Source organism: Saccharothrix australiensis, from assembly GCF_003634935.1.
Classification (GTDB): Bacteria; Actinomycetota; Actinomycetes; order Mycobacteriales; family Pseudonocardiaceae; genus Actinosynnema; species Actinosynnema australiense.
Genome location: NZ_RBXO01000001.1, coordinates 1,188,471 through 1,243,690 on the forward strand (window position 1 = coordinate 1,188,471; position 55,220 = coordinate 1,243,690).

Sequence of the window (55,220 nt, forward strand, 5' to 3'; positions counted from 1 at the left end):
TTCCTCGGCCTTCGGGGTGGCGAAGGCATCCGGCCGCCGGTCTCGGAGCGTCATCCCACGTCCACCTGCGCGGTAGGCTCGATGGGGTGCCGGGCCGCGAGGTCCTCACCGCGCGCAGTGCCTCGGGTCGGGGTCGTCCGTGGTCAGGGCGCTGTTCGGGCGCCCGGTGCCGTCGCGGGCGCCACTCGCCGAGCGGCTCGCCCACGAGCGCCGGCCAGGCGTCCGCGCGGCGTTGCTCCGATTCGGTGACCCGATCCGCACCCGCATGGTCGCCCGCGCCGCCGAGGGTGTCCTGTGAGGTGAACCACGGTGCTGATAAGGCAAGCCTGAGCGTTGGACAATCGACTTCGCCGCGTACTCTCCGGCTTGCGCGGTGTGGACCAGAACAGAAGCAGGAGAGCGCAGTGACCTATGTGATCGCCCAGCCGTGCGTGGACGTGCTCGACAAGGCGTGCATCGAAGAGTGCCCCGTCGACTGCATCTACGAAGGCGACCGGATGCTCTACATCCACCCGGATGAGTGCGTCGACTGTGGTGCTTGCGAGCCGGTGTGCCCCGTCGAGGCCATCTACTACGAGGACGACGTCCCGGACGAGTGGAAGGAGTACACGAAGGCGAACGTGGACTTCTTCGACGAGCTGGGCTCCCCCGGCGGGGCCTCGAAGGTGGGCAAGGTCAGCGCGGACCCGGCGTTCGTGAAGGCTCTCCCGCCGCAGGCGTCGCACGAGTGACCAAGCGGCTCCCGGACTTCCCCTGGGACTCACTGGCCGACCACGCCGCCAAGGCGCGCACGCACCCCGGCGGCGTGGTCGACCTGTCCGTCGGCACGCCGGTGGACGCCGTCCCGGAGGTCATCCGGCGCGCCCTGTCCTCCGTCGCGGACGTGCCCGGCTACCCGACCACCCACGGCACGCGGGAGCTGCGGGCGGCGGTGGTCGGTGCGCTGGCGCGCCGGCACGGCGTGACCGGTGTCGAGCCGGCCGCGGTGCTGCCGACGATCGGCTCCAAGGAGCTGGTCGCCTGGTTGCCCACGCTGCTGGGCCTCGGTCCGGGCGACGTGGTGGCGATCCCCGCGCTGGCCTACCCGACCTACGAGGTGGGTGCGAAGCTCGCGGGCGCGTCGGTGGTGCGGCTGGCCGACGGCGAGCCGCCGCCCGAGGGCACCCGGCTGGTGTGGCTGAACTCGCCGTCCAACCCGACCGGGCGGGTGCAGGGCGCGGCGGCGTTGGCGCGGGCCGTGGCGGATGCCCGCGCGGTGGGCGCGACGGTCGCCTCCGACGAGTGCTACCTGGCGCTGCCGTGGGACGCGCAGCCGGTGTCCGTGCTGCGGGAGGACGTCAGCGGTGGTGTGCGGGACGGGCTGCTCGCGGTGCACTCGCTGTCCAAGTCGTCCAGCCTCGCCGGCTACCGGGCCGGGTTCGTCACGGGCGACCCGCGCCTGGTCGCGGCGCTGCTGGAGGTGCGCAAGCACGCCGGGATGATCGTGCCCCGGCCGGTGCAGGCGGCCATGACGGCGGCGCTGGACGACGACGCGCACGTGGCCGAGCAGCGCGAGCGGTACCGGCGTCGGCGCGCGGTGCTGCTGCCCGCGCTGCGGGCGGCGGGGTTCGCGGTCGACCACTCGGAGGCCGGGCTGTACCTCTGGTCCACGCGGGACGAGCCGGCCTGGGACACGGTGGCGTGGCTGGCGGAACGCGGCATCCTGGCCGCGCCCGGCACGTTCTACGGGCCCACCGGCGACCGCCACGTCCGCATCGCCCTGACCGCGACCGACGAGCGGGTCGCCGCCGCGGCGGAACGCCTGGCCTGAGGCGGGCGCTCCGCTCCTCACGGCGTGGCAGCCGCGTTGGCCTGTGGGAACGTCACCGCTGCGGGGGCGCTCGGGTGAGCGCCCCCGGCGGTGTCAGTCGTTCGAGTGCAGAGCCGCGTTCAGCTCGACGCCCGTGCCCTTGCGCGCCTTGACCTTGATCACACCGGTGGTCGAGTCGCGGAGGAACAGCAGGTTCGGCACGCCCGACAGGGTGGCGGCCTTCACCACGGTCCCGTCCTCGGCGGTGATCTTGGTGCCGGCCGTGATGTAGAGGCCCGCCTCCACCACCGTGTCGTCGCCGAGGGAGATGCCCACGCCGCCGTTCGCGCCGATCAGGCAGCGCTCGCCGATGGAGATGACCTGCTTGCCGCCACCGGACAGGGTGCCCATCACCGACGCGCCCCCGCCGATGTCCGAGCCGTCGCCGACCACGACGCCCGCGGAGATGCGGCCCTCGACCATCGACGCGCCCAGCGTGCCCGCGTTGAAGTTGACGAAGCCCTCGTGCATGACGGTCGTGCCGGGCGCCAGGTGCGCGCCCAGCCGGACGCGGTCGGCGTCGGCGATGCGCACGCCGGTCGGGACCACGTAGTCGACCATGCGCGGGAACTTGTCGACGCCGTACACGGCCACCGGGCCGCGGGCGCGCAGCTTGACGCGGGTGGTCTCGAAGTCCTCCACCGCGCACGGGCCGTGGTTGGTCCACACGACGTTCGCCAGCAGGCCGAAGATCCCGTCGAGGCTCTGGCCGTGTGGGCGCACCAGGCGCGCCGACAGCAGGTGCAGGCGCAGGTACACGTCGTAGGTGTCGGCGGGCGCGTCGGCCAGGTCGGCGATGCCCACGCGCACGCCCACGACCTCCACGTCGCGGTCCTCGTCGACGCCGAGCTGCTTGGCGGCGGCCTCGCCCAGCTCGGCGGCCACCTCGGTGGCGGACAGCCGGGCGGTGCCGGGCTCGGCGGCACCCAGCTTCGGCGCCGGGAACCACGTGTCCAGCACGGTGCCGGTGGAGGTGACGGTGGCGAGTCCGACGCCGTGCGCGCCGGTGGCGTGCGACCCGGTGGTGCCCGCGCCTGTCGTGTCTGCGCTCGTCCTGTCTGGGGTGCTCACGGGTGTCAACGGTAACGTGCCGGGCGTGGCCGACATCTTGCACCTCGCCGCTGATCCCGTCGAGCTGACCGCCGCGCTGGTGGACGTGCCCAGCGTGTCCGGTGAGGAGGGTGAACTCGCCGACCTGGTCGAACGCTCGCTGCGCACCCAGACGTCGCTGGAGGTGGTGCGCTCCGGGAACGCCGTGCTCGCCCGCACCAACCTCGGACTGCCGAAGCGGGTGGTGCTCGCCGGCCACCTGGACACCGTGCCGGTGAACGACAACCTGCCGTCCCGGTTGGAGGACGGCGTCCTGCACGGCCTCGGCACGTGCGACATGAAGGGCGGCGACGCGGTGATGCTCAACCTCGCCGCCACCACCGAGCGCCCGCGCCACGACCTCACCTTCGTGTTCTACGACTGCGAGGAGGTCGAGGCGGCGCGCAACGGGCTGGGGCGCGTCGAGCGGGAGCTGCGGGACTGGCTGGACGGGGACCTGGCGATCGTCTGCGAGCCGTCGAACGCCGCGATCGAGGCGGGCTGCCAGGGCACGATGCGGATCGAGGTCCGCACCGAGGGCGTCCGCGCGCACACCGCCCGCGGCTGGATGGGCGTGAACGCGATCCACGCCGTCGGCGAGGCGCTGCGCCGGCTGGAGTCCTACCAGCCGCGCCACGTCGACATCGACGGCTGCGTCTACCGGGAGGGCCTCCAGGCGGTGAAGGTCGAGGGCGGCGTGGCGGGCAACGTCGTACCCGACGAGTGCGTCCTGACGGTCAACCACCGGTTCGCGCCGGACCGCTCGCCCGAGCAGGCCGAGCAGCACCTGCGCGAGGTGTTCGAGGGCTACCGGGTCACCGTCACCGACCGCGCGGCGGGCGCGCTGCCCGGCCTGGGCTCCGAGGCCGCGCGGGAGCTGGTCGCGGCGGCCGGCGGCACACCGGTGGCCAAGCTCGGGTGGACCGACGTGGCGCGGTTCGCGGCGCTCGGGATGCCGGCCGTGAACTTCGGCCCCGGCGACCCGACGCTCGCCCACACCCGCCAGGAGAACGTGCCGGTGAACCAGATCCGACGATGCCGGGAAGTGTTGCGCCGCTTCCTCAACCGCGACTGATCGCGGGGATAGACTCGCGCCAATGAGCGACCAGAACGGCGTGGACGAGCACCCGAGGGAGAAGCAGCGCGGCCCGGTCGTCCTGCGCCGCGGTCGGCGGGACGAGCTGACCACCACGGACCAGCGGCTGCTGGACTCGCGCGGCCCGAGCGACTGGGTGCACACCGACCCCTGGCGGGTGCTGCGCATCCAGGCCGAGTTCGTGGAGGGCTTCGGCGCGCTGGCCGAGGTGCCGAGCGCGGTGACGGTGTTCGGCTCCGCGCGCACCGGCCGCGACCACCCCGAGTACGAGGCGGGCCGCAAGCTGGGCGGCGCGCTGGCCGAGGCCGGGTTCGCCGTCATCACCGGCGGCGGTCCGGGCGCGATGGAGGCGGTCAACCGGGGCTGCTCCGAGGCGGGCGGGTTCTCGATCGGGCTGGGTATCGAACTGCCGTTCGAGCAGGGCCTGAACCCGTGGGTCGACCTCGGGGTGAACTTCCGCTACTTCTTCGTGCGCAAGACCATGTTCATCAAGTACTCGCAGGCGTTCATCTGCCTGCCCGGCGGGTTCGGCACCCTGGACGAGCTGTTCGAGGCGCTGACCCTCGTGCAGACCAAGAAGGTCACCAAGTTCCCGGTGGTGCTGTTCGGCCGCGACTACTGGCAGGGCCTGTACGACTGGGTGAAGGGCTCGGTGCTGGGCGGTGGCAAGGTCGGCGACAAGGACCTGGCGCTGCTGCACCTGACCGACGACATCGACGACGCCGTGCGGGTGGTCAACGAGGCGCACCAGGCGTGGGCGGACTCGCATTGACCACCGTCACCGTCTACTGCGGATCGCTGCGGACCGTGCCGGAGTCCTACCTGGAGCTGGCGGCGGAGGTGGGCGCGGAGATCGCGCGCCGCGGCTGGTCGCTGGCGTGGGGTGGTGGCCGGACGTCCATGATGGGCGCGCTGGCGACCGCGGCGCGCGAGGGCGGCGCGCACACGACGGGCGTCATCCCGCGTGCGCTGGTCGACGTGGAGTGGGCCGACCGGAAGGCCGACGACCTGCGGCTGGTGGACACCATGCGGGACCGCAAGGCCGTGATGGAGGCGCAGGCGGACGCGTTCCTGGCGCTGCCGGGCGGCATCGGCACGTGCGAGGAGCTGTTCGAGGTGTGGACGGCGCGCGTGCTGGCGCTGCACGCGAAGCCCGTGGTGCTGCTGGACGTGGACGACCACTACCGGGGGTTGCTGGAGTGGCTGCGGGAGCTGCACGGGCGGGGGTTCGTGTCGCGGTTCGCGTTGGATTCGCTGGTGGTGACGGGTGACGTGCGGACGGCGTTGGACGCTTGTGCCGGGGGGTAGTCGGGTGCGGTGCGTCGGCTGCTCGCGCGTCGGCGCGGAGCGGGATTTGGGTCAAAGCTTGAAAAGCGCCCTCGCCGGACGGGCCGGCCACCGAGGATGACACGCTCGGGTGAGGTGTGTGCACTGGTGGCGCGTGTGGTCAGGTGAGGCGGGCGCGGTCCAGGCCGCGTGCCGTCGCCAGGCGGGTCGCCTCGTCCTCGAAGCGGTCGAGGTCCAGGGGGGCGAAGGGGGACAGGGTGATGTCCAGGCGGTTGCCCGTCGCCCTGGCTCGCCACGTGCCCAGGACCTCGCCGTCCACCATGATCGCGCCGGGGCGGCCCAGCACGCGCCAGACCTCCTTCCGGCGCCCCTCGTCGGGGACCAGCAGGGCGCGGTCGCGGGCGCTCAGGTACGGGTCCAGTGGTGGTAGGAGGCGGGCCACGTCGGGGCGTGGCGGGTTCTCGAACGCCGTCGCGCGGTCGGCGGGCAGCCACGCCCTCGGCGCGACCTCGACCAGGTCGTCCGGCCACGCCGCCTTGACCTCGCGGACCGGCGCGCCGACGAAGTCGGCCACCTCGGACGGTCCGGCCGGGCCGTGCAGGCGGAGGTAGTCGGCGACCAGGCCGGCGAAGCCGGTGGTGCGGTCCGGTGTCCGGCTGCCCGCGACCGGCACGAACGTCACCGTCCGCGCCGTCGGGTCGAACCGCAGCCCGGCGGGCAGCACGGCGAGCCGGAACACCGGGTCGTGCACGTGGGTCGCGGCGCAGCGCCGGCACCAGCCGGTCACCTCGGGCGGCACCAGCGGCGTGATCGCGGCCGACGCCTCGCCCTTGGTCATCGGCCGGTCCACGACCGCGCGCAGTGCCTCGACCACCTGCCGGAGCACCGCCAGCCCGGCGGTGACCGGCGGGCGGTTCATCCGGGTGACGGCGTCGGCGTCGCTCAGCGGCCACAGCGCCGCCGCCAGGCCGGGCAGCGCGCCGGGGCGGTGCCAGTGCGGCGCGCCGCGCACGGACCAGGTGAGCACGGAATCCGCCAGGTCGGGTGTTTCCAGCCGCGCCGCGAGGGCGGGCAGCGCGGACCGCTCCGAGTCCTGCACGCCCAGGTCGAACACGCGCAGCGCGGACGGCCCGGTGGCGGTCCGGTCGAACTGGTGGGCCGCGACCCGGTAGGCGATGACCCGCTCGCGGTCAGTCAACGCGGTAGTCCAGGGTGATCAGCTCGTGCTCCAGCTTGACGGTGCCGGTGATGCCGACCAGCTCACCGGTGCCCGAGCCGGGGACGATCGCGCCGTAGTAGGCCGGACCGGCGGGCGACATGGTGGCGCCGTGCTGGAACACGAACGTGCCCGTCCGGCCGTCCAGCGTGCCCCGGAACTCCTCGACGGCCACGTACCCGGCCGAACCCTCGTCCGGCCGGCAGGTGAGCAACTCGGCCGTGCTGGTGCCGGCGAGCGCCCCGGTGTAGCTCTTGTCGACCCGAACGCGACCGATCCGCGAGACGGCCTCGTCCGCGGGCTGCTCGTCCCAGTCGGTGATGGTGAACGGAGACTGCGATTCCATGCCGCCGATCCTGACAAGGATTCCTGCCACCCGCTGTCAGCTATGCGGGATCTCCCGCTGCAAACCGCGTCCGACCCCGCCGCGACAGGCGATTACTCGTGAGTGACAAGCCGCTGTGACGCGCCTCACCCGGTGGCTCGACGTGGCACGATGACCGCATGAGGTTCGGCGAGCGTGACGTGCCCGGCGATCGCGCTCTGGTGATGGCGATCGTCAACCGGACGCGGGACTCCTTCTACGACCGGGGTGCCACCTTCGACGACGACGCGGCGATGGCCGCCGTCGACCGGGCCGTGGCCGACGGCGCGGACATCGTCGACATCGGCGGCGTGAAGGCCGGGTCGAAGGGCGAGCCGGTGGACGCGGCCGAGGAGGCGCGGCGGGTCGTGCCGTTCGTCGCGGCCGTGCGGGAGCGCCACCCGTCGCTGGTGATCAGCGTCGACACGTGGCGGCACGAGGTCGGGCGCGCCGTGTGCGCGGCGGGCGCGGACCTGATCAACGACACGTGGGCGGGCGCGGACCCGGCGCTCGCCGAGGTCGCCGCCGAGTTCGGGGTCGGCATCGTGTGCTCGCACACCGGCGGCCTGCCGCCGCGCACGGACCCGCACCGGGTGCGGTACGACGACGTCGTGGCCGCCGTGGTGGCGGAGCTGGTGGCGCGCGCGGAGCGGATGGTGGCGCTCGGCGTGCCGCGGGACGGCGTGCTGATCGACCCGACGCACGACTTCGGCAAGAACACCTGGCACGGCCTGGAGCTGTTGCGCCGCTTGGACGAGCTCGTCGCCACCGGCTGGCCGGTGCTCATGGCGCTGTCCAACAAGGACTTCGTCGGCGAGACGCTGGGCGCGGGGGTGGGCGACCGCGTGGACGGCACGCTCGCCGCCACCTCCATCGCCGCCTGGCAGGGCGCGAAGGTGTTCCGCGCGCACGAGGTGCGGCGCACCCGCCACGTGGTGGAGATGGTGGCGGGCATCGCCGGCACCCGACCGCCCGCGCGCGTGCTGCGGGCGCTCGCCTGATCACCGCCGCGGTGTCGCGGCCGCGCCGCCGACGGGGTGCTCGGCGTGCCGGCGGCCCCGGTAGTAGCCGGGCGTCGCGACCAGCACGGCACGACGTGCGCGAACGCCGTGCCGAACAGCGGGTTCGCGGTCAGCGCGGAGAAGTCCACCAGCCGCAGCACGCCGTCGCGCTCCTCGTGGCCGACGGGGTGCTGGAGGAACGCGTTCGCCACCATGATCCAGAACGCGGACGCGTAGGCGGTCAGCGCCCCAGCCGGATCAGGGCCAGGTGCACCCACCTGTTCAACCGGTCCCACCCGAAGATCCACAGGCCAGGAGCCGGACGAGTCCGAGTGCATCCATAAGTAGGCAAGTCATAGGTAGACAGGCAACGTCTGTATCGGGGATCTCCCCGATACCACCCGAACCGCCGAACCGTAGACTCGCTACCCATGAAGTCGGACGCGTTGCGAGGTCACCTCGACGCGCTGCTGCTGGCCACGCTCGACGGCGGACCGCTGCACGGCTACGCCATCATCGAGGCGCTGCAACTGCGCAGCGGCGGCGCGCTGGACCTGCCCACCGGCACCGTCTACCCGGCCCTGCGCAGGCTGGAGACGGCCGGCCTGGTGACCAGCGAGTGGAGCACGGTCGGCGGTCGGCAGCGGCGCACCTACCGGCTCACCAAGGCGGGCCGGCGCGCGCTGGCCGCCGAGCGGACCGCGTGGCGCGAGTTCACCGCCGCGATCGAGGGCGTGCTGGGGGGCGGGCCGTGGCCGACGCGGGCGTGATCGACGAGTACCTGGCCGACCTGGACCGGAGGCTGCGCGGTCCGGAGCACGTGAAGGCGGACCTGCTCGCGGAGGCGCGGGACAGCCTGGACGACGCGGTGACGGCCTACCGGGGCGGCGGCCTGCCCGCCGAGGACGCCCAGCGGCGGGCGGTGGCCGAGTTCGGCCCGGTCAACCGGATCGCCCGCGACTACCAGAGCCTGCTGGCCCTCGCGCAGGGCGTGCGCACCCTCTGGACGCTCATCCTGGTCGTCCCGCTGGCCCGCGTGCTGTGGGAGGTGAACCGCAGCTTCTGGATCGGCTCGTGGCCCGCGCCCTCCGGCGGCGGCGCGCCGCCGGAGTGGTACCTCCTGATCGCCAGGGCCAACGACTCGACCACCTGGGTCGTGGTGGGCGCGGGGCTGTGCGCGCTGCTCACCGGGCGGCTGCTGGCCAGGAAGGGGTGGAGCGCGGTCTCCCTGGCGCGGCTGGCGGGCCAAGTGGCCGTGGGCGCGGTCGGCGTGTGCCTGCTCGGCAACCTGTCGATCATCATCGCCACCGTCCTCGTGGACGCGGCCCTGATGCTGATGTCACCGCCGGTCGGCCTGGCGTCCCTGGTGTCCCTGGTGATCCTGGCCCGGCTGCTGGTCGTCGCGCGGCGCTGCGTCGCGTCCGCCGCCGGCTGATCGGGCCGGACCGCGCGCTTCCGCGACTTCCTTGCGGCCCGCGGGCGCGGTGTGTGCCACGATCGTCCCGTGACCACCGCGCTCATCTACCTCGTCGTCATGGTCCTCGTGGCGGCCGTGGTGTTCCTGCTGGCCTCGCTCGTCTTCGGGCGCGGTGAGGAACTGGCGCCGCTGCCGCCCGGCGCGTCGCCCACCCGGTTGCCCGCCGACGAGCTGACCGCGGCCGACGTGCGCGACCTGAAGTTCCAGCAGGTGTTCCGCGGCTACAAGATGACCGAGGTCGACTGGGCGCTGGACCGGCTCGCGACCGAGGTCGAGCGGCTCCGGGCCAGGGTCGCCGAGCTGGAGTCGGCGCGTGACCCGGCTTGAGCTGCGCGTCGACGTCGCCACGCCGGCCGAGGTGACCTGGGCCGCCGCGACCGACTGGGCCCGCCAGGGCGAGTGGGTGCTCGCCACCAGGGTCCGGGTGACCCGCGGCGACGGGCGCGGCGTCGGCACGGAGCTGGCCGCGTTCACCGGCCTCGGGCCGATCGGGTTCACCGACACGATGCGCGTCACCGCGTGGGAGCCGCCGCTGCGCTGCGCCGTCCGGCACACCGGTCGGCTCGTGCGCGGCACCGCCGAGTTCCGGGTCGTCCCGCGCGGGGCGTGCAGCACGTTCGTCTGGGTCGAGGACGTGCCGCCGGCGTTGGGCGTGGTGCTCGCGCCGGGCGTGCGCTGGTCACTGCACAGGTTCGCCGATTTCGTCCGGGAGTACGACCGATGATCCGCTGCCCTTGGGGCGACAGCACGCCGGACTACGCCGAGTACCACGACACCGAGTGGGGCGTGGAGCTGCACGGCGAGGCCGAGATGTTCGAGCGGATGTGCCTGGAGTCCTTCCAGTCCGGCCTGTCCTGGATCACCATCCTGCGCAAGCGGGAGAACTTCCGGCGCGCCTTCGCGGGCTTCCGGCCGGACGTCGTGGCCGGGTACGGCCAGGAGGACGTCGACCGGCTGATGGCCGACGCGGGCATCGTCCGCAACCGGGCCAAGATCGACGCGGCGATCAACAACGCCCGCCGCGTGGCGGAGCTGGACGTGCCGCTGGACGACCTGCTCTGGTCGTTCGCGCCCGAGCGGCACGAGCGGCCGGCGACCGTCGACGACGTGCCCGCCATCACCCCCGAGTCGCGGGCGATGGCCAAGGAGCTGAAGCGGCGGGGGTTCGCCTTCCTCGGCCCCACCACCTGCTACGCGCTGATGCAGGCCACCGGCATGGTCGACGACCACATCGCGGCCTGCTTCCGCGCGACCGGGCAGCCCGTCAGCGCCCGGTGAACCGGGCGGGCCGCTTCGCCACGAACGCGGCCACCGCCTCCCGGTGGTCCGCGGTGGCGCCCGCCTCGGCCTGGGTGCGCGCCTCGACCTCCAGCGCGGCGGCCAGCCCACCGGAGAACGCGAGCGCCTCCTTGATCTTGGCGTAGGCCGTGGTCGGCCCCGCGGCGAGCCGGCGGGCCAGCGCCTGCGCCTGCGCCAGCGCCTCGCCGTCGGGCACCACCTGGGTGACCATGCCGATGCGCAGCGCCTCCTCCGCGCCCACCGGCTCGGCGAGCAGCATCAACTGCATCGCCCGGCCGTGCCCGATGAGCCGCGGCAGCGTCCACGACGCGCCCGAGTCGGCCGTCAGGCCCACGTTGGCGAAGGCCATCAGGAACTTCGCGGACGCCGCCGCCACCCGCAGGTCGCACGCGTAGGCGAGGGACGCGCCCGCGCCCGCCGCCGTGCCGTTGACCGCCGCCAGGACCGGCTTGGGCATCGCCACGACCGCCTTGATCAGCGGGTTGTAGTGCTCCTCCACGGTGCGCAGCGGCGCCGGGTCGCCCGCTTCCAGCAGCGCGACGTGCTCCTTGAGGTCCTGCCCGGCGGAGAACGCCTTCCCCGCGCCGGTGATCACCACGGCGCGCACGGCGTCGTCCGCCGCGGTCTCCCGCACCGCCTCGATCAGGCGTTCCTTCAACGCGACCGTGAACGCGTTGAACGACTCGGGCCGGTTGAGGGTGAGGGTGCGCACACCGTCGGCGTCGTCGACGAGGAGTTCGGACACGGGATGGACCTCTCTGTCGGTATCCGGTCGGCTAGTCGCCGCCCAGGCTGTCGTCCACGAACCGGCGCGCCGCCGGCGCGAGCCGCGCGGTGTGCCGGTCGAAGAACTCCGCCGCCGCGTGGCCCGGCCAGTCCGCGGGCAGCAGCTCGCGGGGCAGTCCGGGGTCGCGGAACAGGAACTTCCGCCAGGCGTGCAGGAACCGCTGTGACGCGGCGAACGCCTCGGCGGGCGACGATCCGTCCACAGCGGACACCACCGGCTCCCACTCGGCGACGAACCGCGCGTAGTCCGCGCCCAGCGCGTCGAGGTCCCACGCGCGGGCGGCCAGCGCCTCCGCCGAGCCCTCGTGCTCGCCGCGGAACGTGCCGGCCACCACACCCTCGCCGGCGAGCACGTCGGGCAGCTCGGGCGAGGGGCGCGGTGCGATCCACGTCACGGGGCCGAGCTGACCGTAACCGAGCAGTTGCAGCGAGGAGGCGAGCCGGTCGCGGGACTCCCGCGCGGGCAGCTCCTGGAGCACCACGACGTGCCACCGTCCGTCCCAGGTGGACGGGCGGGTCCGGTAGATGCGGGCCGCGGCCTCGTCCAGCCGCCGTTCCGCGCGGGGTGTCATGGCGTAACCGGGGCCCGACGCCAGCCGCACCGGCTCCAACCAGCCCTGACGCACCGTCCGGGACACCGCGGTGCGCACCGCGGGCGGCGCGAAGTCCAGCGGTTCGAGCAGCCGGACCAGGGCGGCGATGGTCGCCGCGCCACCCCGCTCGCGGAGGTGGCCGCCGTAGACGTCGAAGAGCGCCGAACGTGCCCGCACGAGATCCGAGTGTGTCAGGACGACCCCGCGACACGCCACAGCGCAGGAATTGGTAACGACCGGGTGACGGCGAAAGCGGCGGCCGGAAATCGTTGGGGCACGGCGATCCTGGCGCTCCACCGCACGTCGGCGAAGATCGCCCGCCGGGCACAGATCGGTTGGAAAGATCGGTTCGGTTTCGCCGGTGAGTCCGCATAGGGGAGAATGGGTCGGAGTATCCGGCCCTGGTCGGACGGGGAAGATGTTGACGGAGGGAGCACGCGATGGCGGCCATGAAGCCCCGGACCGGCGACGGTCCCCTTGAGGTCACCAAGGAGGGGCGTGGCATCGTGATGCGCGTTCCGCTCGAGGGTGGGGGCCGACTCGTCGTCGAGATGTCGGCGGACGAGGCCAACGCCCTGGGCGACGCCCTCAAGGCAGCCGCTGGCTGACCCAGCCGGAGCGAGAAATCGTCGGGCCCCGGTTTCCACAGTGGAACCGGGGCATCACTTCGTCCTGACCCCCGAGGAGCACCGGTGCCGCTGACCGTCCCCACCCCGCTGGTCGCCGTCGAGGCGGCCGACACCCTCCGACGCGGTGTGGGGCGGGTGGTCCTGGCCAGGCCCGGTGAGCCACCGGTGCTGGGGCCGGGTGGGGCGGACGTCGAGGTGACCCCGCAGGTCACCGGCAAGGCGGGCGAGGCGCGGCAGCAGGGGCGCGACTGGGTGCTCGGCGTCGGCGGCGGCGCGCCGGCCGACTGGCGCACGGCGGGCGCGGGCCTGGCCAGGGCGTTGCACGCGGGCGCGGAGCGCGGCGGCGGCACGACGTTCGACGTCCGGCTGACGGAGGACGCCGACGTCCGGTCGTTCGTGCTGGGCCTCGTCCTGGGCGGCTACCGCTACCGGGTGACGTCCGAACCCGCGCCCGCGCGCCTCAAGTCGCTGCGCCTGGTCGGCGAGGTGGCCCCGGAGGACGTGCGGGAGGCGGTGGACCTGGCCACCGCGACCGCCCTGACGCGGGACCTGGCGAACACGCCGTCCAACGTGAAGGACCCGGCGTGGCTGGCGACCACCGCCACCAGGCTGGCGAAGGGCGCGCCGGGCCTGGCGGTGGCGGTCCGCGACGAGAAGTGGCTGGCCCGCGAGGGCTTCGGCGGCGTGCTGGCGGTGGGCGGCGGCTCGGCCCGGCCGCCCCGCCTGATCCACCTGACGTGGGAGGGCGCGACCGGCGGCCCGCACCTGGTCCTGGTCGGCAAGGGCATCACCTTCGACACCGGCGGCATCTCGGTCAAGCCGGCGGAGGGGATGCACCTCATGCGCACCGACATGGCAGGCGGCGCGGCGGTGATCGCGGCCCTGACCACCATCGCCCGGCGCAACCTGCCGATCCGGGTGACCGGCCTGGTGCCGTGCGCGGAGAACCACGTCTCCGGCAGCGCCTACCGCCCCGGCGACGTGGTGCGGCACTACGGCGGCACGACGACCGAGGTGTCGAACACCGACGCGGAGGGCCGCATGGTCCTGGCCGACGCGATGGCCTACGCCGTCCGGAACCTGGCACCCGACGCCCTGGTCGACGTGGCCACCCTGACCGGCGCGATGAAGGTGAGCCTGGGCCTGCGGACCGGCGGCCTCTTCGCGAGCGACGACACCCTGGCGGCCCGCCTCGCCGAGGCCGGCGAGCGGACGGGCGAGTCCTGGTGGCGGATGCCGCTGCCGGCGGACCTGGCCGACGACGTGAAGAGCGACATCGCGGACGTCCGCCAGTGCCCACCGGGCCCCGGCGGCATCACGGCGGCGCTGTTCCTGCGCGAGTTCACCGGCGGCCTGCCGTGGGCGCACCTGGACATCGCCGGCCCGGCGAGGGCGGACAAGAACTACGCCGAAGTGGTCCCCGGCGCCTCCGGTTTCGCCGCCCGGACCCTGGTCGACTTCGCCGCCAACTACACCACCTGACCACGCGCCCAGCGCACACCACGCCCGCTTTTCGCCGTTCCGCGCCGCGCCGAGGTCACACCCAGAGGTCATCCTCGGTGGCCGGCCCGTCCGGCGAGGACGCTTTTCGAGCTTTGACACCCCTTCCCCCGGCGCTCCTTCGCGCCGCCCCTGGAAAACGCCCCACCCCCTGGAAACCCTCAGAAATCGAGCGGCACGCCAACCGGTTCCCCGCCCGACAGCTCCACCTCGCCCAGCACCGGCAACGTCACCTTCCCCGGCACCACCGAGACGTTCACCGACCGCACGTCACCCGGCACCTCGACCACCACCGCGACCGGGAAGGTGTCACCGCCGTACCGCGCACCCACCAGCGGGGCGCGCGACCCGTCCGGCAGCGTCACCGCCACGAAGTCCTTCATCACCGGCGCACCGGCCACCTGCGGCAGGTCCTTCCCCAGCAGGCGCAGCTCCAGCAGCCCCTTGTCCGGCGCGGACGCCGTCGCCAGCGCGTACTGGCCGTCCGCGCTCACCGGCCGCTGCCTGCCGAGCCGGGCCCGCTGGACCTCCAGCGAGCCGTCGCGGTCGCCGAGCCGCACCCGCTGGGTCACGGACACGGCCGTGTCGCCGTCCCGGCGCAGCACCGCCGGCGCGTCCGCCCGCGCCGTCCCGGACGGCACCGCCACCCGCTGCTCCAGCGACTTCGCCCCCACGGTGGTCAGCACCAGCTGCTCGCCACCGAGGCCACCGTCATCGGCGCGGTCCGCGACGCCGCCGTCCCCGTCGGGCACCGTGTAGACGACGAACACCGACCCGTTCTCGGGCAGCCGGTCGATGGGCAGCTGGTGCCGCCGTCCGGGCACCTGCAACGCCAGTTCCGGGAGCTGGGGCTCCCACCCGGCCCAGGGCGTCTGCCCGAACGCGGAGTCCGTGACGGTCAGCCGCTCCACGGCCAGCCGCAGCACCCGCAGCCGCACGCCGTGCTCGGCCCGCAGGTCGCCCTTGGGCGTGGCCCACGACTCCGGACTCCCGAACCCGGTGATCCGCACCGCGAGCTGGTCGTCCCGGATCACCCCGGACGCCTCGCCCACCGCCCGCCCGTCGTCGGGCAGCACGGCGAGGAAGTCGGGACCCGCCTCGCCGACCCCCTGGTCGGCCTCGGCCTCCCGCCCGTCGGTGCGGACGAGCTTGCCGACCGGCGTGCTGCGGCTGCCCAGCTCGGGCACCTGCGGCGGCTGCACCTCCAGCCGCACGCCGGCGGCCCCGCTCTCGACCTCCTTCAGCGGCACCGGCACCCAGTCGGTGGCCGCGGCCGTGCCCGGCACCTGGACCGGGCCGCACCACAGCCGGGTGTCGACCTCGCTCTTCGCGCCGGTGCGGGCGAACCAGCAGTTGACCGCCTCGCTGCCGGCGCGGGCCACGTACCCGAAGTTGAGCGTGTAGCTCAGTTCGGCCTCGGCGCGCATCTGCAACCCCTGCGCGTCCACCACGGGACGACCGCCGATGGTCAGCTCCGGCGCGCTGGTCCGCACGGGAGCCGTGCCGCACCCGGCCAGCAGCAGCCCGACCACGGCGAACGCAACCCACCGCATGTGACCCCCAGTAGTTGATCCCCTACTGGTTAAAGGCGGTTCACCCCCTTACCGGTTGCCACGAACGGGTGTGACGCACAACACGCTGGACAGGAAGGGTGATCAGGACCCGAGCACCCCCCGGTACACGTCCACGGTCTCGGCGGCCACCGCCGCCCACGAGAACTCCCGCACCGCGCGCTCCCGGCCGGCCGCGCCGAACGCCCGCGCCCGCTCCGGGTCGCCCAGCACCTCGTTCACGGCGTCCGCCAAGCCGGTCCGGAACGCCGCGACGTCCGCCTCGTCGTAGTGCACCAGCAGCCCCGTCCGGCCGTGGTCCACCACCTCCGGGATGCCGCCGACGTCCGACGCCACGACCGCGGTGCCGCACGCCATCGCCTCCAGGTTCACGATGCCCAGCGGCTCGTACACCGACGGGCACACGAACACCGCCGCGTGGCTGAGGACCTGCCGCACCTCCTCCGGGGCCAGCATCCGCTGGAGCCACACCACGCCCGGCCGCGCGGCGGACAGCCGGGCCACCGCGGCCCGCGTCTCGGCGGCGATCTCCGGCGTGTCCGGCGCGCCCGCGCACAGCACGACCTGCGCGTCGTGCGAGATCCGGTGCGCCGCCGCGACGAGGTGCTCCACCCCCTTCTGCCGCGTGACGCGCCCGACGAACGCCACGATCGGCCGCGCCGGGTCGATCCCGTTCCGCTCCAGCGCGTCGGTCCCGGTCACCGGGCGGTACTCCGCGGTGTCGATCCCGTTGCGCACCACGTGCACGCGGGCCGGGTCCAGCGCGGGGTAGCAGTCCAGGACGTCGGCGCGCATGCCTTCGCTCACCGCGATGACGGCGTCCGCCGCCTCGTAGGCGGTGCGCTCCGCCCACGTCGAGATCCGGTAACCGCCGCCGAGCTGCTCGGCCTTCCACGGGCGGCGCGGCTCCAGCGAGTGCGCCGTGACCACGTGCGGCACGCCGTGGAGCAGCTTGGCGAGGTGCCCGGCCAGGTTGGCGTACCAGGTGTGCGAGTGCGCGAGGTCGACCCCGGCCAGCGCCGCCGCGATCTCCAGGTCCGCCGACAGCACGCCCAGCGCCGGGTTCACCGCGTCCAGCGCCGGCGCGGGCCGGTACGCGGCGGCGTCCGGGCGCGGCCCGCCGAAGGCGTGCACGTCCACCTCGACCAGCTCGCGCAGGCGCGGCACCAGCGCGCCGACGTGCACCCCGGCGCCGCCGTAGACCTCCGGCGGGTACTCCCGTGTCAGCAGTCCAATTCGCACAGCGCCCACCGTAACCCCGCCGCCGCCGGCGACCGGGTGAACAATCCCCGCCCGCGTTCCTCCGCCGTTGGTGGGCCGGTGCCCGCCCGGTTAGGGTCGTTGTCGTGAAAGGGCAACCGCATGTACTAGGAATTGTCCTCGCTGGTGGCGAAGGTAAACGGTTGTGGCCGTTGACCGCTGACCGGGCAAAGCCCGCGGTGCCCTTCGGCGGCAACTACCGGCTCGTCGACTTCGTGCTGTCCAACCTCGTCAACGCCGGTTTCGTCCGGCTGTGCGTGCTGACGCAGTACAAATCCCATTCACTCGACCGCCACATCTCGACGACGTGGCGGCTGTCCAATGTCCTCGGCCAGTACGTGACGCCGGTGCCCGCCCAGCAGCGGCTGGGACCGCGCTGGTACACCGGCAGCGCCGACGCGATCTACCAGAGCCTGAACCTCGTCTACGACGAGCAGCCCGACCACATCGCCGTTTTCGGGGCCGACAACGTCTACCGGATGGACCCCGGCCAGATGCTCGACCGGCACGTCCGGTCCGGGGCCGGCGTGACCGTGGCCGGTATGCGCGTGCCGCGCGCCGAGGCGAAGGCGTTCGGGTGCGTCGACTCCGACGAGTCCGGCCGGATCACCCGGTTCCTGGAGAAGCCCGCCGACCCGCCGCACGTGCCGGGCGACCCCGAGGTCACGTTCGCGTCGATGGGCAACTACCTGTTCACGGCGGAAGCCCTGCTGGAGGCGCTGCGCGCGGACGCCGCCAACCCCGACTCCGACCACGACATGGGCGGCGACATCATCCCCATGATGGTCGACCGGGGCCAGGCGCACGTGTACGACTTCGCGGACAACGCCGTGCCGGGCGAGACGGACCGCGACCGCGGCTACTGGCGCGACGTGGGGACCATCGACGCCTACTACGAGGCGCACATGGACCTGGTGTCCGTGCGCCCGGTGTTCAACCTCTACAACCAGGCGTGGCCGATCCGCACCGCCACCCCGCCGCTGCCGCCCGCGAAGTTCATCGCGGGCGGCAGCGCCGAGGACTCGATGGTCGGCCCCGGCTCGATCATCTCCGGGACCGTCCACGGCTCCGTCGTCTCTTCCGACGTGGTCGTGGAGACCGGGTCCGTCGTGCAGGGGAGCGTGCTGCTGCCGGGCGTGCGCATCGGGCGCGGCGCGGTGGTGCGGCGCGCGATCCTGGACAAGAACGTGATCGTGCCCGACGGCGCGCTGATCGGCGTCGACCCGGCCACGGACCGGCGGCGCTACACGGTCTCGGCGGGCGGCGTCACCGTGCTGGGCAAGGGCGTCACGGCCGCCTGAGCGCGTGACCGGTGGTCGCGTCGACGTGGTCGGGGACCTCCTCGTGGTGGTCGCCGACCGTCGACGTGCCGGACGGCTCGAACATCAGGATGTGCGCGCCGCGCTCGGAGGAGGGCTTGTGCTCGACGCCGCGCGGCACCACGAAGGTGTCGCCCTGGCCGAGGTGGACGGTGCGGTCCCGCAGCGCGATGTCCAGCTCGCCGTCGACCACCAGGAAGAACTCGTCGGTGTCGGCGTGCGAGTGCCACAGGTGCTCGCCCCGGACCTTCGCCACGCGGACGTCGTAGTCGTTGACGGTCGTCAGGATGCGGGGGCTCCACAGCGCGTCGAAACTGGCCAGCGCCTGGCCGATGTTCACCGGTTCCATGTCGATCATCCTGGGCGCTGTCCGCGCGCCGGCGTGAGTGCTAGGAATCGCACATGCCGCGTGATTCCTCGCACCGGGTCGTGATGATCGTCGACACCGGCTCGAACCCGTTCGAACTGGGCGTGGCCACCGAGCTGTTCGGCCTGCGCCGGCCCGAGCTGGGCGACCGGCCGTGGTACTCGTTCACGCTCTGCGCGCGCGGCCCGGTGACCCTAAACCACGGCTTCTGCACGCTGTCCGGCGTGCCCGACCTGTCGGCGGTGGACGACGCCGACACGGTGATCGTGTCCAACCGCCCCGACTCGTGGGTCCGCCCGCCCGAGGACCTGCTGGCCGCCGTCCGCCGGGCGCACGCCCGCGGCGCGCGGCTGGTGTCCTTCTGCACCGGCGCGTTCACCCTGGCGCACGCCGGGCTGCTCGGCGGTCGCCGCGCCACCACCCACTGGCAGTGGGCCGACCTGTTCCGGGAGCTGTTCCCGGACGTCGACCTCGTCCCCGACGCGCTCTACGTGACCGACGGCGACATCCACACCGCAGCGGGCAGCGCCGCCGCGCTCGACCTGGGCCTGCACCTGATCCGGGGCGACCACGGCGCGGAGGTCGCGAACGCGGTGTCCCGCCGCCTGGTGTTCGCCGCGCACCGCGACGGCGACCAGCGGCAGTTCGTGAAGCGGCCGGTGCCCGCGGTGCCGGACACCTCGCTGGCCCCGGTGCTGGCGTGGGCGCGCGAACGCCTGGCCGACCCGCTCACGGTGGCCGACCTCGCCGCGCGGGCCGCGCTGAGCCCGGCCACCCTGCACCGCCGCTTCCAGCGGGAACTCGGCACCACGCCGCTCGCCTGGCTGACCGCCGAACGGGTCGACCTGGCCTGCTCGCTCCTCGAACGGGGCGAGACCCGCCTGGACGTGGTCGCCCGCACCGCCGGCCTCGGCTCGGCGTCCACCCTGCGGGCGCGGCTGCGCAGGCGGACCGGCCTGACCCCGAGCGCCTACCGGCAGCGGTTCGGCGCGGCCAGGGGCACCGCCGCGGCCACCTAGGCCACCGGTGGCGGCCCTCCGCCGCCACCGGGGAGGGCCCCCTCCCGCTCCTCGGCGCGCCACACGCGCGCCTCCCGCCGTTAAGGCGACTTCGCCGCCACCAGCAGCCCGTCACCCAGCGGCAGGAGCACCGGCACCAGCCGGTCGTCCTCGCGCACCGCCCGCGCCACGTCGCGCGCCGCCACCGTGTCCGGGTCGCGGTGCGCCGGGTCGGCGACCCGGCCGTCCCGCAGGACGCCGTCGAACGCGATCACCCCGCCCGGCCGCAGCAGTCGCACGCCCTCCTGGAGGTACCGCGCGTCCCCGGCGCCGACCGCGCCCACGAACACCAGGTCGTACGCCCCGTCGGTCAGCCTCGGCAGCACGTCCGGCGCACGGCCCGTGATCAGCCGGGTCCGCGACACCGCGACGCCCGCCTCGGCGAACGCCACCCGTGCCACCCGCTGGTGCTCCGGCTCGGCGTCGATCGAGGTCAGCACCCCGGCCGGGGGCATGCCGCCGAGCAGGTACAGCGAGCCGACGCCCGCGCCCGTGCCGACCTCCACCACGGCCTTCGCCCGCAACGCGGTCGCCAGGAACCGCAGGACCGCGCCGCCGGCCGCGCCGACCGACGCGCACCCCAACCCGACGCCCCGCGCCCGCGCCGCCGCCGTCACCGCGTCCTCGGGCTGGTAGCGCTCCACGTACTCGCGCAGCGGGGCATCCACAGCGTGAGGTTAACGCCGGACGCGGCGGATCGGGTGAATCTCGCGCGGAACGGAATTCTCAGCCTGCTCTCAGCCGACTCTCACGATGGTTATAAGCGAGCCGGTCACGCTGGTACCCAGCGCAGGACCGAACGGGAACACGGGAGCCACGGCGAACGTTGAACCCGTACAGCAGGGCAACCAGCCCAGTGGAGGTGCTTCACCGCCCGATGCCAACGCAGCCGTATACCGCCACCGCGCCCATCGACGACACGGAATGGATCGTGCCGACGTGGGACCAGGTCGTCCGCGACCACGCCGACCGGGTGTACCGCCTGGCCTACCGACTCAGCGGTAACCAACACGACGCCGAGGACCTCACCCAGGAGACGTTCGTCCGGGTGTTCCGGTCGCTCGCGTCGTACCAGCCGGGCACCTTCGAGGGCTGGCTGCACCGCATCACCACGAACCTGTTCCTGGACATGGTGCGCCGCCGCTCCAAGTTCCGGATGGAGGGCCTGCCCGACGACGCCGAGCGCCTCGCCGGCGACGACCCGAGCCCCGAGCAGGTCTACACCGACACGCACCTCGACCCGGACCTCCAGGCCGCGCTCGACGAGTTGCCGCCGGACTTCCGCGCCGCAGTAGTGTTGTGTGACGTCGAAGGGCTCTCCTACGAGGAGATCGGCGCGACCCTCGGTGTGAAGCTGGGTACCGTGAGGAGCAGGATCCACCGGGGCCGCCAAGCCCTGCGCGCCGCACTGGAACGCCGTCGGGGTCTGGTTCAGGAGGACTCTGCATGACCGATCTGCGAGGTTGGGGACTGCCCGAGCAGCACCTGCTGCCCGACGCGGTCGTCGCCTTCGTCGACGGCGAGCTGTCGGCTTCGGCCCACGGCAGGGCCTCGGCGCACCTGGCGCGCTGCCCGTTCTGCGCGGCGGAGGCGTACTCGCAGCGGCAGGCGCGCTCCGCCGTCCGCGCGGCCGAGACGCCGTCCGCACCCGCCGGCCTGCTGGCCAGGCTGGGCGCGATCCCGCAGGAGGTCGACCTGCCCAGCGCGCCGGACGGCCTCGCGGTCAGCGAGGACGGCCAGCTGGTCACCGTGCAGCGGCCCGACCGGGCGACCTTCGGCAGCGGCCCGGTCCTGGGCCAGAGCCGCCCGTTCGGCACCGGTAGCCGGTTCGGCGGCCGTCGTGCCAGGCAGGGCGCGGGCGTCGTCGTGTCCGGGCTGATGCTGGGCGCGCTGGCGCTCGTCGTGCCCGGCAGCGAGGAGCCGTCGCCCATCCCCGCGCAGGGCAGCACACCCCCGCTCGCACCCGCCGTCGCGCCGCGGCTGGTGGACGACGCGCGGGCGCAGCTCAAGCCCGTCGCGAACACCGCACCCACCGGCGTGGTCGCGGACACCCTCCCCGGTCGCTGACGCACGCGGCCGACGCGGTCGCTACGGCCACCGCGCGGTCGAGCGCCGCCAAGCCCTCAGTGCCCCAGTGCCGCCGAGCCTCCCAGTGCCGCCAAGTCCTCAGCGCCGCCACTGCCCCCACGCGCGGGCGTACGACCGTACTGACGACAACTTCACCGGTCACCGGGCACGATGAGCCCCGCAACACCGGCAACACCGACGTGCGGGGAGCGATGAGCGAGCCACAGCAGGGCAACGGGACCCCCAGGTCCGGCGTGGACGACGGGGCGCACCGCAGGCTCGCACCGCGCCCCCTCCACCGCCCGAACGTGGACCCGAACCAGGCGGCCGTCTTCGGCCGCCCCGCAGGCGTGCCCGGCGCGTTCGCCGAGCGCCCGCCGCTCAACGGCCACCGCGGCGCGGGCGTCCAGCTCTCCCCGCCCCCGCCCGAGGCGCTGAGCACCGCGTTCGGCCGCCCGCGCGGCACCGCCGAACTGCTCCAGCGCCCGCCGCTCGACGTGCACGGCGAACCCGAGGTCGAGCCCGTCTTCTGGGAGGGCAAGCCGGCCGGCGACGCGTGGCGCGACCCCGGCGCGAGCGCCGTCATCGGCCCGCCCGCGGTCACCGAGGAGCCGGCGGAGAAGGCCGAGGACGTCCGCTCGGCACCGGGCCCGCAGCTCAGCGTCCCCGAACTGCTGTTCGGCAGGCGCGTCAAGCCGATGGGCCTCGCGCTGCTGATGGTCGCGGCCCTGCTGGTCGGCGCGGCGGGCGGGGTCGTCGGCTGGCTGCTCGGCAAGGTGGACAACCCGCTGACCGACGGCGGCGTGACCCTGGCCGAGGTGCAGCCCGGCAAGGAGCGCCCGGTCGGCTCGGTGTCCGACATCGCCAAGCGCGTCACGCCCAGCGTCGTGTCCATCGAGTTCAAGGGCGCGAACGTGGCCGGCGTCGGCTCCGGCGTGGTCATCGACGGCGGCGGTTACATCCTCACCAACGACCACGTGGTCGCGCCCGCCGTCCAGGACACGTCCGCCAAGCTCACCGTGGTCTTCACCGACGGCAAGCGGGCCATCGCCCAGATCGTCGGCCGCGACCCGAAGACCGACCTGGCCGTGATCAAGGTCCAGGTCGACAACCCGACCGTCCTCCAGTTCGGCAACTCGGACGAGCTGGCGGTGGGCGACACCGTGCTCGCCATCGGCTCGCCGCTGTCACTGTCGAACACCGTCACCGAGGGCATCGTCAGCGCCCTGCACCGGCCCGTGACGGCGGCGGGGGAGAACGGCGGCCCACAGATCACCTACGACGCCATCCAGACCGACGCGGCCATCAACCCCGGCAACTCGGGCGGCGCGCTGGTCGACTCGTCGGGTGCGCTGGTCGGCATCAACTCGTCCATCCGCACCGAGACCGGCGGCTCGGTCGGTCTCGGTTTCGCGATCTCCGGCAACTACGCCCGGAAGATCTCCCAGGCCCTCATCCGCGACGGCCAGGTGAAGCACGCGGACATGAACGTCAACGTCCGCTCGGCCTCCGCCGAGACCGCGGAGGGCGCGCAGGTCCAGAACGTCCCGGAGGGCGGCGCGGCGGCGGCGGCCGGCATCCAGGAGGCGGACGTGATCACGCGGGTCGGCGACCGGACGGTGCGCAACGCCGCGGAGCTGACGGTCGCGGTGCGGAACCACGAGATCGGGGACACGGTCCCGGTGGTCCTGGCGCGGCAGGGGCGGGAACTCACCTTGCAGGTGACGCTCCGGTCCGACTGACGGCTACTCTGGGAGCGGGCGGCAGTCGGCGGAGGTGGCAGGCGAGTGTTCGAGAACATCGGCTGGGTGGAGATCCTCATCATCATCGTCGCGGGCCTGTTCATCCTGGGCCCCGAACGCCTGCCTTCAGCCGCCGCGTGGGTGGGCAGGACCATACGCCAGGTGCGCGAGTACGCGACCGGCGCCAGGGACCAGCTGAAGCAGGAGATGGGCCCCGAGTTCGACCAGTTGCGCAAGCCCTTGGAAGACCTCCGGGAACTGCGCAACTTCGACCCGAAACGGGCCATCACCAAACACCTGTGGGACGACGTCCCGAACGGCGGCACGCCGAGGCCCAACGGCTCGCCGAAGCCCAACGGCTTCTCAACCCTGCACACCACGGCCTCGACGCAGGAACCACCCGCCGCACCGCCCGAGCGCGAACGCCCTTTGCAACAAGGCGAACGCCCACCGTACGACCCCGACGCGACCTGACCCAGGCCACTCGGCAAGCCCAAGGGCACACCACGGTCGGGCTGCGTGTCATCCCCGTACGGCCTGCCCGCAGGGCAACCACGCTTGTCAGGCCAGGTCAAGCACGCTTCACCGCTTGACCTGGCCTGACAAGCGTGGTGGTCTTTGACAGGTCGTACGGGGATGACACGCAGCCAAAGCTTTTCAAGCTTCGAAGAAGCTTGAAAAGCTTGCAAAGCTTCGAAGAAGCTTTGCCCTCATCCTTGGTGGCCTGCCCAGCGGCGAGCGCCCTTCTTTAAGCTTTGACCCGCTAAAACCGAAGAACTTCCGTGTGGAAGGCGCCCGCACAAGCTTTAAAGAAGCGCTCGCCGCTGGGCAGACCTCCGGGGGAGGAAAAACAAAAGCCAAGGCGTCGTGTTCTCCCCGCATGACCTGTCAAAGACCACCACAGTCGGTCAGGGGGCGCAAGCGGTGAAGCGTGCTTGCGCCCCCTGACCGACTGTGGTCGCCCTGCGGGCAGGCCATACGGGGAGAACACGAGACCACGGGTCTGTGCTGCGCGGTGCAGTGGGCTCGGGTCTGCGCCGCCCGAGCAGGGGTATGGGTCTGTTCGGTGCTGAGCGGGGTGTGGGCCTGTGTGCTGGGTGCCTGTTCCCGCGTCAGCGGCCGGCGGGGGAGACGTTGAGCAGGCGGCCGGAGAGGCCACGCGAGCGGACCGACAGCTTGGTCGCCACGGACGTCAGGACCTGGGCGGCGGTCGACTCCGGTTCCGCCAGCACGATCGGCGTGCCCGCGTCGCCCTGTTCGCGGAGGCGCTGGTCCAGCGGGACCTGGCCGAGCAGCGGCACCTCCGCGCCGACCGCCTGGGACAGCGACGCCGCCACGGTCGCCCCGCCGCCGGAACCGAACACGTCCATCCGGGTGCCGTCGGGCAGCTCCAGCCACGACATGTTCTCGATCACGCCGGCCACGCGCTGCCGCGTCTGGAGCGCGATGGAGCCCGCCCGCTCCGCGACCTCCGCCGCCGCCTGCTGCGGGGTCGTGACGACCAGGATCTCCGCGTTCGGCACCAGCTGCGCGACGGAGATGGCCACGTCGCCCGTGCCGGGCGGCAGGTCGAGCAGCAGGACGTCCAGGTCGCCCCAGAAGACGTCGGCCAGGAACTGCTGGAGTGCCCGGTGGAGCATGGGGCCGCGCCACACGACGGGGGTGTTGCCGGGCGTGAACATGCCGATCGAGATCAGCTTCACGCCGTGCGACTGCGGCGGCATGATCATCTTCTCGACCTGCGTGGGTCGCGCGTCCGTGCCGAGCATCCGCGGGATCGAGTGGCCGTAGATGTCGGCGTCCACGACGCCCACCGACAGGCCGCGCGCCGCCATCGCCACGGCCAGGTTGACCGTCACGCTGGACTTGCCGACGCCGCCCTTGCCGGACGCCACGCAGTACACGCGCGTCAGCGAGCCCGGCTGGGCGAAGGGGATGACGGGCTCCTCGACGCCGCCGCGGAGCGATTTGCGCAACTCGGTCCGCTGGGCGTCGCTCATCACGTCGAGCGCCACCCGGACCGACGACACGCCGTCGAGCGCGGACACGGCCGTCGTCACGTCGGCGGTGATCTTGTCCCGCATCGGGCAGCCGGCCACGGTCAGGTAGACCTCGACGTCCACGACGCCGTCGGTGACCGACACCGACTTCACCATGCCCAGGTCCGTGATGGGGCGCCGGATTTCCGGGTCCTGCACGCCGGCCAGCGCCTTGTGCACGTCGTCAACGGTAGGAAGGGTCTGCGTCACTGGATCGCCTTCGATCGCTTAACAGAGGTGAACGCCATGCTACGGCGGCGCGGCGCACCTCCAAGCTACCGGTTGGTCACCGGGAATTCGGGGCCAGCGCGAAGCCGGTCGGGTGCTTTCCGTAACATTGCTATCCGTGCCGGAAACCGGAAGTGCCCGGTTGCCCACCCGAACCGAGCTCGGCGTGTGGCGATCCTTCCTCCGGGCCCATGCGCGGCTCACTCGGATACTGGAAGCCGAACTGATCGCCGAGCAACGCCTGTCGCTCGCGGCCTACGACGTGCTCGTGCAGCTCGCCGAGGCGCCCCAGCACCGCCTGCGGATGACGGAGCTGGCGGACGCGGTCCTGCTGTCGCGCTCGGGCGTGACCAGGCTCGTGGACCGGTTGGAGCGCGCGGGCCTGGTGCTGCGGGAGCGCGCGGACGGCGACGGTCGCGGTGTGGTGGCCGTGCTTACCCCGCTGGGGCTGGACCGCCTGCGCGTCGCGTCGGGCACCCACCTGACAGGCGTCGTGCGGCACTTCGCGGAGGTGTTCAGCCACGCGGAGCTGGAGGAGTTCGGCCGGTCCTGCGACCGGCTGTCGGCCGAGGACACCTAGCCGGCGCACTCCGGGGCCGGCGGGCCTAGGACGGCACGTCGTCCCACCGCGGGTCGTCCTTGAGCGCCTTGCGCCGCTGCTCGCGGAACACCCGGTCCAGCTCGCTGCGCAGGTAGTCCCGCGTGGCGACCTCGCCCAGGGCGATCCGCAGCGCGGCCAGCTCCCGCGCCAGGTACTCGGTGTCGGCCTTGGTCTGCGCCGCCCGCGCGCGGTCCTCCTCCAGCGAGACGCGGTCCCGGTCGTCCTGCCGGTTCTGGGCGAGCAGGATCAGCGGCGCGGCGTACGCGGCCTGCGTGGAGAACGCCAGGTTGAGCAGGATGAACGGGTACGGGTCCCACCGCAGCGACACCGCGGCGAGGTTCAGCGTGATCCACACGAACACGATCAGCGTCTGCCAGAACAGGAACTTGCCGGTGCCGAGGAACCGGGCGAGCCGCTCGGAGAACCGCCCGAACGCCTCCGGGTCGAGCGCGAGCCGGAACCGGCCCGGCGGGCGCGGCTGGTCGAGCCTGCGGCGCGGCAGCTCAGGCATGGGTCAGCCCCGTTTCCCGCCAGTTGTCCGGCAGCAGGTGGTCCAGCACGTCGTCGACGGTCACCGCGCCCAGCAGGTGGTCGCTCTCGTCCACGACCGGCCCGCAGACCAGGTTGTACGCGGCGAAGTACCGCGTCACGTCGCTCAGCGCCGCGTCCGGGCCCAGCGTCGCGAGGTCGGTGTCCAGCACGCCCGCGACCAGGTCGGACGGCGGTTCGCGCAGCAACCGCTGGATGTGCACGCACCCGAGGTAGCGACCGGTGGGCGTCGCGGTCGGCGGCCGGCACACGAACACCATGCTCGCCAGCGCGGGCGTGAGGTCCGGGTTGCGCACGTGCGCCAACGCCTCGGCCACGGTCGCGTCCGGGGCCAGCACCACCGGCTCGGGCGTCATCAGCCCGCCCGCCGTGTCGAAGCTGTACTCCAGCAGCCGCTTGACGGGCGCGGACTCCTCGGGCTCCATCAGCTCCAAGAGCCGGTCCTTCTCGCCCTCGGGCAGCTCGGCCAGCAGGTCGGCGGCGTCGTCCGGGTCCATCGCCTCCAGCACGTCGGCGGCGCGCTCGTCGTCCAGGTGCGCCAGGAGGTCCTTCTGGTCCTCCTCGCCGAGCTCCTCGATCACGTCGGCGAGCCGTTCGTCGTCCAGCGCCTCGGCCACCTCGTACCGCCGCTTCACGGGCAGGCTGTGCAGCGCCAGCGCCACGTCGGCGGCGCGCATCGTCTCGAAGACCGCCACCAGGTGCTGCGCGCCCTGCGGCTGGCCGGCGAGTTCGGTGACGGACAGGCCGGACAGCTCCTCCCACCGCAGCACCTGCACCGGGCCGCGCCTGCCCAGCCGCCCGGTGCGCTCCCGGACGGCCACGCGCGTCATCCGCCAGTCGCGGGTGCGGCTGGGCTCCATCGCGGCGTCCACCAGCACCGCGGTCGCCCCGGAGTCCCGGCGCACGCGGGCGTCCAGCAGCTGGCCGACGACCAGCACCTCGTTGGTGCGCTGGTGGAAGTGCCGCAGGTTGACCGAGCCCGTGGCGAGCGTCACGGCGTTCGGCTCGATGGAGGTGACCCGCAGCATCGGGACGAAGATCCGGCGGCGCGTCGCCAGCTCCAGCACGAGCCCCAGCACGCGCGGCGGTTGGCGGTCCACCCGCAGGCCGATGACCAGGTCGCGGACCTTGCCGATGGATTCGCCGTCCGGCCCGAAGACGGGCAGTCCGGCGAGCTGAGCGGCGAAGACCCGGTTCACGGCGACCACCCGGTCAGGCTAGTCAACCTCGCGGCGAGCCGCCGTGTTCAGCGCGCGTAACCGGGCCGACCGGTCTCGGCCTGGAGCAGGTGCGGCGACACCTCGAACCCGCCGCGCGCGTACGCGGACACCGCCCGCGCGCTGGAGTGCACCGTGACCCGCTCCAGCCCCAGCTCGCGCGCGAGCGCGAGCGCGGCGCCGATCAACCGCGCGCCGACGCCGCGACCCCGTTCCGACGGCCGCACGTAGACGCACTGGAGGTCGCCCGACCCGCGCTCGAACGACCGCGGGTGCGGCACCCGCGGCGTGATCGCGAGCCACGCCATGCCCACCACGCGGTCGCACCGCGCCGCCACCAGGCACCGGTGCGACGACCCGGTGCGCGCGGCCCAGGCCGTGAAGCCGGCCGTGAACTCGTCCAGCGCCAGGTCCGGCGTCCCGTGGACCTCCTCCGCCCACCGCCACCGCAGCTCGGCCGCCGCCGCCACGTCACCCGGCCGAGCGGCGCGCACCGCGATCCCGTCCACCGGCCCATGATGCCGGAGGGCGGGTTAGGGTCGGTGGCGTGCTCAGCTACGACGTCGTCGACGTGTTCACCGACCGGGCCTTCGCGGGCAACCAGCTCGCGGTCGTGCACGGCGCCGACGGCCTGGCCGACGCCCAGCTGCACGCCCTCGCGCGCGAGTTCGGCTACTCGGAGACGGCGTTCCCGCTGCCGCCGACCGACCCCGCCGCCGACTACCGGTTGCGGATCTTCTCCCCGCTCGGCGAGATGCCGTTCGCGGGGCACCCGAGCATCGGCACGGCCTGGCTGCTCGGCCGCACCGGCGCGCTGCCGCTCGGCCCGGTGACCCAGCAGACCGCGCGCGGCCTGCACCGGGTCGTGGTGGACGCCGAGCGCGCCACCTTCACGGGTGACGCGCCCGTGGTCGGCGACTACCTCGACCCGGCCCCGCTGGTGTCCGCGCTCGGCCTGTTCCTGTCCGATGTGGACGGACACGCGGAGGCCGGTGTGGCCGGCGCGGGCCTGGACTTCACGTTCCTGCCGGTCCGGGCGGACGCCGTCGCGCGGGCCCGGCCGTGCGCCGACCTGACGCAGGTCGTCGTGGGCCGCGGCGTGGTGCCGGTGGCGTTCGCGGCGGGCGTCGCGCACGTCCGGATGCTGCGGGCGACCGGCGGCGAGGACCCGGCCACCGGCTCGGCCGCGCTGGCGCTGGGCGTGTGGCTGGTGGACCGCGGCCTGCTCCCGCCGGAGGGCGAGCACGCCGTCACCGTCCGGCAGGGCGCGGAACTGGGCCGTCCGTCCACTTTGGACCTGTCGGTGACCGCCGCGGGCGGGGTGGCCACCCGGGTCCGGGTCGGCGGCCGGGTGGCGCGGGTCGCCGAGGGTCGGATCAGGGTGCCCTAGCGCCGCGACGGCACTCGTGGAGGTCGAGCGGTCCCGGCCGGGGCGGGACGGGGAGCCGCCTGTGCTGCGGCGGCGCGGGTGCGCTGCCACGATCGTGGTCATGTCCGCGACGCTCTCGGGGCTCGTCCTCGGCACGCCCTCGCCACCGGTCCTCGCCGACTTCTACCGGGCGCTGCTCGGGTGGAGCGAGGTGTCCAGGGCCCCGGAGTGGGCCCGGATTCGCCCGGAGGACTCCGCAGGACCCGGACTCAGCTTCCAGTTGGAGAGGGATTTCGTCCCGCCGGCCTGGCCGTCCCGGCCCGGAGGGCAGCAGTTGCAGGCCCACCTGGACATCCGGGTCGACGACCTGCAAGCCGAGACGGCGCGGGCGGTGGCGCTGGGCGCCACCGTCGAGGAGCACCAGCCGCAGCCGGACGGGGTGCGGGTCCTCCGGGACCCGCACGGCAACCTGTTCTGCCTGTTCCTCCCCGGCTACTGACGCGGGTCGGCCGCCGCGGCGGCACCCGACCCGCCGCCGGCGGTCAGGAGGGCTCCAGGCGGTAGACCGAGTCCCAGCGCGGTGCGGCGTTCAGCCGCGCGGACCGCAGCGCCGCGGCGGTGTCCTCGTCGGGGTCGACCAGCCGGGCGGTGACGGGCACGTCGACCAGGTGCGAGTGGGTGGTCGGCGAGCGCACGGTCAGCAGGCACGGCACGCCGTCCGCCAGGCCGGGCACGTCCTGCTCCGTCCCGCCGACGGCGACCAGCACCGTGTCGTCCCGCCAGAGCGCCCACACCAGGCGGGCGGCGTGCCCCTCCGGGGCGAGCCACACGGCGGCGGCCTTGCGCAGCGCGTTGTCGAGCACGCGGGTGATCTCCACCGGTTCAGCCTGCCACGACCCTGTGAATCGGGACTCACGGAATAGCGGCCGACCACCCCGCGTGCCACCCTTCGCGACGACGAAGAGTTACCGGTCGGTACGAGGAGGTACCCCAGTGGTCGACCAGCAGCGTCCCCGTCGCTCGTGCCTGGCCGTGCCGGGTTCGAGCCAGAAGATGATCGACAAGGCCCGCACGCTGCCCGCGGACCAGGTCTTCCTCGACCTGGAGGACGCCTGCGCGCCACTGGCCAAGCCGGCCGCGCGCAAGACCATCGTCGCCGCGCTCAACGAGGGCGGCTGGGGTTCGCGCACCCGCGTGGTCCGCGTCAACGACTGGACCACCGAGTGGACCTACCGCGACGTCACCGAGGTCGTGGAGGGCGCGGGCGCGAACCTCGACTGCGTCATGCTGCCCAAGGTGCAGACCGCGGCGCAGGTGCAGGCGCTGGACCTGCTGCTCACCCAGGTCGAGAAGACGATGGGCTACGAGGTCGGCCGGATCGGCATCGAGGCCCAGATCGAGAACGCCCGCGGCCTGACCGACGTCGACGCGATCGCCACCGCCTCGCCGCGCGTGGAGACCATCATCTTCGGGCCGGCCGACTTCATGGCGTCGATCAACATGAAGTCTCTGGTGGTCGGCGAGCAGCCGCCCGGCTACGACGTCGGCGACGCGTACCACTACATCCTGATGCGGATCCTGATGGCCGCGCGGGCGCACGACAAGCAGGCCATCGACGGCCCGTACCTCCAGATCCGCGACGTCGACGGGTTCAAGCGGGTGGCCGGCCGGTCGGCCGCGCTGGGCTTCGACGGCAAGTGGGTGTTGCACCCCGGCCAGATCGAGGCGGCGAACGAGGTGTTCAGCCCCCGGCAGGAGGACTACGACCACGCCGAGAACATCCTCGACGCCTACGACCACTACACCTCCGAGGCGGGCGGGAAGCGCGGCGCGGTGATGCTCGGTGACGAGATGATCGACGAGGCGTCCCGGAAGATGGCGTTGGTGATCTCGGCCAAGGGGCGGGCGGCGGGGATGTCCCGCACGGACGTGTGGACGCCGCCGGAGGCGTGAGCACCCTGTTTCGGTTCAGCGCGTGGCGCGGGGCACCTTCCGGCGCGAACGATCGTCAACCGGACCATACTCGCCGGTAACCCGGAGCTTGGAAGGGATGAGTGCGATGGCGCGCCTGGCCCAGACCGCTGGACTCACCGACATCCAGGAGGAGATCCTCGCCACGGTCCGCAGCTTCGTGGACAAGGAGATCATCCCGCACGCCCAGGCGCTGGAGCACGGGGACGCGTACCCGGCGGACATCGTCGACGGCATGAAGGAGATGGGCCTGTTCGGGCTCACCATCCCCGAGGAGTTCGGCGGGCTCGGCGAGTCGCTGCTGACCTACGCGCTGGTCGTCGAGCAGATCGCCCGCGGCTGGATGTCGGTGTCCGGTGTGATCAACACGCACTTCATCGTCGCCCACATGCTCAAGCAGCACGGCACGGACGAGCAGCGGCGGAAGTACCTGCCCCGCATGGCGACCGGCGAGGTGCGCGGGTCGTTCTCCATGTCGGAGCCCGAGCTGGGCTCGGACGTGGCGGCCATCCGCACCCGCGCCGCCCGCTCCGGTGACGAGTACGTCGTCGACGGCCAGAAGATGTGGCTGACCAACGGCGGCACGTCGAACCTGACCGCGGTGCTCGTGAAGACCGACGAGGGCGCGGAGAAGGCGCACCGGAACCTCACCGCGTTCCTGGTGGAGAAGCCCGAGGGGTACGGGGAGGTCCTGCCCGGCCTCACCGTACCCGGCAAGATCGACAAGATGGGGTACAAGGGCGTCGACACCACCGAGCTGGTGTTCGACGGCTTCCGGATCCCGGCGGACCAGGTCCTGGGCGGCACGCCCGGCCACGGTTTCCGGCACATGATGGACGGCGTGGAGGTCGGCCGCGTCAACGTGGCCGCCCGCGCGTGCGGTATCGCGCTGCGCTCGTTCGAACTGGCCATCGAGTACGCCCAGCAGCGGCGGGCGTTCGGCAAGCCCATCGCCGAGCACCAGGCGATCGCGTTCAAGCTGGCGGAGATGGCGACGAAGGTCGAGGCCGCCCACCTCATGATGGTCAACGCCGCACGGCTCAAGGACTCCGGCGCGCGGAACGACGTCGAGGCGGGCATGGCGAAGCTGATCGCGTCCGAGTACTGCGCCGAGGTGACGCAGGAGGCGTTCCGGATCCACGGCGGGTACGGGTACTCGAAGGAGTACGAGATCGAGCGCCTGATGCGGGAGGCGCCCTTCCTGCTGATCGGCGAGGGGACCAGCGAGATCCAGAAGACGATCATCAGTCGCGGGTTGTTGCGGGAGTACCGGGCGCGGGGGTGAGCCGGGCGGTGCGGTGGCCGGTCGTGCGGTGCGGCTCTTGGTCAAGGCGTGCGGAGCGTCCTCGCCGGACGGGCAGGCCATACGGGGATGACACGCTGGGTGACGTGTGCGGGTGAGCCGGCTGGTCACGAATGCGTTGAGTTACCGGTTACCCGTTTCGCGCTGTTCGCCGGGTGTTGGCAGGATGGGGGCGATCAGCAGAAGAGGTGGTTCCCGTGACGAGTTCCTTCTCCGGCCAGAACCGACCCGGTGTGCCGCCGCGCCTGCCCACGCCGCCCACCGGGTGGCCGATCGGGTCGTACGGCACCTACGAGGAGGCCCAGCGGGCCGTCGACTTCCTCGCCGACGGTGACTTCCCCGTGCAGGAGGTGACCATCGTCGGGGTCGACCTCATGCTCGTCGAGCGGGTCACCGGGCGGCTCACGTGGGGGCGCGTCCTCGGCACCGGCGCCGCGTCCGGCGCGTGGTTCGGCCTGTTCGTCGGCGTGTTGCTGTCGCTGTTCAACACGACCGCCGGCGCGAGTTTCGGGCCCATCCTGGTCGGCCTGCTCGTGGGTGTCGCGTTCGGGCTGATCTTCGCCGCCGTCGGGTACGGGTCGGCTCGGGGCAAGCGGGACTTCCAGTCGGCCAGCCAGCTCGTCGCCGGGCGGTACGACGTGCTCTGCCAGCCGCGCAACGCCGAGCGGGGCCGTGACCTGCTCGCCAAGCTCGCCATGCGCCCCGCCGAGGCGCCCGAGGAGTAGCGGTCGAGGTTTCGGCCTGTCGATCATCGGGTAGAGCCGTTCCGGGCTTCGGTGGTTGCGGCACCTGATCACCGGGCCTAGGTTCGTGCCACCGGTCGGCCCCCGGCCGCCGGTTGGGGGGCACGACGAGGTGCCGGGCGCTGCGGTCTGGCTCCTCCGCTGTCGGGAAGGGAGGCAGGGCCGATGAAGGGCGCTGGTCATCGGTTGGCCGCCGTCGGGGGTGTCGCGCTGGTCGCGGCCTCCGTGCTGGCGGGGTGCGGTTCGGGTGACGGCGGGGTCACCATCAACGTCTACAAGTACCCGCAGGAGAACTTCCAGAAGATCGTCGACCGGTGCAACGACGAGGCGGACGGCTACCGGATCGTCTACCACAAGCTGCCCCGCGAGTCCGACGGGCAGCGCGAGCAGCTGGTGCGCCGGCTGGCCGCCGGCGACACCGGCATGGACGTCCTGTCGCTGGACATCACGTGGACCGCGGAGCTGGCCAAGGCCGGGTGGATCCGGGAGTTCACCGGCGCGGCCAAGTCCGCGGTCGAGGAGGGCACGCTCGAAACCCCGCTGGCGACCGCCCGGTACGAGGGCAGGCTGTACGCGGCACCGGACAACACCAACGTCCAGCTCCTCTGGTACCGCGGCGACCTCGTGCCCACTCCGCCGAAGACGTGGGACGAGCTGATCGAGGCGGGCGCGCGGCTCCGGGCGGAGGGCAAGCCCGGCCTGGTCGAGGCGCAGGGCAAGCAGTACGAGGGCCTCGTGGTGCTCTTCAACACCCTGGTCAACTCCGCGGGCGGGCGCATCCTCGACGAGGACGGCGCCAAGGCCGTCGTCGACGACAAGGCCGTCCAGGCGCTGGAGGTGCTGAAGAAGTTCGCCACGTCCGACGTCGTGGACCCGTCGTTCTCGAACTTCGCCGAGGACGACGCGCGGCTGGCGATGGAGAACGGCAAGGCCGCGTTCCAGCTCAACTGGCCGTTCGTCTACGCGGCGGCGCAGAAGAATCCCGAGTTCGCGGCCAAATTGAAGTGGGCGCCCTTCCCGTCGGTCGACGGCGGGGAGTCCAAGGTGACCGTGGGCGGCAACAACTACGCGGTGAGCGCGTTCTCCCCGCACGCCGAGCAGTCGTTCGACGCGGTGTCGTGCCTGCGCAACGCCGAGAACCAGAAGTTCGCGGCCATCAACGACGGTGTGCCGCCGACCCTGGAGTCCGTCTACGACGACCCGGAGATGGCGAAGCCCTACCCGATGAAGGAATCGATCCTGGAGGCGCTGAAGACCGCGAGCGTCCGCCCGCGCACCCCGGCCTACCAGAACGTGTCGACGGTGATCTCCACGATCCTGTCGCCGCCCGCGGACATCGACCCGCGCGCCACCGCCGACCGGCTCCGGGAGGAGTTGCAGGACGCGCTCGACTCGAAGGGGGTGCTGCCGTGAGCCAGGCGGTGACCGGGGAGACCGGTCGGGTGACGCCGTCCCCGAAGGCGAAGGCGGCGATCAGCGAGGGCAAGAAGGCCGAGCGGCGCCTCGGGCTGCTGCTGTGCGCGCCCGCGGTGCTCGTGATGGCGGCGGTCGCGGGCTGGCCGATCATCTACTCGGTGTGGCTGTCGTTGCAGCGCTACGACCTGAAGTTCCCCGACCGGCGCGAGTTCGTCGGCCTGGACAACTACGTCACCGTGCTGACGAACGGCTACTGGTGGAACGCCATGTGGATCACCGTCGTGATCACCGTGGTGTCCGTCCTGATCGAACTGGCGCTGGGCATGGCGCTGGCGCTGATCATGCACCGCACGCTGGTCGGGCGCGGGATCGTCCGCACGTCGACGCTGATCCCGTACGGCATCGTCACGGTGGTCGCCGCGTTCTCCTGGCGGTACGCGTGGACGCCCGGCACCGGCTACCTGGCCGAGACGATCGCGGGCGGCGAACCGGTGCTGACGCAGAAGGTCCCGGCGGTGCTGGTGGTCATCCTGGCCGAGATCTGGAAGACCACGCCGTTCATGGCGCTGCTGCTGATGGCGGGCCTCGCGCTGGTGCCGGACGACCTGCTCAAGGCGGCGGCGATGGACGGCGCGAACGCGTGGCAGCGGTTCACCAAGGTCATGCTCCCGGTGATGAAGCCGGCGATCCTGGTGGCGCTGCTGTTCCGCACGCTCGACGCGTTCCGCATCTTCGACAACCTGTTCGTGCTCACCGGCGGTTCGCAGGGCACGACGTCGGTGTCGATGGTGACCTACAACAACCTGATCAAGGGCCTCAACCTGGGCATCGGCTCCACCATGTCGGTGCTGATCTTCCTCACCGTGGCCCTGATCGCCCTGGTGTTCATCAAGCTGTTCGGCACCTCCGCGCCCGGCAGCGACAACTCGGGGAGGCGCTGATGGCGGGCATCGGTGGCGCCGAGACCACGGGCCGCAAGGCCCGGTGGGCGGTGCTCAACGTCCTCGTGGTGGCCTACGCGCTGTTCCCCGTGCTGTGGATCGTGTCGCTGTCGTTCAAGTCCAAGGCGACCCTCGGTGACGGCAACTTCATCCCGCGCGAGTGGACGCTGGACAACTACGCGGCGATCTTCTCCACCACGGAGTTCGTGCGGGCGCTGGTGAACTCCATCGGCATCGCGCTGATCGCCACCGCCGTCGCGGTGGTGTTCGGCACGATGGCCGCGTACGCGATCGCCCGCCTGGACTTCCCCGGCAAGCGCGTCCTGGTCGGGATCTCCCTGCTGGTGTCGATGTTCCCGCAGATCTCGCTGATCTCGCCGCTGTTCGAGATCGAGCGGTCGCTGGGGCTGTTCGACACGTGGCCGGGCCTGATCCTGCCCTACATCACGTTCGGCCTGCCGCTGGCGATCTACACGCTGTCGGCGTTCTTCCGCGAGATACCGTGGGAGCTGGAGAAGGCGGCCAAGATGGACGGCGCGACGCCCGGCCAGGCGTTCCGCCGGGTCATCGCGCCGCTCGCCGCGCCGGGCGTGTTCACCACGGCGATCCTGGTGTTCATCTTCTGCTGGAACGACTTCCTGTTCGCGATCTCGCTGACCTCCACCGAGAGGTCCCGCACGGTCCCGGTGGCGCTGTCGTTCTTCACCGGCGGCTCCCAGTTCGAGGACCCGACCGGGTCGATCGCCGCGGCGGCCGTGGTGATCACGGTCCCGATCATCCTGTTCGTGTTGTTCTTCCAGCGTCGGATCGTCGCCGGGTTGACCTCCGGCGCCGTCAAGGGGTGAAGCAATGGCCGAGATCGTGCTGGACAAGGTGACCAAGCAGTACCCCGATGGCGCGGTGGCCGTCCGGGACGTGGACATCGAGATCGCCGACGGCGAGTTCGTCATCCTGGTCGGCCCGTCGGGCTGCGGCAAGTCCACGACCCTCAACATGATCGCCGGGTTGGAGGACATCACGCAGGGCGAGCTGCGCATCGGCGGCGAACGCGTCAACGAGCGCGCGCCCAAGGACCGCGACATCGCGATGGTGTTCCAGTCCTACGCGCTGTACCCGCACATGACGGTGAAGGAGAACATGGCCTTCCCGCTGCGGCTGGCGAAGGTGGACGACGCCACCGTGGAGAAGAAGGTCCGCGACGCGGCGGAGATCCTCGACCTCACGCAGCACCTCGACCGCAAGCCGGCCAACCTGTCCGGCGGCCAGCGGCAGCGCGTGGCGATGGGCCGGGCGATCGTGCGCAGCCCCAAGGCGTTCCTGATGGACGAGCCGCTGTCCAACCTGGACGCCAAGCTGCGCGTGCAGATGCGGACGTCGGTGTCCCGCTTGCAGAAGCAGCTCGGCACCACGACCGTCTACGTGACGCACGACCAGACCGAGGCGATGACCCTCGGCGACCGGGTCGTGGTGATGCGGGGCGGCGCGGTGCAGCAGATCGGCGCGCCGCAGTACCTCTACGACCACCCGGCGAACCTGTTCGTGGCCGGGTTCATCGGCTCGCCGTCGATGAACTTCGTGCCCGCCGGGCTGGAGAACGGGGTGCTGCGCTCGCCGCTGGGCGACGTGCCGCTCACCGACCGGGTGCGCGGCCTGCTGGCGGCCGGTGACGCGCCGCGCGAAGTGATCGTGGGGCTGCGGCCCGAGCACTTCGAGGACGCCCGCCTGGTGGACGAGGCGTCGCGGGCCAACGGGGTGACGTTCACCAGCCACGTGGACGTGCTGGAGTCGATGGGCTCGGACAAGTTCGCCTACTTCAGCCTGTCGGGCGAGCAGGCCACGTCGGCGGAACTCGCCGAGCTGGCCGCCGACGCCGGGTCGGCCGATGTCCCCGGCGAGGGCGTGGCGCTCGTGACCAGGCTGTCCGCCGCGTCGTCGGCGACCGAGGGCGAGCCGGCCGAGATCTGGTTCGACGCGGACAAGGTGCAGCTGTTCGACCCGAACAGCGGGCGCAACCTCACGTATTCCGGCGATTGAGCGGCGTCGGGGGCCATCCGACCTGCGCGGATGGCCCCCGTTCGATGCCCGTCACGGGGAGTTACCGACCAGCCGGGACCATCGGCCGGGACGAACTCCATAGGCCATTCAGCGCAGCAAAGGCGCAACTCGCCGCTTTCGCACTTCTTTCGCTCCGGTCCGTCCCCACCCTGGTCGAAGGCGGGGATGCCCCGACCAACGGCGTCGGGGGCAGGGGAAACCGCCGAGCACAGAAGAGAGCGCGCGATGGGGATTCTTGACGGGAAAGCAGTCGTGATCACCGGTGCGGGACGTGGGTTGGGCGAAGCCTACGCGATGCACGCGGCACAGGCCGGTGCGGCGGTCGTGGTCAACGACGTCGACGCTGACCTGGCCGAACAGGTCGCCGAGCACATCCGGGGGTACGGCGGGCGTGCGGTGGCCAGCGCACACACGGTCACCGATCCGACCGAGGCCGAGAAGATCGTCGGAATGTGCGTGACGGAGTTCGGCCGGCTGGACGGCTTGGTGAACAACGCCGGGCTGAACTACGAGACCCAGCCGTGGGACGACGACCCGGAATCGGTGCGCCGGACGGTCGAAGTCAACCTGCTGGGTGTCATATACACCGGAATCGCGGCGATGCGCGTGATGCGCGAACAGCGTCGCGGTTCCATCGTGAACATTTCGTCCGGGGCGTTCTTCGGGCAGCGCAAACTGGCGACCTACGCGGCGACCAAGGGCGCGGTGGCGTCGCTGAGCACGTCGTGGGCGCTGGACCTGGAGGGCGAGGGCGTCCGGGTGAACGCGGTCTGCCCGGTCGCGCACACCCGGATGGTGTGGAAGTCCGAGCGGTCCCTGCGGGCGATCCCCGCCGACCGCACGCCGGGCAAGGTGGCGCCGCTGGTGCTGTTCCTCCTCGGCGACGCGTCCGACGGCATCACCGGGCAGATCGTCCGGTGCAACGGGCGGCAGCTGCACCTCGTCGGGCACCCGTACTTCAAGCAGCCGATCCTGGAGAGCGACACCTGGGACACGGCGTCGGTGAAGCGCGCCTTCGACGGCGTCCTCCAGGCGCACCTCGAACCGTTCGGCCTGGAGAAGCGGATGCCGCCCCGGCTGCGGGAGCTGGTGGAGCCGGGTCAGACGGCCTGAAGCCGGTCGCGGGAAGTGTCGCGGCGGCACTTCCCGGCCGGTGCCGCCGACCGCAGGGGCTGCGGTCGGCGAACCACCCGTGCGGGCGGCGGGTGGCACCCGCGCCCCCGAGGTGTGCGGTCGGCGGGCGCGTCGACGGGGTGTGCGGTCGGGTGAGCGGGCCGCGTCCTGCCCGCTCGTCACACGGACGGGTGAGAGGCGGCGTCCGGCGGGCCGGCTACCCCCGGCGCGCGGTGCGGATCGTGTCGATCACGTCGGGGTCCCAGCGGTGGGTGCGGATGAGCCGGTAGCGCTCCGCCGCCACCCACAGGTACGCCTCGGTCTCGGTGCGGTCGCCGACGAGGCCCGCCTGCCGCAACATGCCGACCACCGGCACGTACTCCTCCCGGTACCAGCGCAGGGCGATCGTCGGGCGGTCCAGGAAGGCGCCCTCGTCCTGCATCAGGCGGAAGCCCCAGGCTTCCACGTGCTCGCCGAGCTCGGCGTAGTCCCACGGGTCCGACAGCAGCACCTCCGCGCGTGCCTCGCCGGGCAGCGGCACGCGTTCGAGGAACAGCCGCCGGTAGTCCTTGACGATCAGGTCGCCCCGGTGGCGGATGCCGTGCGCGTCGATGCGGGTGACGACCGCCGTCACGTACGCGTCGATGACGGTCAGCCCCAGCGCGTGGGCGACGGACACCCGGTGGTGGCCGTCCTGGACGAAGTGCAGGTCGCCGACCTGGTAGACCTCGATCGGCGGCACGGCCTCGCCCCGGCGCGTGGCCAGCGCCAGCCGCTGCCACCGCTCGCGCACCCGCGCGGACGTCGGCCGGAAGCGCCGGTCGAAGTCGCGGGTGCGGTCGACGCTGCCCACGATGGAGTCCAGCCGGATGGTCCGCAGGCCGAGCCGCCGCTCGCCCGCGTACCCCAGCGCCTCCACCACCTCGTGGAACGGCAGCATGATGTTGACGTCGTCCGGTTCCCGGCGCAGCCACGTCGCCAGGCGGGACAGCACCTGCCGCCGGCGGGCCCGCAGGAAGTCGTTCTCCGCGTCGGCGGCGGGGAACCCGGTGTCACGGCGCATCGTCGTCCTCCTCTTCGCGCGGTCGCTGCGGTCCTCGTCCCGCCTCGTGCCCGGCGGAGGGCGTCGCCCGCCCTCCCGGCACCTCCAACACCTTGTACCCGACCACGTTGACCAGACGCGTGCCGCCGAGCACCCGGTCCGGCCGGGGCCTGCCGTGGGGGTGGATGTGCCCGTGCAGCAGCAGCGGCGGGTGCAGGCGGCGCACGGCGTCGTGCAGGCACGCGAACCCCCGGTGCGGCGGGTCCGGCTCGTCGCCGCAGCCCAGCGGTGGCGAGTGGGTCAGCAGGATGTCCACGTCGCGCCGGTCGCGCAGGCGACGCCACGCCGCCCGCCGCACCACCCGCCGCGCCCGCCGCGCCTGCTGGCGCTCGGTCCACTGGTTGGGCCCGTCGTTGTAGCGGATCGAGCCGCCCAGCCCGGCGATCCGCAGTCCCGCCACGTCGACCACCCGCCCGTCGGCGTTGACGCCGCCCGCCGGCCCCGGCCACCGCGCCGGGATGCCCGCCTTCGTCCACAGCCCGCGCACCTTCGCGTACCCCGCCAGGTCGGGGTCGTGGTTGCCGGGCACGAACACGCACGGCCGGTCCAGGGCCGAGGACAGGAACTCCAGGTACTCGAACGGCAGGTCGCCCGCCGCGACCACCAGGTCGACCCCGTGCCGCCGCACCTGGTCGGTCCACAACCGCTCGACCACCTCGTCCGCCACCGCGAGCACCCTCGGCACCCATCGAGCCTAAGGGCATCCGCCGTGCGCGACACGCTGCCAGTGAAAGGGTGAAATGCGCGCGCACCCCGCTGTCGCGGGACCGGAATCCGACTAGCGTTGCGCGGTGTGCTCGCCGAGTTGTTCCTCGACGCGGCCCGCGTCTGCCGGGAACACAGCCCGCTCACCCACGCCCTGCTGGTGTCGGCCGCGGCCGACCTGACGCGCGGCGGCGTGACCGCGCGGGTCATGGCGGGCGCGGTGTGCGACCGGAAGGGCTCGGTGCCGGGCCTGCGGTTCGCGGGCGCGCTGCACCGCCTGGTGCTGGAGGGCCGCGCGCCCGGACTGGCCGCGCACTACCCGACCGCGGGCGGCGAGCCGCGCCTGGCAACCCTGTGGGACGACGCGCTGCCGGTCCTGCACGAGCACACCGACCGCCTGCGGGCGCTGGTGGACGCGACCGCCGTGCAGACCAACGAGCCGGGCCGCAGCGCGCCGCTGTTCGGCGGCCTCCAGACGGCGACCCACCTGGCCGCCGAGGCGGCGGGCAGGCGCACCCCGTTCCCCGTGCGGCTGCTGGAGGTCGGCGCGTCCGGTGGCCTGAACCTGCGCCCGCACCGGGTGGCGTACCGGGTCGGCGACGAGCTGTTCGGCGACGTCGGCAGCCCCTTCGCGCTCGACGTCGGGTGGACCGGCCGGCCGCCCGTCGACCTGTCGCACAACCTGCGCCTGGTGCGGCGGGCCGGCTGCGACCTCGACCCGGTCGACGTGTCGACCGAGGACGGGCGGCTGCACCTGTCGTCGTTCGTGTGGGGCGACCAGCTCCGGCGGTGGGAACGCCTCCGCGACGCCCTGGACCTCGCCCAGCTCGACCCCGTGCCGGTGCGCCGGGCCACCGGGCCGGAGTGGCTGGTCGAGCAGCTCGCCCGGCCGGAGCGGGACGTGCTCACCGTGGTGTGGCACTCCGTGGTGTGGCACTCGGTGTCGCCCGCCGACCGCGCCGCGGGCCGCGCGGTCCTGGCCGACGCGGCGGCCCGCGCCACGCCGATGGCGCCCTTGGCGCTGCTGGTCTTCGAGCCGAGGCGGGGGCTGAGCGGCGCCGGCGCGACCGACTTCCACCTGCTGCTGAAGCTGTGGCCGAGCGGCGTCTCGCTGCGGTTGGGCGCCGGGGCGGGCCACGGCATCCCGTTCACGTGGCAGACCCGGCCCTGGGAGTGACCGCCCCGCCGGCGTCCACCGTGGACGGTCGGCGGTCCCGCCGGCGCGGCGAGGGGCTAGCCGCCCGTGGCGATCAGCACCGTCACCGTGGTGAGCCAGCCCAGGAGGAAGGCCAGGATCCAAAAGCGCAGGTTGGTCAGCATTCTGGTCATGTCGGGGCGTCCCGTCGGGTCGGGGTGGACTGGGAGGGGGCTACAACCAGCGGTTCCGACGGAATATTCGGTACAGCGTCAGGCAGGCGACCAGGATGACCGTGATCACCATCGGGTAGCCGTACTTCCAGTGCGTCTCCGGCATGTAGTCGAAGTTCATGCCGTACACGCCCACCACCATCGTCGGCACCGAGATGATGGCGACCCATGCGGAGATCTTGCGCATGTCCGAGTTCTGCTGGAGCGTGATCTTCGCCAGCGTCGCGTCGACCAGGGTGGTCAGCAGCTCGTCGAAGTTCATCACCCGCTCGGACACCTCGGTGAGGTGGTCGTCGACGTCGCGGAAGTACGAGCGCACCTGCTCCGGGATCAGCGGCGTGTAGCCCTCGGCGAGCCGGCGCAGCGGCACCGCCAGCGGCATCACGGCGCGGCGCAGCTCCAGCACCTCGCGCTTCATCAGGTAGATCTGGTCGGCGCTGACCCGGCTGCGCGGCGCGAACACGAGCGCTTCCATCTGGTCGATGTCGTCCTCGATGTGGTCGGTCACCTCCAGGTAGTTGTCCACCACGTGGTCGGCGATCGAGTACAGCACGGCGGCCGGGCCGACCCGCAGCTTCTCCGGGTCGTCCTCCAGCTCGCGGCGCACGGCGGCGAGGCCGGAGTGGTTGCCGTGCCGGACCGTGACCACGAAGTCCCGGCCCAGGAAGACCATGATCTCGCCGCTCTCCACGATCTCGTTGGCCGTGTCCGGCGACGCGTTCTGCACGTACCGCACGGTCTTGAGCACCATGAACAGCGTGTTGTCGTAACGCTCCAGCTTGGGGCGCTGATGGGCGTGCACGGCGTCCTCCACGGCCAGCTCGTGCAGGCCGAACGTGTCCGCGACGCCCTGGATCTGCTCCTCGTCCGGCTCGTGCAGGCCGATCCAGACGAACCCGTCACCGCGCTTGCGGACCTCGTCCACGGCGTCGGTGTGCGACCAGTGGCCGGTCAGCCGCGTGCCCTCGACGTACACGCCGCAGTCGACGACGTACGCCGACAGCGGCACGGGGATGGGCACCGACGGCCGGCCTCGGTCGGACGAGCGGCCTCTCAGGCCGCCGAGGGAGGGCAAGCTGCGCACGGGTCCTCCAGACAGGGGGCGTCGACTCGCGATCACATGACGACGGCACGTCCCCGACCGGACAGCGCTGGGCCTAGCTGCGTGCTGCGGACCCACCGGGGAGGACGCGCGAGGTACTCGCAGGATGGGGGTCGTTGCTCATCGGTGGTCCTCACCTCCTCGGGTCGGTCGTCCGCGGCGGTGGAGTCGCTCACAGACCAGTTGCCGAGGGTACTCCTCCCGCGTTCAGACTGTCGTCCCGGTCGTGAGGGTGTTCGATCACAGGCCCTCGACCAGTAGCCAACGGAGGCGTGCGGTGCAGTTCGGGCGTTACTACGAGGAGTTCGAGGTCGGCGCGATCTACAAGCACTGGCCCGGCAAGACCGTGACCGAGTACGACGACCACCTGTTCTGCCTGCTGACCATGAACCACCACCCGCTGCACCTGGACGCGCACTACGCGGCGGAGACCACCGACTTCGGCAAGAACGTGGTGGTCGGCAACTACGTCTACTCGCTGCTGCTGGGGATGTCCGTGCCGGACGTGTCGGGCAAGGCCATCGCGAACCTGGAAGTGGAGTCGTTGCGGCACATCAAGCCGACCTTCCACGGCGACACCATCTACGGTGAGACCGAGGTGCTCGACAAGACGCCGTCGAAGTCCAAGGACGACCGCGGCGTCGTGTACGTGGAAACCCGCGGCTACAAGCAGGACGGCACGGTCGTGTGCGTGTTCCGGAGGAAGGTGATGGTGCCCAAGCGCTCGTACGGCGACAGCCGCGGTGGCGAGCAGCCGGGCAGGCCGGAGCCTTCCGCCTGGTGAGCCCCTGGCGCGGTCGGGCCGCCGAGCGGCCGGGTCCCGGTCGGGCTGTCGGGCCGCAGGTCGGAGCGCACGGGTCGGGTGCGGTGCCGCTGGTGCGGATTCGGACGAAGGAGTGACGTGACGTCTCTGGACCTGGTGCGGCGGCGACTGTCCGAGTTCGCGCGCCTGGAAGCGCACGGCGTGTCGCCCCTCTACGAGCACCTGGCCGCGCACGCCGCCGCCGACCCGGAGGTCGCCGCCCTCCTCACCGCCGCGCCCGAGCGGTTCGCGTACCCGACGCTGTTCCTGGCGGCGGCGCACCGGCTGCTCCAGGCCGAGCCGTTCCACGAGCTGTCGAACTACTACCCGTCGCTGGGCGGCACGTACGGGGCGGACGAGCGCACCTGGCCGCTGTTCCGGTCGTTCGTGCTGGACCGGGCGGAGCGGATGCGGGAACTGGTCTCGACCCGGTCCACGCAGACCAACGAGGTGCGCCGGGCCGCGCTGCTGTACCCGGCGGTCGCGATGGTGAAGGGGCCGGTCGGCCTGCTGGAGGTGGGCTGCGCGGCCGGCCTGCTGCTGGGGCTGGACCGGTACGGCTACCGGTTCCAGACCCAGCAGGCCGGGCAGCTCGTCGCCGGTCCGGCCAAGGCCGCGCTGGGGCTGCACTGCGCGCTGGAACTGGCTCCCGGCGCGGACCTGCCCAGGATCCCCAAGGCGGTGAAGGTGGCGGCCAGGGTGGGGCTGGACCGCGCGCCCGTCGACCTCGGCGACGAGGACGCCTACGCGTGGCTGGAGGCGTGCGTCTGGGCCGACCAGCCGGAGCGGCTGCGGTTGTTCGGCGTGGCCGCGGCGGTGCAGCGCAAGGCGCCGCCGGAGTTCGTGGTCGGTGACGCCGTGGCCGACCTCGCCGCGGCCGCCGCGCGCGTGCCCGCCGAGCTGCCGCTGGTGGTGCTGACCAGCAGCACCCTGGCCTACCTGCCGGGCGGCGAGTTCGTCCGCGCCCTGCGGGAACTGGACCGGCCGGTGTGGTGGGTCAGCCACGAGGCGTACGCGGAGGGCCTGGCGCACGTGCTGCCCGGCCGGGACGACCTGGCGGCGGACGGCGAGACGTTCGGGGTGCTCGGGCTGGTCCGGTTCGAGGGCGGCGAGGTCCGCTCGGCGAAGGCGCTCGCGAAGACCGCCCTGCACGGGCAGCGCCTGGTCTGGTTGCCCTGAGGTCCGGTCGGAGTGCCCCGCCGCCCGTCGCCGCCGCGCCGCAACGCGGGTTGAACGGCCTGTGAACAGGGCTTGAACACCCGGCGCGCCGTCGCCCGAACGGGCGAAGTCGATCAGGCCCAGGGGAGCTGCCCCCACCCCCGGAGCGCCTCCAGGAGGCCCTCCGACAGCGGAAGTGTGGCCAAGATCGCAGTCGTCACCCATCGTGCGTCCGTAGCGTCGTCCCCCGCTCGGAGCACGCCGGATCGCACCTGGCAGGCGTAGTCGTGGATGTCGTAGAGACTGTGTGCGGCCGGTCGGGTGACGCTGCCGACGAACCGGCCCACTGTCACGGAGAGTCCGGTCTCCTCCAGGACTTCGCGGGTCAGCGCGGTCCGGTCGTCCTCGCCCGGCTCCACTCGTCCACCCGGTATCGACCACCGTCCCTCACCTGGCGGATTCGCCCTCCGCACGAGTAGTAGTCGCCCGTTGGAGTCATGGATGATGCCTCCGACACAGCGGATCAGGAAGGCGCGATCGGCGGTCACGGTGACTCAGCGTAGTCACACCGGAACGGCGGTGCAGCCGGCTACCCCAGGTGCGGTACAAAACTCCCAAGGTGCCGCGCGGTGCGGTACAACGGTTTTCACTGGCGCCAAACGGGTGCGGGTAGCGAACGGGGTTGATCACCGTGAATCTGAAAAAGATTCTCACTTTCGCCGGGGTCGGCTTGCTCCTGTTCTTCCTCATCGCGGAGCCGCAGCAGGCGGCTCAGCTGGTGCAGAACATCCTGGGCACGCTGCGGGAAGCTGCTGAGGCGCTCATCACCTTCGTGAAACAATTGTTCTGAGTCGCCCCCGGCTCCTCCCTCCCTACGGCGAGAGGTCGAAGGCATGTTCGCACCACGCGACCCCGACGAGTACCTGCTCCCCACGGAGCGTCGGGTCATCCGGGTCCGCAGGCACTGGACCAGCCTGCTCTGGGATCTCCTGGAGGCGGCGGCGCTGCTCGCCGGCGCCATGATGATCTCGTACCTGCTGCCCGACAACCTGGGCGTGGTGCAGAACATCCTCTGGTACGCGGCGCTGTTCGTGCTGCTCAGGCTGGCCTACTTCGTCATGGAGTGGTGGGTGGAGCGGATCGTGGTCACCGACAAGAGGTTCATGATCTCCTCGGGGGTCTTCGAGACCAAGGTCGCCATGATGCCGATCAGCAAGGTCACCGACCTGACCTACGAGCGCTCGGTGCTCGGGCGCATGTTCGGGTTCGGCACCCTGGTCGTGGAGTCGGCGGGTCAGATCCAGGCGCTCAACCGGATCGAGTACCTGCCCAACCCCGAGGAGGTCTACGACGCGATCTCGGAGTTGACCTTCGGCGACAAGAAGGCGCAGGCGGAGCGCTTCTCGATGATCAAGGCGCAGCGGGCGGCGCGCGGGAAGAAGATGGTGCCGTAGGTCAGACTGGGCGGGTGCGAATCGACCTGCACACCCACTCGACCGAGTCCGACGGCACCGACACGCCCGCGGAACTGGTGGCCGCCGCGGCGGCCACCGGCCTGTCCGCGGTCGCGCTGACCGACCACGACACCGCCGCAGGCTGGGCGGAGGCGGCCGACGCGCTGCCCGCCGGCCTGCGGCTGGTGCGCGGCGCGGAACTGTCGTGCGCGTCCGACGACGGCCGGGGCAGGGTCATCACCGTCCACCTGCTGGCCTACCTCTACGACCCGACCTCGCCCGCCCTGGTCGAGGAGCAGCTGCGGCTGCGCTCCGACCGGCGGCAGCGGCTGCGCAAGATGGCGCTGCGCATGGTCGAGGACGGGTTCCCCATCGACCCCGACGAGCTGATGGCGGCCATGCCCGCCGACGCGCCGGCGGGGCGTCCCCACCTCGCGATGGCCCTGATCCGGGCCGGCGTGGTCGCCACCGTGGACGAGGCGTTCGCCCGCTACCTGACCGGCGGGCGGTACTACGTGCCGCGCACCGACACGCCGGTGGCCCGCGCCATCGAGATGATCTCCGAGGCGGGCGGGGTGACGGTGCTCGCGCACCCGTTCGCCGCCTCGCGCGGCCCGATCGTGTCGGACGGGGTGCTGGCGGACCTGGCGGAGCTGGGGCTGGCCGGTGTCGAGGTGGACCACCCCGACCACGACGCGGGCACCCGCGCCCGGCTGCGCGGGCTGGCCGGTGACCTGGGGCTGCTGGTGACGGGCTCGTCGGACTACCACGGCACCAACAAAACCGTGCGACTCGGCGCGGAGTCCACATCACCTGATGTGTTGGACGCGATCGCCGACCGGGCGACCGGGTGCAAGGTGCTGGTCGGTTAGGCCGCCCGCGTGAACCGACGTCGGCCGGTCGCGGGCAGTGCGTGGGCCGTCGGTGCCGCTCGGTAGCGTTGGCGCCGTGCAGGAGCAGTTGGGGTTCGACTTCGGCGCGATGCCGAAGAAGCTGGTGCGGGTGACGCCGGCCAAGCTCGCCACGTGGGCGGACTGCCCGCGTCGGTTCCGCATGGCCTACCTCGACCGGCCCGCGCCGCCGCGCGGCGGCGCCTGGGCGCACAACACGCTGGGCGCGGTGGTGCACAACGCGCTGAAGGCGCTGTTCGACCTGCCCGCCGCCAAGCGGACGCCGGAGCAGGCCGTCGCGCTGCTGCACCGGCACTGGAAGAACGACGGCTTCCGCGACGAGGAGCAGGCCGCCGTCTACCGGGGCCGGGCCGAGGGCTGGGTGCGCGGCTACGTGGACGAGCTGGACACGTCCATCGAGCCGGTGGGCATCGAGCGCTGGGTGTCCACGCCCACGTCGAAGATCGTCGCCGAGGGCCGGGTCGACCGCATCGACCTGAGGGACGGCGAGCTGGTCATCGTCGACTACAAGACCGGGCGGCACGCGCTGACCGTGGACGACGCCCGCGGCTCGCAGGCCCTGGCCTTGTACGCGCTGGCGGCGCGGCGTACCTTGCGCAAGCCGTGCCACCGGGTGGAGCTGCACCACCTGCCCACCGGCACGGTGTCGGTGTGGGAGCACACCGAGGAGAGCCTGGCCCGGCACGTGTCGCGGGCGGAGGAGGCGGCGGACGAGCTGGGTCTGGCCGGCGACACCCTCGCGGCGGGTGGCGACCCGGAGGTCCTGTTCCCGCCCCGCACCGGCAACCAGTGCACGTGGTGCGACTTCCGCCGCAGCTGCCCGGAGGGCCGGCAGGCGGCGCCGACACTCGATCCGTGGGCTCTGCTCGCGCCGTAGGGAGATCCGTGACGAACGTGGAGACCGAGCCCAGGGCGCTGCGGGTCTGGCGCGGCGCGAGCGGCGCCGTGGCCGTGGGCCTCGTGCTGCTGGCCCTGGCGCTCATCGGCGTGCAGGTCTACGCGGGGTCGCACGACCTGCCGGGGCCAGGCGTCGACGTGGTCGTGGGCCACGCCGTGGCGGCCGTGGTGGCGGTGGTGGCACAGATCTTCGCCGACCGCCGCACCGGCTGGGCGGCCACCACGTGCGGCCTGGTAGTCCTGGCAGCCGGCGCAACCGCCCTGTGGTCCTTCTGGTGGGCCTGAGGAGCCGCCCAGCTAGCCAGGCCCACCCCCAGCCCGCACCCGCACCCCTGTCGCCCACTCGCCCGTCGCTCCTGCTCGCGCTCGCGAGGCCGCGTCGGTGGTTCGTGGCGCGGGTTTCGCCGATCACGCTCTTCGATCGGCGCAACCCGCCCCGCGAGCCGCCGACTAACAGGCGGCCGAGCCGCCCGACGGAGTCGGGCCATCCAACACAGCGAGGCCGCGTCGGTGGTTCGTGGCGCGGGTTTCGCCGATCACGCTCTTCGATCGGCGCAACCCGCCCCGCGAGCCGCCGACTAACAGGCGGCCGAGCCGCCCGACGGAGTCGGGCCATCCAACACAGCGAGGCCGCGTCGGTGGTTCGTGGCGCGGGTTTGGCCGATCACGCTCTTCGATCGGCGTAACCCGCCCCGCGAGCCGCCGACTTCCAGGCGGCCGAGCCGCCCGACGGAGTCGGGCCAATCCAACACAGAGTCGGGCCAATCCAACACAACCCGCTCAACACAGCCACGCCCGCCACGTCGGCAGCAGCGTCGCCAGGAGGGCGTCCGGGGCCTCGGTGTTCGGCGAGTGCATGACGCCCTTGAGCACGGCGAAGTCGGCGTCGAGGCGTTCGGCCATGTCGCGCTGCCCGGCGGCCGACCACGCGTCGTCCAGCTCGCCGCACATGACCAGGCACGGCACGCCCGACGTGCGCAGCACCCTCGCCAGCTTGGCGACCAGGTCCGGTTCGGTGCGCAGCGCGTCGCCCATGCCGAGCAGGCCGGCTGCGGTCGAGCGCAGGAAGCGCTCCTTGTAGAAGTCCTTCAGCTCCTGCGGGAGCAGCGACCAGCGCGGGTGCAGGGCCGCGCGTGCCTCGGTGAGCCGCTGCGACGCCTCGATACCCTGCTCGCGCAGGACGACCTCGCCGTAGTCGAGGGCGGTGCGGCGCTCGCCGGGCGGCAGCTCGGCCGGGCCGGACGACAGCAGCGTCAGGCCGGACACCGGCGCGCCCGCGAGCACCGCGCCGCGCGCCACCAGACCGCCGTAGGAGTGGCCGAGCAGCAGCACGCGCCGCCCGTCCGCCGCGAGCTTCTCCACCAGCTCGGCCAGCGCCGCGCCCAGGGACGCCGGGCGGTAGTCGGCCTCGGCGAGCGGGCCGGCGGACTCGTACTGGCCGGGCAGGTCGATCGCCACGACCTCCAGGCCCGCCTCGGAGATCGGGTCGAGCAGCGGGGCGAAGTCCTCCTTGGACCCGGTGTACCCCGGTGTCAGCAGCGCCGTCGCGCCCAGGTCCGCGCCGGTGGCCGGCGCGCGCAGGGCGGCCACGGGGCCGAACCGACCGGGCAGGTCCACGCGCTCCGCGCGGTGCGGACTGAGCTGCGAGTACACGCTTCGCAGTGTGCCGCACCGAGCGCGGGTGCGCGTGCCCGGATCAGCGGAGCGCGACCAGGGTGTCGCCGCGCTGCTCCAGCACCACGGGGCCCTCGGTGGCCAGCTGCACGGGACCGTCGTAACCGCCCCGGTCCACCGGTATCCGGCCGACCTCGGCGCCGGTGACCTGGTCGACGACCCTCAGGCCCTCCGGGACCGGGATCAGCACCCGGCCCGCGAGGGTCGTGCCGGGGCCCCGCGACGGGGTCGACCACACGGGGCTCAGGTCGACCAGCGACAGCGCGACGGTGCGCGACCCGGTGAACCAGTAGACGTTCGCCGTGCTGGTCAGCGTCGGCACCACCCGGCCGGGCGGGTCGCCGCGCAGCTCGTCGGCGGTCACGTCGACCGGGTGCTCCTGGACCAGGCCGCCGGTCTCCGCGTCGAACACGATCAGCTTGCCCGGCGCGGCCACCGCGACCCGGTTGCCGGTCACCGCGACGACCCGCGCGTCCTTCTCGCCGATGATCACGCTGCTGAGCACGTGCGGCTCGTCGGACTTCTCGGGGTTGGGCTTGAGGACGGTGATCCGGTCCGACGGGTCCTGGTGGTGGCAGCGCTCGACCACCGCGACCTTGCCGCTGCTCACCGCGAACGAGCCGTACCGGCAGCCCGGCCGGGGCTGCTTGTTGGCGTTGACGATGGCGCGCAGCGTGCCGTACTCCAGCGACCGCACCAGGTCGTCCCGCCGGTACACCTCGAAGTACGTCTCACCCGTGGTCACCACGTGCGAGCCCTCGTCGAGCAGGCGGGTGTCGAGGGCGGCGTCGCCGTTGCGCTGCGGGCCGCGCTTGCCGGAGGCCATGTCCAGCGTGGTCAGCTCGGAGCAGTTGGTGTCCTTGCGGTACAGCGCGAACGCCTTGCCCCAGGCGGTGCTCACCGTGCACAGGGGCCAGTTGCGGCTGTACCGCCAGCGGACGTCGCCGGTCAGCGCGTCGCGGCCGACGACCTCGCCGTCGTGGCCCGTCACGACCACCGAGTCCAGGGCGACCGGTGCCGGCGTGGCGCCGCTCGGCGCACGCCACACCTCGGCCAGGGTCGGCGGCAGCACGGTCGCCGGCGGCAGCGGCGTGACCTGGCTGGGGCCGGTCTGCGACACCGTGTGCCGGGCGTCGCTGAAGGCCCACACCAGCGTGCTCGCCACCAGCACGCCGACCACCAGCAGCGCGAGGGCGAGGTAGTCGCCCCGCGTCCGCCACGTGCGGACGGGCCCGACGGGCTCGTCGGTCGTCCCCGTGCCGTCCGGTGCCGTGCCGGTCGTCCCCGATCCGGTCGTCCCTGATCCGGTCGTCGTCGTGCCGTCCGGTGCCGAACCGGACGGCCCCGATCCGGCCGGCTCCCGGTCGGTCGGTGCCGGGTCGGTCGGTGCCGTGCCATCCGGTGCCGTGCCATCCGGTGCCGGGTCGGTCGGTCGGGTGCCGGCCGGGTCCGGGGAGACCGGTTCCGCGAGGACGTCTTCGGTGTCGACGGCGGCCTGGTGGTCGGGTCCGGGGGCCGGCTGCCCCTCGGCGCCCAGCACGACCCGACCGTTCGACTCCGCCTGTTCCGGCTGGCCCACTGCCCGGCTCCCGATGGTTCGGTGATCTGTCCGGCCACATGCTGCCGCACGTGGCCGGTGATCCGTGTAAGGAGTCAGTCTGCCGACGGGAGGGCGTCCGCGGAACCTTCGGCCTCCGCACCCGTGCGGCGACGCCGCCGGCGGCGGGGCCGCTCGTCGGAGTCCTCCGCGTCGGAGGCGTCGGCCTTGCGGCTGGGCGGGCGCTCCGTGCCCGCTTCCGGCGCGGCCTGCTCCGCCGCCTTGCGCCGGCGGGGGCGTTCGGCGGCCTCGACGCCGTCGGCCGCGCCCTCGGCGGGCTTGCGGCGGCGGGTCCGCTTGGGCGCGGCCTCGGCCGGCGCGTCCGCCGCGCCTTCCGCCGGTGCGTCGGCGACCGGGGCGGCCTCGGTGACCGGGGTGGCCTCGGTGACCGGAGTGGCCTCGGCGGCGGCCGGCTCGGTGGTGCCCTCGGCGGCGGCCGGCTCGGCGGGCTTGCGCCGACGGGTGCGGGTGCGCTTCGGGGCAGGCGCCTCGGTCACCGCGTCGGCGGACGCCTCGCTGTCTGCCTCGGCGGTCGTCACCGCGGTCGCCTCGGCGACGGCTTCGGCGGGCTTGCGGCGGCGGGTGCGCTTGGCGGCGCCGGTGGCCTCCGCGGGTGCCTCCGCCGGGGTCTCGACCGCCTTCGGAGGCTCATCGGCCGACGGGGTCCCGGCGGCGGCCTCGGCCGCGCCCTCGCCCGCCGCCACGACACCGCCGCGACTGCGCCGACGCCGGCGCGTGCGGGTGCCGCCCTCCCCGGTCGCCGGGGTCGTGCCCCGCTCGGCGGGCGCCTCGTCGTCCGCGCCCGAGCCGCGCTTGCGCTTGCGCCCGCGCGCCTTGCGGTCGCCCTTGAGGTTCTCCTCCGGCTCCGCGCCCAGGCCGGCGCGGGTGCGCAGGCCCAGCGGCAGCCGACCGGTGGAGCCCGCCGGGATGTCCAGGTCGGCGAACAGGTGGTCCGAGGTCGAGTACGTCTCCACCGGCTCGGGTTTGCCCAGGTCGAGCGTGTCGCTGATCATCTTCCAGCGGGGCGTCTCGTCCCAGTCCACCAGCGTGACGGCGACGCCCGTGCGGCCCGCGCGACCGGTGCGGCCGATGCGGTGCACGTAGGTCTTCTCGTCCTCCGGGCACTGGTAGTTGATGACGTGCGTGACGCCCTCGACGTCGATGCCGCGCGCGGCCACGTCGGTCGCCACCAGCACGTCGATCTTGCCGCTGCGGAACGCGCGCAGCGCCTGCTCGCGCGCGCCCTGCCCCAGGTCGCCGTGCACCGCCGCGGCGGCGAAACCGCGTTCGACCAGCTCGTCCGCGACCTTCTGGGCCGTGCGCTTGGTGCGGGTGAAGATCATGGACAGGCCGCGCTCACGCGCCTGGAGGGCCCGCGCCAGCAGCTCCGTCTTGTCCAGCGCGTGCGCGCGGTAGACGAACTGCTCGGTGCGCTCGTGGACCGCGCCGGCGTCGTTCTCCTCGGCCCGCACGTGCGTGGGCTGGTTGAGGAACGTCCGGGCCAGCGTGATGATCGGGCCCGGCATGGTCGCCGAGAACAGCATCGTCTGCCGCTCGTCGGGGACCATGCGCAGGATGCGCTCGATGTCGGGCAGGAAGCCCAGGTCGAGCATCTCGTCGGCCTCGTCCAGCACCAGGCCGCGCACCTTGCCCAGCACCAGGTGGCGCTGCTCGGCGAGGTCCAGCAGCCGGCCGGGCGTGCCGACGACCACGTCCACGCCCTTGCGCAGGGCCGCGATCTGCGGCTCGTACGGCCGGCCGCCGTAGATGGCCAGCACCCGGACACCCAGGTGCTTGGCCGCGTCGGTCAGGTCGTGCGTGACCTGGAGGCACAGCTCGCGGGTCGGGACGACCACCAGCGCCTGCGGCGTGCCGTCGCCCGGCACCGTGATCCGCTGGAGCAGCGGGATGCCGAAGCCCAGCGTCTTGCCGGTGCCGGTGCGGGCCTGCCCGATCACGTCGTCACCCGCGAGCGCCAGCGGGAGCGTCAGCTCCTGGATGGCGAACGTGCGCTCGATGCCGGCCTCGGCCAGCGCGCGGACGATCTCGGCGCGCACGCCCAGCTCGGCGAACGTCGGCGCGTCGGACTGGACGGGGGCGTCGGCGGCCAGCGGGTGGGAGGTGTCGTCGCCGGGGACGCCCGCCTCGCTGTGCTCCAACGTCACCGGGTCCAGGTGGGTCTTCTCGTTTGTCGCGGTCAGGGTGATCGCCTCTCTCGTACCAGCGCGCACGGCCTGTACGGGCCGCTCGACCGCGCCGGACGCCTCTCGGCCGAGGGGGCGGCCGGGCGTGGCGCGGGAGGGCCTGCGAGGTATGCGCGCACCCTCTCCTGGCGGCACGGTGCCGCCGTAGTCAGCCGTCGGCGCCGCTGCGAGCCCCTGCTGGGCCGCGCCGCACCGGGCGTCAAAACGCCACTCTACCTTCCGACTAGGCCGTTCGGGGTGGAAGCGGCACGCGCGGTGCGGACTCGCGTGCCTGCGGTGTTGCCAAGGACACCCGACTAGGCTCCCGGGCATGGGTGAGGCGCAGGCGGGTCAGTCGGTGGTGTCCGGCCAGGTGGCGGAGGGCGTGGTGGACCTGCTCGGCGCGCTGGCCTACGGCGAGCTGTCGGCGTTCGACCGGTTGGCGGAGGACGCGCGCACCGCGCCCACGCTCGCCGGGCGCGCCGACCTCTCCGCGATGGCGGCGGCCGAGATCGGTCACTACGCGTTGATCGAGCGCTACCTGGACGAGCGCGGTCACTCGCTGGAAGAGGCGATGCACCCGTTCGTGGCGGGTTTCGACGCGTTCCACGCCTCCACCGCGCCCAAGTCGTGGCTGGAGTCCCTGGTCAAGGCGTACGTGGGCGACGGCCTGGCGGCCGACTTCTACCGCGAGGTCGCGGAGTGGCTGGACGAGCCGACCAAGGAGCTGGTGCTCGCCGTGCTGGCCGACACGGGCCACTCGGCGTTCGCCGAGCGCGAAGTCCGCGCCGGCTGCGAGGCGGACCCGAAGCTCAAGGACCGGCTCACGCTGTGGGGCCGCCGGCTGCTCGGGGAAGCGTTGACGCAGGCCCAGTACGTGGTGGCGGAGCGCGACGGGCTCGCGGAGCTGATCGTGCGCGGCTCGGGGGACCTGGCGGGCATCGCGGCGCTGTTCCGGCGGCTCCAGCAGAGCCACACGCGGCGCATGGCGGCGCTCGGCCTCGGCTAGGGTTGATCCGACAGTTGTCTGACCGCCGCCGCCGGCGGTCAACGCGTGTACGGAGGTCAGCGTGGAGGTCAGGGTCGGCGTCGCGGACAGCCCGCGTGAGCTCGTGGTGTCGAGTTCGCTCTCGCCCGACGAGGTGGAGGCGC

The 55,220-nt window shown here is 72.9% G+C and carries 62 protein-coding genes and 1 pseudogene (1 of these 63 only partly in view); 41 read left to right on the top strand and 22 right to left on the bottom strand.

Translation table 11 applies throughout. From position 1 onward, the window contains the following. Positions 1–404 precede the first annotated feature (404 nt). Together fdxA and dapC are read left to right on the top strand one after the other, a co-directional pair. Positions 405–731 (top strand): ferredoxin, encoded by a 327-nt coding sequence (gene fdxA, locus C8E97_RS05725; RefSeq protein WP_033430540.1) that lies wholly within the window; start codon positions 405–407, stop codon positions 729–731. After that, the gene (gene dapC / locus C8E97_RS05730; RefSeq protein ID WP_121002314.1) at positions 728–1,810 is read left to right on the top strand and encodes a succinyldiaminopimelate transaminase; all 1,083 of its coding nucleotides are present in this window, start codon (positions 728–730) and stop codon (positions 1,808–1,810) included. Before fdxA ends, dapC begins: the two co-directional genes overlap by 4 nt. Positions 1,811–1,903: 93 nt before the next feature. Here the strand turns inward: dapC and dapD are convergent, their stop codons facing one another. Beyond that, positions 1,904–2,920, bottom strand: coding sequence for a 2,3,4,5-tetrahydropyridine-2,6-dicarboxylate N-succinyltransferase (gene dapD, locus C8E97_RS05735; protein WP_246018692.1), 1,017 nt, complete (start codon positions 2,918–2,920; stop codon positions 1,904–1,906). 25 nt (positions 2,921–2,945) lie between these two features. On the opposite strand from dapD, the gene dapE reads away from it, so the two are divergent. From dapE to C8E97_RS05750, 3 genes are read left to right on the top strand one after another with little or no spacing between them, the layout of a single operon-like run. Beyond that, entirely contained in the window at positions 2,946–4,013 is a 1,068-nt protein-coding gene (dapE, locus tag C8E97_RS05740) for a succinyl-diaminopimelate desuccinylase (RefSeq protein ID WP_121010870.1), read from the top strand. A gap of 22 nt (positions 4,014–4,035) precedes the next feature. Beyond that, positions 4,036–4,806, top strand: a complete 771-nt coding sequence (locus tag C8E97_RS05745) for an LOG family protein (protein WP_121002316.1) — start codon at positions 4,036–4,038, stop codon at positions 4,804–4,806. Further along, the gene (locus C8E97_RS05750) at positions 4,788–5,342 is read left to right on the top strand and encodes an LOG family protein (protein ID WP_121002318.1); all 555 of its coding nucleotides are present in this window, start codon (positions 4,788–4,790) and stop codon (positions 5,340–5,342) included. Before C8E97_RS05745 ends, C8E97_RS05750 begins: the two co-directional genes overlap by 19 nt. Positions 5,343–5,481: 139 nt before the next feature. On the opposite strand, the gene C8E97_RS05755 is transcribed toward C8E97_RS05750, so the two are convergent. Together C8E97_RS05755 and C8E97_RS05760 are read right to left on the bottom strand one after the other, a co-directional pair. Beyond that, a complete protein-coding gene (locus C8E97_RS05755) occupies positions 5,482–6,519 on the bottom strand; it encodes a DNA glycosylase AlkZ-like family protein (RefSeq protein ID WP_121002320.1) in 1,038 nt (345 codons plus the stop codon). Next, positions 6,512–6,883 (bottom strand): DUF3224 domain-containing protein, encoded by a 372-nt coding sequence (locus C8E97_RS05760; RefSeq protein ID WP_121002322.1) that lies wholly within the window; start codon positions 6,881–6,883, stop codon positions 6,512–6,514. Before C8E97_RS05760 ends, C8E97_RS05755 begins: the two co-directional genes overlap by 8 nt. 158 nt (positions 6,884–7,041) lie before the next feature. On the opposite strand from C8E97_RS05760, the gene folP reads away from it, so the two are divergent. Then, positions 7,042–7,902, top strand: a complete 861-nt coding sequence (gene folP, locus C8E97_RS05765; protein ID WP_121002324.1) for a dihydropteroate synthase — start codon at positions 7,042–7,044, stop codon at positions 7,900–7,902. A 45-nt stretch (positions 7,903–7,947) separates the two neighbouring features. Further along, positions 7,948–8,139: a hypothetical protein gene (locus C8E97_RS36660; protein WP_342776187.1), complete on the top strand. Its 192-nt coding sequence runs from the start codon at positions 7,948–7,950 to the stop codon at positions 8,137–8,139. Here C8E97_RS36660 and C8E97_RS36665 read toward each other — a convergent pair. Then, positions 8,052–8,240: pseudogene (locus C8E97_RS36665) on the bottom strand (cytochrome ubiquinol oxidase subunit I); the annotation flags it as partial. The gene C8E97_RS36660 and the pseudogene C8E97_RS36665 overlap by 88 nt on opposite strands. Positions 8,241–8,333: 93 nt before the next feature. On the opposite strand from C8E97_RS36665, the gene C8E97_RS05775 reads away from it, so the two are divergent. From C8E97_RS05775 to C8E97_RS05795, 5 genes are all read left to right on the top strand, one after another. Continuing rightward, positions 8,334–8,672: a helix-turn-helix transcriptional regulator gene (locus C8E97_RS05775; protein WP_121002326.1), complete on the top strand. Its 339-nt coding sequence runs from the start codon at positions 8,334–8,336 to the stop codon at positions 8,670–8,672. Next, positions 8,654–9,337, top strand: coding sequence for a permease prefix domain 1-containing protein (locus tag C8E97_RS05780; protein ID WP_121002328.1), 684 nt, complete (start codon positions 8,654–8,656; stop codon positions 9,335–9,337). Before C8E97_RS05775 ends, C8E97_RS05780 begins: the two co-directional genes overlap by 19 nt. 69 nt (positions 9,338–9,406) lie before the next feature. Next, entirely contained in the window at positions 9,407–9,706 is a 300-nt protein-coding gene (locus tag C8E97_RS05785; protein WP_121002330.1) for a DivIVA domain-containing protein, read from the top strand. Then, the gene (locus C8E97_RS05790; protein ID WP_121002332.1) at positions 9,693–10,103 is read left to right on the top strand and encodes an SRPBCC family protein; all 411 of its coding nucleotides are present in this window, start codon (positions 9,693–9,695) and stop codon (positions 10,101–10,103) included. The genes C8E97_RS05785 and C8E97_RS05790 overlap by 14 nt, the downstream gene beginning before the upstream one ends. Beyond that, positions 10,100–10,657: a DNA-3-methyladenine glycosylase I gene (locus C8E97_RS05795; protein ID WP_121002334.1), complete on the top strand. Its 558-nt coding sequence runs from the start codon at positions 10,100–10,102 to the stop codon at positions 10,655–10,657. Before C8E97_RS05790 ends, C8E97_RS05795 begins: the two co-directional genes overlap by 4 nt. Here the strand turns inward: C8E97_RS05795 and C8E97_RS05800 are convergent. Further along, positions 10,644–11,423, bottom strand: a complete 780-nt coding sequence (locus C8E97_RS05800) for an enoyl-CoA hydratase-related protein (protein WP_121002336.1) — start codon at positions 11,421–11,423, stop codon at positions 10,644–10,646. The two genes, C8E97_RS05795 and C8E97_RS05800, sit on opposite strands and share 14 nt — an antisense overlap. Before the next feature lie 31 nt (positions 11,424–11,454). After that, on the bottom strand, positions 11,455–12,234 hold the full coding sequence (locus C8E97_RS05805; RefSeq protein ID WP_121002338.1) for a PaaX family transcriptional regulator: 780 nt from the start codon (positions 12,232–12,234) through the stop codon (positions 11,455–11,457). Between the two features lie 263 nt (positions 12,235–12,497). Between C8E97_RS05805 and C8E97_RS05810 the strand changes: the two genes are divergently transcribed. Both C8E97_RS05810 and C8E97_RS05815 read left to right on the top strand, forming a co-directional pair. Then, on the top strand, positions 12,498–12,665 hold the full coding sequence (locus C8E97_RS05810; protein ID WP_012783412.1) for a DUF3117 domain-containing protein: 168 nt from the start codon (positions 12,498–12,500) through the stop codon (positions 12,663–12,665). An 84-nt stretch (positions 12,666–12,749) separates the two neighbouring features. Beyond that, positions 12,750–14,168 (top strand): leucyl aminopeptidase family protein, encoded by a 1,419-nt coding sequence (locus C8E97_RS05815; RefSeq protein ID WP_121002340.1) that lies wholly within the window; start codon positions 12,750–12,752, stop codon positions 14,166–14,168. A 179-nt stretch (positions 14,169–14,347) separates the two neighbouring features. Here C8E97_RS05815 and C8E97_RS05820 read toward each other — a convergent pair whose 3' ends face one another. Beyond that, a complete protein-coding gene (locus tag C8E97_RS05820; RefSeq protein ID WP_121002342.1) occupies positions 14,348–15,739 on the bottom strand; it encodes a hypothetical protein in 1,392 nt (463 codons plus the stop codon). Positions 15,740–15,841: 102 nt separating this feature from the next. Further along, the gene (gene glgA / locus C8E97_RS05825) at positions 15,842–16,999 is read right to left on the bottom strand and encodes a glycogen synthase (protein WP_121002343.1); all 1,158 of its coding nucleotides are present in this window, start codon (positions 16,997–16,999) and stop codon (positions 15,842–15,844) included. Positions 17,000–17,103: 104 nt separating this feature from the next. Here glgA and glgC point away from each other — a divergent pair, with 104 nt between their 5' ends. Then, positions 17,104–18,318 (top strand): glucose-1-phosphate adenylyltransferase, encoded by a 1,215-nt coding sequence (gene glgC, locus C8E97_RS05830; protein WP_121002345.1) that lies wholly within the window; start codon positions 17,104–17,106, stop codon positions 18,316–18,318. Here the strand turns inward: glgC and C8E97_RS05835 are convergent. Continuing rightward, positions 18,305–18,694 carry a cupin domain-containing protein gene (locus C8E97_RS05835; protein ID WP_211346922.1) on the bottom strand — a complete coding sequence of 130 codons (390 nt, stop codon included), beginning with the start codon at positions 18,692–18,694 and terminating at the stop codon, positions 18,305–18,307. The genes glgC and C8E97_RS05835 overlap by 14 nt on opposite strands. Positions 18,695–18,738: 44 nt before the next feature. Here C8E97_RS05835 and C8E97_RS05840 point away from each other — a divergent pair, with 44 nt between their 5' ends. Further along, positions 18,739–19,722, top strand: coding sequence for a helix-turn-helix domain-containing protein (locus C8E97_RS05840; RefSeq protein WP_121002347.1), 984 nt, complete (start codon positions 18,739–18,741; stop codon positions 19,720–19,722). Positions 19,723–19,802: 80 nt separating this feature from the next. Here the strand turns inward: C8E97_RS05840 and C8E97_RS05845 are convergent, their stop codons facing one another. Next, a complete protein-coding gene (locus C8E97_RS05845) occupies positions 19,803–20,429 on the bottom strand; it encodes an O-methyltransferase (protein ID WP_121002349.1) in 627 nt (208 codons plus the stop codon). Between the two features lie 209 nt (positions 20,430–20,638). On the opposite strand from C8E97_RS05845, the gene sigE reads away from it, so the two are divergent. The 4 genes from sigE (at position 20,639) to tatB (ending at position 24,044) form a co-directional block, all read left to right on the top strand. Next, complete coding sequence (gene sigE / locus C8E97_RS05850) at positions 20,639–21,211, top strand: RNA polymerase sigma factor SigE (protein WP_121010876.1); 573 nt, start codon at positions 20,639–20,641, stop codon at positions 21,209–21,211. After that, the gene (locus tag C8E97_RS05855; RefSeq protein WP_121002351.1) at positions 21,208–21,828 is read left to right on the top strand and encodes an anti-sigma factor family protein; all 621 of its coding nucleotides are present in this window, start codon (positions 21,208–21,210) and stop codon (positions 21,826–21,828) included. Before sigE ends, C8E97_RS05855 begins: the two co-directional genes overlap by 4 nt. Before the next feature lie 212 nt (positions 21,829–22,040). Next, complete coding sequence (locus C8E97_RS05860; protein ID WP_121002353.1) at positions 22,041–23,570, top strand: S1C family serine protease; 1,530 nt, start codon at positions 22,041–22,043, stop codon at positions 23,568–23,570. A gap of 45 nt (positions 23,571–23,615) precedes the next feature. Continuing rightward, positions 23,616–24,044 carry a Sec-independent protein translocase protein TatB gene (tatB, locus tag C8E97_RS05865; RefSeq protein ID WP_121002355.1) on the top strand — a complete coding sequence of 143 codons (429 nt, stop codon included), beginning with the start codon at positions 23,616–23,618 and terminating at the stop codon, positions 24,042–24,044. A gap of 638 nt (positions 24,045–24,682) precedes the next feature. On the opposite strand, the gene C8E97_RS05870 is transcribed toward tatB, so the two are convergent. Continuing rightward, positions 24,683–25,819, bottom strand: coding sequence for an Mrp/NBP35 family ATP-binding protein (locus C8E97_RS05870; RefSeq protein ID WP_425470483.1), 1,137 nt, complete (start codon positions 25,817–25,819; stop codon positions 24,683–24,685). Between the two features lie 160 nt (positions 25,820–25,979). Between C8E97_RS05870 and C8E97_RS05875 the strand changes: the two genes are divergently transcribed. Further along, entirely contained in the window at positions 25,980–26,417 is a 438-nt protein-coding gene (locus C8E97_RS05875) for a MarR family winged helix-turn-helix transcriptional regulator (protein WP_246018693.1), read from the top strand. 25 nt (positions 26,418–26,442) lie between these two features. Here C8E97_RS05875 and C8E97_RS05880 read toward each other — a convergent pair whose 3' ends face one another. The 3 genes from C8E97_RS05880 to C8E97_RS05890 are packed head-to-tail and all read right to left on the bottom strand — an operon-like array spanning position 26,443 to position 28,713. Beyond that, positions 26,443–26,949, bottom strand: a complete 507-nt coding sequence (locus C8E97_RS05880; protein WP_121002361.1) for a DUF1003 domain-containing protein — start codon at positions 26,947–26,949, stop codon at positions 26,443–26,445. Then, positions 26,942–28,195 carry a magnesium transporter MgtE N-terminal domain-containing protein gene (locus tag C8E97_RS05885; RefSeq protein ID WP_121002363.1) on the bottom strand — a complete coding sequence of 418 codons (1,254 nt, stop codon included), beginning with the start codon at positions 28,193–28,195 and terminating at the stop codon, positions 26,942–26,944. The genes C8E97_RS05880 and C8E97_RS05885 overlap by 8 nt, the downstream gene beginning before the upstream one ends. A 38-nt stretch (positions 28,196–28,233) precedes the next feature. Next, positions 28,234–28,713, bottom strand: coding sequence for a GNAT family N-acetyltransferase (locus tag C8E97_RS05890; protein ID WP_121002365.1), 480 nt, complete (start codon positions 28,711–28,713; stop codon positions 28,234–28,236). A 38-nt stretch (positions 28,714–28,751) separates the two neighbouring features. Here C8E97_RS05890 and C8E97_RS05895 point away from each other — a divergent pair, with 38 nt between their 5' ends. Continuing rightward, positions 28,752–29,594 carry a PhzF family phenazine biosynthesis protein gene (locus tag C8E97_RS05895; RefSeq protein WP_121002367.1) on the top strand — a complete coding sequence of 281 codons (843 nt, stop codon included), beginning with the start codon at positions 28,752–28,754 and terminating at the stop codon, positions 29,592–29,594. Between the two features lie 100 nt (positions 29,595–29,694). After that, the gene (locus C8E97_RS05900; protein WP_121010879.1) at positions 29,695–30,072 is read left to right on the top strand and encodes a VOC family protein; all 378 of its coding nucleotides are present in this window, start codon (positions 29,695–29,697) and stop codon (positions 30,070–30,072) included. 43 nt (positions 30,073–30,115) lie between these two features. Here C8E97_RS05900 and C8E97_RS05905 read toward each other — a convergent pair whose 3' ends face one another. Further along, on the bottom strand, positions 30,116–30,451 hold the full coding sequence (locus C8E97_RS05905) for a hypothetical protein (protein WP_246018694.1): 336 nt from the start codon (positions 30,449–30,451) through the stop codon (positions 30,116–30,118). A 115-nt stretch (positions 30,452–30,566) separates the two neighbouring features. Between C8E97_RS05905 and C8E97_RS05910 the strand changes: the two genes are divergently transcribed. From C8E97_RS05910 to C8E97_RS05945, 8 genes are all read left to right on the top strand, one after another. Beyond that, positions 30,567–31,526, top strand: a complete 960-nt coding sequence (locus C8E97_RS05910; RefSeq protein ID WP_121002369.1) for an HpcH/HpaI aldolase/citrate lyase family protein — start codon at positions 30,567–30,569, stop codon at positions 31,524–31,526. A 106-nt stretch (positions 31,527–31,632) separates the two neighbouring features. Next, a complete protein-coding gene (locus C8E97_RS05915) occupies positions 31,633–32,829 on the top strand; it encodes an acyl-CoA dehydrogenase family protein (RefSeq protein ID WP_121002371.1) in 1,197 nt (398 codons plus the stop codon). A gap of 206 nt (positions 32,830–33,035) precedes the next feature. After that, positions 33,036–33,572, top strand: a complete 537-nt coding sequence (locus tag C8E97_RS05920; RefSeq protein ID WP_211346923.1) for a general stress protein — start codon at positions 33,036–33,038, stop codon at positions 33,570–33,572. A 183-nt stretch (positions 33,573–33,755) separates the two neighbouring features. Continuing rightward, positions 33,756–35,003, top strand: a complete 1,248-nt coding sequence (locus C8E97_RS05925; protein WP_121002375.1) for an ABC transporter substrate-binding protein — start codon at positions 33,756–33,758, stop codon at positions 35,001–35,003. Beyond that, positions 35,000–35,947 (top strand): carbohydrate ABC transporter permease, encoded by a 948-nt coding sequence (locus C8E97_RS05930; RefSeq protein ID WP_121002377.1) that lies wholly within the window; start codon positions 35,000–35,002, stop codon positions 35,945–35,947. Before C8E97_RS05925 ends, C8E97_RS05930 begins: the two co-directional genes overlap by 4 nt. Then, positions 35,947–36,792 (top strand): carbohydrate ABC transporter permease, encoded by an 846-nt coding sequence (locus tag C8E97_RS05935; RefSeq protein WP_121002379.1) that lies wholly within the window; start codon positions 35,947–35,949, stop codon positions 36,790–36,792. The genes C8E97_RS05930 and C8E97_RS05935 overlap by 1 nt, the downstream gene beginning before the upstream one ends. A 4-nt stretch (positions 36,793–36,796) precedes the next feature. Continuing rightward, on the top strand, positions 36,797–37,981 hold the full coding sequence (locus C8E97_RS05940; protein ID WP_121002381.1) for an ABC transporter ATP-binding protein: 1,185 nt from the start codon (positions 36,797–36,799) through the stop codon (positions 37,979–37,981). Positions 37,982–38,227: 246 nt separating this feature from the next. Continuing rightward, positions 38,228–39,115: an SDR family NAD(P)-dependent oxidoreductase gene (locus tag C8E97_RS05945; RefSeq protein WP_121002383.1), complete on the top strand. Its 888-nt coding sequence runs from the start codon at positions 38,228–38,230 to the stop codon at positions 39,113–39,115. Positions 39,116–39,332: 217 nt separating this feature from the next. On the opposite strand, the gene C8E97_RS05950 is transcribed toward C8E97_RS05945, so the two are convergent. Together C8E97_RS05950 and C8E97_RS05955 are read right to left on the bottom strand one after the other, a co-directional pair. Further along, positions 39,333–40,178, bottom strand: coding sequence for a chromosome partitioning protein ParB (locus C8E97_RS05950; RefSeq protein ID WP_121002385.1), 846 nt, complete (start codon positions 40,176–40,178; stop codon positions 39,333–39,335). After that, positions 40,168–40,902, bottom strand: a complete 735-nt coding sequence (locus C8E97_RS05955) for a metallophosphoesterase family protein (protein WP_121002387.1) — start codon at positions 40,900–40,902, stop codon at positions 40,168–40,170. The genes C8E97_RS05950 and C8E97_RS05955 overlap by 11 nt, the downstream gene beginning before the upstream one ends. Positions 40,903–41,010: 108 nt before the next feature. Between C8E97_RS05955 and C8E97_RS05960 the strand changes: the two genes are divergently transcribed. Beyond that, the gene (locus C8E97_RS05960; protein ID WP_121002389.1) at positions 41,011–42,099 is read left to right on the top strand and encodes a DUF2332 domain-containing protein; all 1,089 of its coding nucleotides are present in this window, start codon (positions 41,011–41,013) and stop codon (positions 42,097–42,099) included. Positions 42,100–42,291: 192 nt separating this feature from the next. Here the strand turns inward: C8E97_RS05960 and corA are convergent, their stop codons facing one another. Continuing rightward, positions 42,292–43,374, bottom strand: coding sequence for a magnesium/cobalt transporter CorA (corA, locus tag C8E97_RS05965; protein ID WP_121002391.1), 1,083 nt, complete (start codon positions 43,372–43,374; stop codon positions 42,292–42,294). Positions 43,375–43,669: 295 nt separating this feature from the next. On the opposite strand from corA, the gene C8E97_RS05970 reads away from it, so the two are divergent. Together C8E97_RS05970 and C8E97_RS05975 are read left to right on the top strand one after the other, a co-directional pair. Next, entirely contained in the window at positions 43,670–44,176 is a 507-nt protein-coding gene (locus C8E97_RS05970; RefSeq protein WP_121002393.1) for a MaoC family dehydratase, read from the top strand. Between the two features lie 117 nt (positions 44,177–44,293). Then, positions 44,294–45,373, top strand: coding sequence for a DUF2332 domain-containing protein (locus C8E97_RS05975; RefSeq protein ID WP_121002394.1), 1,080 nt, complete (start codon positions 44,294–44,296; stop codon positions 45,371–45,373). A gap of 113 nt (positions 45,374–45,486) precedes the next feature. Here C8E97_RS05975 and C8E97_RS05980 read toward each other — a convergent pair whose 3' ends face one another. Continuing rightward, positions 45,487–45,900, bottom strand: a complete 414-nt coding sequence (locus C8E97_RS05980) for an NUDIX hydrolase (protein ID WP_246018696.1) — start codon at positions 45,898–45,900, stop codon at positions 45,487–45,489. A gap of 143 nt (positions 45,901–46,043) precedes the next feature. Here C8E97_RS05980 and C8E97_RS34295 point away from each other — a divergent pair, with 143 nt between their 5' ends. The 5 genes from C8E97_RS34295 to C8E97_RS06000 all read left to right on the top strand — a co-directional run bounded on the left by C8E97_RS34295 (position 46,044) and on the right by C8E97_RS06000 (position 48,899). Next, positions 46,044–46,202, top strand: coding sequence for a hypothetical protein (locus C8E97_RS34295; RefSeq protein ID WP_170211632.1), 159 nt, complete (start codon positions 46,044–46,046; stop codon positions 46,200–46,202). 43 nt (positions 46,203–46,245) lie between these two features. Beyond that, positions 46,246–46,806 carry a PH domain-containing protein gene (locus C8E97_RS05985; protein ID WP_121002396.1) on the top strand — a complete coding sequence of 187 codons (561 nt, stop codon included), beginning with the start codon at positions 46,246–46,248 and terminating at the stop codon, positions 46,804–46,806. Positions 46,807–46,820: 14 nt separating this feature from the next. Then, positions 46,821–47,678: a PHP domain-containing protein gene (locus C8E97_RS05990; RefSeq protein WP_121002398.1), complete on the top strand. Its 858-nt coding sequence runs from the start codon at positions 46,821–46,823 to the stop codon at positions 47,676–47,678. Positions 47,679–47,754: 76 nt separating this feature from the next. Next, positions 47,755–48,594, top strand: coding sequence for a RecB family exonuclease (locus tag C8E97_RS05995; protein ID WP_121002400.1), 840 nt, complete (start codon positions 47,755–47,757; stop codon positions 48,592–48,594). Between the two features lie 8 nt (positions 48,595–48,602). Further along, positions 48,603–48,899 (top strand): hypothetical protein, encoded by a 297-nt coding sequence (locus C8E97_RS06000; protein ID WP_246018698.1) that lies wholly within the window; start codon positions 48,603–48,605, stop codon positions 48,897–48,899. A 495-nt stretch (positions 48,900–49,394) separates the two neighbouring features. On the opposite strand, the gene C8E97_RS06005 is transcribed toward C8E97_RS06000, so the two are convergent. From C8E97_RS06005 to C8E97_RS06015, 3 genes are all read right to left on the bottom strand, one after another. Next, the gene (locus tag C8E97_RS06005; RefSeq protein ID WP_121002404.1) at positions 49,395–50,267 is read right to left on the bottom strand and encodes an alpha/beta fold hydrolase; all 873 of its coding nucleotides are present in this window, start codon (positions 50,265–50,267) and stop codon (positions 49,395–49,397) included. A 43-nt stretch (positions 50,268–50,310) separates the two neighbouring features. Further along, positions 50,311–51,867: an Rv3212 family protein gene (locus C8E97_RS06010; protein ID WP_121002406.1), complete on the bottom strand. Its 1,557-nt coding sequence runs from the start codon at positions 51,865–51,867 to the stop codon at positions 50,311–50,313. Between the two features lie 74 nt (positions 51,868–51,941). Then, positions 51,942–54,050, bottom strand: coding sequence for a DEAD/DEAH box helicase (locus tag C8E97_RS06015; RefSeq protein ID WP_484336684.1), 2,109 nt, complete (start codon positions 54,048–54,050; stop codon positions 51,942–51,944). A 349-nt stretch (positions 54,051–54,399) separates the two neighbouring features. On the opposite strand from C8E97_RS06015, the gene C8E97_RS06020 reads away from it, so the two are divergent. Continuing rightward, positions 54,400–55,077 (top strand): ferritin-like fold-containing protein, encoded by a 678-nt coding sequence (locus C8E97_RS06020; RefSeq protein ID WP_121002408.1) that lies wholly within the window; start codon positions 54,400–54,402, stop codon positions 55,075–55,077. A gap of 61 nt (positions 55,078–55,138) precedes the next feature. Continuing rightward, positions 55,139–55,220 carry the 5' portion of a DUF3107 domain-containing protein gene (locus C8E97_RS06025; protein WP_121002410.1) on the top strand. Its footprint extends 149 nt past the window's final position, so 82 of the gene's 231 nt are visible here — the first part of the coding sequence; the start codon lies at positions 55,139–55,141; its stop codon lies beyond the right edge, outside the window.

Bases quoted from the DNA above. Each gene is read 5' to 3' on its own strand.
- C8E97_RS05745 (WP_121002316.1), top strand. From the start codon at position 4,036: ATGAGCGACCAGAACGGCGTGGACGAGCACCCGAGGGAGAAGCAGCGC.
- C8E97_RS05760 (WP_121002322.1), bottom strand. From the start codon at position 6,883: ATGGAATCGCAGTCTCCGTTCACCATCACCGACTGGGACGAGCAGCCC.
- folP (WP_121002324.1), top strand. From the start codon at position 7,042: ATGAGGTTCGGCGAGCGTGACGTGCCCGGCGATCGCGCTCTGGTGATG.
- C8E97_RS05775 (WP_121002326.1), top strand. From the start codon at position 8,334: ATGAAGTCGGACGCGTTGCGAGGTCACCTCGACGCGCTGCTGCTGGCC.
- C8E97_RS05795 (WP_121002334.1), top strand. From the start codon at position 10,100: ATGATCCGCTGCCCTTGGGGCGACAGCACGCCGGACTACGCCGAGTAC.
- C8E97_RS05810 (WP_012783412.1), top strand. From the start codon at position 12,498: ATGGCGGCCATGAAGCCCCGGACCGGCGACGGTCCCCTTGAGGTCACC.
- C8E97_RS05820 (WP_121002342.1), bottom strand. From the start codon at position 15,739: ATGCGGTGGGTTGCGTTCGCCGTGGTCGGGCTGCTGCTGGCCGGGTGC.
- C8E97_RS05835 (WP_211346922.1), bottom strand. From the start codon at position 18,694: ATGATCGACATGGAACCGGTGAACATCGGCCAGGCGCTGGCCAGTTTC.
- C8E97_RS05840 (WP_121002347.1), top strand. From the start codon at position 18,739: ATGCCGCGTGATTCCTCGCACCGGGTCGTGATGATCGTCGACACCGGC.
- sigE (WP_121010876.1), top strand. From the start codon at position 20,639: ATGCCAACGCAGCCGTATACCGCCACCGCGCCCATCGACGACACGGAA.
- C8E97_RS05855 (WP_121002351.1), top strand. From the start codon at position 21,208: ATGACCGATCTGCGAGGTTGGGGACTGCCCGAGCAGCACCTGCTGCCC.
- C8E97_RS05860 (WP_121002353.1), top strand. From the start codon at position 22,041: ATGAGCGAGCCACAGCAGGGCAACGGGACCCCCAGGTCCGGCGTGGAC.
- C8E97_RS05880 (WP_121002361.1), bottom strand. From the start codon at position 26,949: ATGCCTGAGCTGCCGCGCCGCAGGCTCGACCAGCCGCGCCCGCCGGGC.
- C8E97_RS05900 (WP_121010879.1), top strand. From the start codon at position 29,695: ATGTCCGCGACGCTCTCGGGGCTCGTCCTCGGCACGCCCTCGCCACCG.
- C8E97_RS05915 (WP_121002371.1), top strand. From the start codon at position 31,633: ATGGCGCGCCTGGCCCAGACCGCTGGACTCACCGACATCCAGGAGGAG.
- C8E97_RS05925 (WP_121002375.1), top strand. From the start codon at position 33,756: ATGAAGGGCGCTGGTCATCGGTTGGCCGCCGTCGGGGGTGTCGCGCTG.
- C8E97_RS05935 (WP_121002379.1), top strand. From the start codon at position 35,947: ATGGCGGGCATCGGTGGCGCCGAGACCACGGGCCGCAAGGCCCGGTGG.
- C8E97_RS05940 (WP_121002381.1), top strand. From the start codon at position 36,797: ATGGCCGAGATCGTGCTGGACAAGGTGACCAAGCAGTACCCCGATGGC.
- C8E97_RS05945 (WP_121002383.1), top strand. From the start codon at position 38,228: ATGGGGATTCTTGACGGGAAAGCAGTCGTGATCACCGGTGCGGGACGT.
- C8E97_RS05950 (WP_121002385.1), bottom strand. From the start codon at position 40,178: ATGCGCCGTGACACCGGGTTCCCCGCCGCCGACGCGGAGAACGACTTC.
- C8E97_RS05985 (WP_121002396.1), top strand. From the start codon at position 46,246: ATGTTCGCACCACGCGACCCCGACGAGTACCTGCTCCCCACGGAGCGT.
- C8E97_RS06020 (WP_121002408.1), top strand. From the start codon at position 54,400: ATGGGTGAGGCGCAGGCGGGTCAGTCGGTGGTGTCCGGCCAGGTGGCG.